55 protein-coding genes, 6 tRNA genes and 6 rRNA genes (1 of these 67 running past the window's edge) are annotated in these 57,671 nt (G+C 45.6%); 60 read left to right on the top strand and 7 right to left on the bottom strand.

Features of this window, described 5'->3' with window-relative positions:
• The 8 genes from SHAL_RS21505 to birA form a co-directional block, all read left to right on the top strand.
• Positions 1–1,136: ribosomal RNA gene (locus SHAL_RS21505) — 16S ribosomal RNA — on the top strand; it begins 407 nt to the left of the window's first position.
• 74 nt (positions 1,137–1,210) lie between these two features.
• Positions 1,211–1,287: transfer RNA gene (locus tag SHAL_RS21500), tRNA-Ile, on the top strand.
• A gap of 65 nt (positions 1,288–1,352) precedes the next feature.
• A tRNA-Ala gene (locus SHAL_RS21495) sits at positions 1,353–1,428 on the top strand.
• Between the two features lie 375 nt (positions 1,429–1,803).
• Positions 1,804–4,698 (top strand): 23S ribosomal RNA (locus tag SHAL_RS21490).
• Positions 4,699–4,840: 142 nt separating this feature from the next.
• Positions 4,841–4,956 (top strand): 5S ribosomal RNA (gene rrf, locus SHAL_RS21485).
• Together the 16S, 23S and 5S rRNA genes with 3 tRNA genes alongside form the textbook arrangement of a ribosomal RNA operon.
• Positions 4,957–5,056: 100 nt before the next feature.
• Positions 5,057–5,133: transfer RNA gene (locus SHAL_RS21480), tRNA-Asp, on the top strand.
• A gap of 432 nt (positions 5,134–5,565) precedes the next feature.
• Entirely contained in the window at positions 5,566–6,591 is a 1,026-nt protein-coding gene (gene murB / locus SHAL_RS21475) for a UDP-N-acetylmuramate dehydrogenase (RefSeq protein WP_012279195.1), read from the top strand.
• A gap of 1 nt (position 6,592) precedes the next feature.
• On the top strand, positions 6,593–7,555 hold the full coding sequence (gene birA / locus SHAL_RS21470) for a bifunctional biotin--[acetyl-CoA-carboxylase] ligase/biotin operon repressor BirA (protein WP_012279194.1): 963 nt from the start codon (positions 6,593–6,595) through the stop codon (positions 7,553–7,555).
• Positions 7,556–7,599: 44 nt separating this feature from the next.
• On the opposite strand, the gene coaA is transcribed toward birA, so the two are convergent.
• Positions 7,600–8,550 (bottom strand): type I pantothenate kinase, encoded by a 951-nt coding sequence (gene coaA / locus SHAL_RS21465; protein ID WP_012279193.1) that lies wholly within the window; start codon positions 8,548–8,550, stop codon positions 7,600–7,602.
• Between the two features lie 234 nt (positions 8,551–8,784).
• On the opposite strand from coaA, the gene SHAL_RS21460 reads away from it, so the two are divergent.
• The 44 genes from SHAL_RS21460 to rplQ all read left to right on the top strand — a co-directional run bounded on the left by SHAL_RS21460 (position 8,785) and on the right by rplQ (position 41,205).
• Positions 8,785–8,860 (top strand) — tRNA-Thr (locus tag SHAL_RS21460).
• A 7-nt stretch (positions 8,861–8,867) separates the two neighbouring features.
• Positions 8,868–8,952 (top strand) — tRNA-Tyr (locus SHAL_RS21455).
• A 35-nt stretch (positions 8,953–8,987) separates the two neighbouring features.
• Positions 8,988–9,061 (top strand) — tRNA-Gly (locus tag SHAL_RS21450).
• 198 nt (positions 9,062–9,259) lie between these two features.
• On the top strand, positions 9,260–10,444 hold the full coding sequence (tuf, locus tag SHAL_RS21445; RefSeq protein ID WP_012279183.1) for an elongation factor Tu: 1,185 nt from the start codon (positions 9,260–9,262) through the stop codon (positions 10,442–10,444).
• Positions 10,445–10,731: 287 nt separating this feature from the next.
• Positions 10,732–11,103, top strand: a complete 372-nt coding sequence (gene secE, locus SHAL_RS21440; RefSeq protein ID WP_012279192.1) for a preprotein translocase subunit SecE — start codon at positions 10,732–10,734, stop codon at positions 11,101–11,103.
• Between the two features lie 9 nt (positions 11,104–11,112).
• Entirely contained in the window at positions 11,113–11,664 is a 552-nt protein-coding gene (nusG, locus tag SHAL_RS21435) for a transcription termination/antitermination protein NusG (protein WP_012279191.1), read from the top strand.
• A 125-nt stretch (positions 11,665–11,789) separates the two neighbouring features.
• Entirely contained in the window at positions 11,790–12,218 is a 429-nt protein-coding gene (rplK, locus tag SHAL_RS21430) for a 50S ribosomal protein L11 (RefSeq protein WP_012279190.1), read from the top strand.
• A gap of 4 nt (positions 12,219–12,222) precedes the next feature.
• Positions 12,223–12,924, top strand: coding sequence for a 50S ribosomal protein L1 (rplA, locus tag SHAL_RS21425; RefSeq protein ID WP_012279189.1), 702 nt, complete (start codon positions 12,223–12,225; stop codon positions 12,922–12,924).
• Between the two features lie 267 nt (positions 12,925–13,191).
• On the top strand, positions 13,192–13,689 hold the full coding sequence (gene rplJ / locus SHAL_RS21420) for a 50S ribosomal protein L10 (protein ID WP_012279188.1): 498 nt from the start codon (positions 13,192–13,194) through the stop codon (positions 13,687–13,689).
• A 56-nt stretch (positions 13,690–13,745) separates the two neighbouring features.
• Positions 13,746–14,111 (top strand): 50S ribosomal protein L7/L12, encoded by a 366-nt coding sequence (gene rplL, locus SHAL_RS21415; RefSeq protein ID WP_012279187.1) that lies wholly within the window; start codon positions 13,746–13,748, stop codon positions 14,109–14,111.
• A 240-nt stretch (positions 14,112–14,351) separates the two neighbouring features.
• Complete coding sequence (gene rpoB / locus SHAL_RS21410; protein ID WP_041416169.1) at positions 14,352–18,383, top strand: DNA-directed RNA polymerase subunit beta; 4,032 nt, start codon at positions 14,352–14,354, stop codon at positions 18,381–18,383.
• Between the two features lie 80 nt (positions 18,384–18,463).
• The gene (gene rpoC, locus SHAL_RS21405) at positions 18,464–22,678 is read left to right on the top strand and encodes a DNA-directed RNA polymerase subunit beta' (protein ID WP_012279185.1); all 4,215 of its coding nucleotides are present in this window, start codon (positions 18,464–18,466) and stop codon (positions 22,676–22,678) included.
• 189 nt (positions 22,679–22,867) lie between these two features.
• Positions 22,868–23,242 carry a 30S ribosomal protein S12 gene (rpsL, locus tag SHAL_RS21400; RefSeq protein WP_012153454.1) on the top strand — a complete coding sequence of 125 codons (375 nt, stop codon included), beginning with the start codon at positions 22,868–22,870 and terminating at the stop codon, positions 23,240–23,242.
• 80 nt (positions 23,243–23,322) lie between these two features.
• Positions 23,323–23,793, top strand: coding sequence for a 30S ribosomal protein S7 (gene rpsG, locus SHAL_RS21395; RefSeq protein WP_012153455.1), 471 nt, complete (start codon positions 23,323–23,325; stop codon positions 23,791–23,793).
• Positions 23,794–23,868: 75 nt separating this feature from the next.
• A complete protein-coding gene (fusA, locus tag SHAL_RS21390) occupies positions 23,869–25,965 on the top strand; it encodes an elongation factor G (protein ID WP_012279184.1) in 2,097 nt (698 codons plus the stop codon).
• Positions 25,966–26,047: 82 nt separating this feature from the next.
• Positions 26,048–27,232, top strand: coding sequence for an elongation factor Tu (gene tuf / locus SHAL_RS21385; RefSeq protein ID WP_012279183.1), 1,185 nt, complete (start codon positions 26,048–26,050; stop codon positions 27,230–27,232).
• A 357-nt stretch (positions 27,233–27,589) separates the two neighbouring features.
• Positions 27,590–27,901 (top strand): 30S ribosomal protein S10, encoded by a 312-nt coding sequence (gene rpsJ / locus SHAL_RS21380; protein WP_012279182.1) that lies wholly within the window; start codon positions 27,590–27,592, stop codon positions 27,899–27,901.
• 24 nt (positions 27,902–27,925) lie between these two features.
• Positions 27,926–28,564: a 50S ribosomal protein L3 gene (gene rplC / locus SHAL_RS21375; RefSeq protein WP_012279181.1), complete on the top strand. Its 639-nt coding sequence runs from the start codon at positions 27,926–27,928 to the stop codon at positions 28,562–28,564.
• 17 nt (positions 28,565–28,581) lie between these two features.
• Complete coding sequence (gene rplD, locus SHAL_RS21370; RefSeq protein WP_012279180.1) at positions 28,582–29,187, top strand: 50S ribosomal protein L4; 606 nt, start codon at positions 28,582–28,584, stop codon at positions 29,185–29,187.
• A complete protein-coding gene (gene rplW, locus SHAL_RS21365) occupies positions 29,184–29,486 on the top strand; it encodes a 50S ribosomal protein L23 (RefSeq protein ID WP_012279179.1) in 303 nt (100 codons plus the stop codon). The genes rplD and rplW overlap by 4 nt, the downstream gene beginning before the upstream one ends.
• A gap of 17 nt (positions 29,487–29,503) precedes the next feature.
• Positions 29,504–30,331, top strand: coding sequence for a 50S ribosomal protein L2 (gene rplB, locus SHAL_RS21360; RefSeq protein WP_012279178.1), 828 nt, complete (start codon positions 29,504–29,506; stop codon positions 30,329–30,331).
• Positions 30,332–30,342: 11 nt separating this feature from the next.
• Positions 30,343–30,621 (top strand): 30S ribosomal protein S19, encoded by a 279-nt coding sequence (gene rpsS / locus SHAL_RS21355; protein WP_011863970.1) that lies wholly within the window; start codon positions 30,343–30,345, stop codon positions 30,619–30,621.
• Positions 30,622–30,636: 15 nt separating this feature from the next.
• Positions 30,637–30,969 (top strand): 50S ribosomal protein L22, encoded by a 333-nt coding sequence (rplV, locus tag SHAL_RS21350; RefSeq protein WP_012144645.1) that lies wholly within the window; start codon positions 30,637–30,639, stop codon positions 30,967–30,969.
• 9 nt (positions 30,970–30,978) lie between these two features.
• Positions 30,979–31,668 carry a 30S ribosomal protein S3 gene (rpsC, locus tag SHAL_RS21345; protein WP_012153461.1) on the top strand — a complete coding sequence of 230 codons (690 nt, stop codon included), beginning with the start codon at positions 30,979–30,981 and terminating at the stop codon, positions 31,666–31,668.
• A gap of 11 nt (positions 31,669–31,679) precedes the next feature.
• Positions 31,680–32,090, top strand: a complete 411-nt coding sequence (rplP, locus tag SHAL_RS21340; protein WP_012279176.1) for a 50S ribosomal protein L16 — start codon at positions 31,680–31,682, stop codon at positions 32,088–32,090.
• Entirely contained in the window at positions 32,090–32,281 is a 192-nt protein-coding gene (gene rpmC / locus SHAL_RS21335; protein WP_012144642.1) for a 50S ribosomal protein L29, read from the top strand. The genes rplP and rpmC overlap by 1 nt, the downstream gene beginning before the upstream one ends.
• Positions 32,281–32,529, top strand: coding sequence for a 30S ribosomal protein S17 (gene rpsQ / locus SHAL_RS21330; protein WP_012279175.1), 249 nt, complete (start codon positions 32,281–32,283; stop codon positions 32,527–32,529). The genes rpmC and rpsQ overlap by 1 nt, the downstream gene beginning before the upstream one ends.
• Before the next feature lie 180 nt (positions 32,530–32,709).
• Positions 32,710–33,078, top strand: a complete 369-nt coding sequence (gene rplN / locus SHAL_RS21325) for a 50S ribosomal protein L14 (protein ID WP_012279174.1) — start codon at positions 32,710–32,712, stop codon at positions 33,076–33,078.
• A gap of 11 nt (positions 33,079–33,089) precedes the next feature.
• The gene (gene rplX, locus SHAL_RS21320) at positions 33,090–33,404 is read left to right on the top strand and encodes a 50S ribosomal protein L24 (protein ID WP_012279173.1); all 315 of its coding nucleotides are present in this window, start codon (positions 33,090–33,092) and stop codon (positions 33,402–33,404) included.
• 13 nt (positions 33,405–33,417) lie between these two features.
• On the top strand, positions 33,418–33,957 hold the full coding sequence (gene rplE, locus SHAL_RS21315) for a 50S ribosomal protein L5 (RefSeq protein WP_012279172.1): 540 nt from the start codon (positions 33,418–33,420) through the stop codon (positions 33,955–33,957).
• Between the two features lie 10 nt (positions 33,958–33,967).
• Positions 33,968–34,273, top strand: a complete 306-nt coding sequence (gene rpsN, locus SHAL_RS21310) for a 30S ribosomal protein S14 (protein ID WP_012153467.1) — start codon at positions 33,968–33,970, stop codon at positions 34,271–34,273.
• Positions 34,274–34,297: 24 nt separating this feature from the next.
• Positions 34,298–34,690: a 30S ribosomal protein S8 gene (gene rpsH / locus SHAL_RS21305; RefSeq protein WP_012279171.1), complete on the top strand. Its 393-nt coding sequence runs from the start codon at positions 34,298–34,300 to the stop codon at positions 34,688–34,690.
• 10 nt (positions 34,691–34,700) lie between these two features.
• Positions 34,701–35,231, top strand: a complete 531-nt coding sequence (gene rplF / locus SHAL_RS21300) for a 50S ribosomal protein L6 (protein ID WP_012279170.1) — start codon at positions 34,701–34,703, stop codon at positions 35,229–35,231.
• Positions 35,232–35,242: 11 nt separating this feature from the next.
• Positions 35,243–35,593, top strand: a complete 351-nt coding sequence (gene rplR, locus SHAL_RS21295) for a 50S ribosomal protein L18 (protein ID WP_012153470.1) — start codon at positions 35,243–35,245, stop codon at positions 35,591–35,593.
• Between the two features lie 13 nt (positions 35,594–35,606).
• Complete coding sequence (rpsE, locus tag SHAL_RS21290) at positions 35,607–36,113, top strand: 30S ribosomal protein S5 (protein WP_012153471.1); 507 nt, start codon at positions 35,607–35,609, stop codon at positions 36,111–36,113.
• Between the two features lie 6 nt (positions 36,114–36,119).
• Positions 36,120–36,305 carry a 50S ribosomal protein L30 gene (gene rpmD / locus SHAL_RS21285; RefSeq protein WP_012279169.1) on the top strand — a complete coding sequence of 62 codons (186 nt, stop codon included), beginning with the start codon at positions 36,120–36,122 and terminating at the stop codon, positions 36,303–36,305.
• Between the two features lies 1 nt (position 36,306).
• Positions 36,307–36,741 carry a 50S ribosomal protein L15 gene (rplO, locus tag SHAL_RS21280; protein ID WP_012153473.1) on the top strand — a complete coding sequence of 145 codons (435 nt, stop codon included), beginning with the start codon at positions 36,307–36,309 and terminating at the stop codon, positions 36,739–36,741.
• 7 nt (positions 36,742–36,748) lie between these two features.
• The gene (gene secY / locus SHAL_RS21275) at positions 36,749–38,089 is read left to right on the top strand and encodes a preprotein translocase subunit SecY (RefSeq protein ID WP_012279168.1); all 1,341 of its coding nucleotides are present in this window, start codon (positions 36,749–36,751) and stop codon (positions 38,087–38,089) included.
• A 23-nt stretch (positions 38,090–38,112) separates the two neighbouring features.
• Positions 38,113–38,226 (top strand): 50S ribosomal protein L36, encoded by a 114-nt coding sequence (gene rpmJ / locus SHAL_RS22865; protein ID WP_083758331.1) that lies wholly within the window; start codon positions 38,113–38,115, stop codon positions 38,224–38,226.
• Between the two features lie 113 nt (positions 38,227–38,339).
• Positions 38,340–38,696, top strand: a complete 357-nt coding sequence (gene rpsM / locus SHAL_RS21270) for a 30S ribosomal protein S13 (RefSeq protein ID WP_012153475.1) — start codon at positions 38,340–38,342, stop codon at positions 38,694–38,696.
• A 14-nt stretch (positions 38,697–38,710) separates the two neighbouring features.
• Entirely contained in the window at positions 38,711–39,103 is a 393-nt protein-coding gene (gene rpsK / locus SHAL_RS21265) for a 30S ribosomal protein S11 (RefSeq protein ID WP_012153476.1), read from the top strand.
• A gap of 35 nt (positions 39,104–39,138) precedes the next feature.
• Positions 39,139–39,759, top strand: a complete 621-nt coding sequence (gene rpsD / locus SHAL_RS21260) for a 30S ribosomal protein S4 (protein ID WP_012153477.1) — start codon at positions 39,139–39,141, stop codon at positions 39,757–39,759.
• Between the two features lie 24 nt (positions 39,760–39,783).
• Positions 39,784–40,773, top strand: coding sequence for a DNA-directed RNA polymerase subunit alpha (locus SHAL_RS21255; protein WP_012279167.1), 990 nt, complete (start codon positions 39,784–39,786; stop codon positions 40,771–40,773).
• 39 nt (positions 40,774–40,812) lie between these two features.
• A complete protein-coding gene (gene rplQ / locus SHAL_RS21250) occupies positions 40,813–41,205 on the top strand; it encodes a 50S ribosomal protein L17 (protein ID WP_012279166.1) in 393 nt (130 codons plus the stop codon).
• Positions 41,206–42,665: 1,460 nt separating this feature from the next.
• Here the strand turns inward: rplQ and ccmE are convergent.
• The 5 genes from ccmE to ccmA are packed head-to-tail and all read right to left on the bottom strand — an operon-like array spanning position 42,666 to position 45,445.
• Positions 42,666–43,154 carry a cytochrome c maturation protein CcmE gene (gene ccmE, locus SHAL_RS21245; RefSeq protein ID WP_012279165.1) on the bottom strand — a complete coding sequence of 163 codons (489 nt, stop codon included), beginning with the start codon at positions 43,152–43,154 and terminating at the stop codon, positions 42,666–42,668.
• Positions 43,154–43,351 (bottom strand): heme exporter protein CcmD, encoded by a 198-nt coding sequence (gene ccmD / locus SHAL_RS21240; RefSeq protein ID WP_012279164.1) that lies wholly within the window; start codon positions 43,349–43,351, stop codon positions 43,154–43,156. Before ccmD ends, ccmE begins: the two co-directional genes overlap by 1 nt.
• Positions 43,351–44,097: a heme ABC transporter permease gene (locus SHAL_RS21235; RefSeq protein WP_012279163.1), complete on the bottom strand. Its 747-nt coding sequence runs from the start codon at positions 44,095–44,097 to the stop codon at positions 43,351–43,353. Before SHAL_RS21235 ends, ccmD begins: the two co-directional genes overlap by 1 nt.
• A gap of 1 nt (position 44,098) precedes the next feature.
• On the bottom strand, positions 44,099–44,785 hold the full coding sequence (ccmB, locus tag SHAL_RS21230; protein ID WP_012279162.1) for a heme exporter protein CcmB: 687 nt from the start codon (positions 44,783–44,785) through the stop codon (positions 44,099–44,101).
• A 9-nt stretch (positions 44,786–44,794) separates the two neighbouring features.
• On the bottom strand, positions 44,795–45,445 hold the full coding sequence (gene ccmA, locus SHAL_RS21225; protein WP_012279161.1) for a cytochrome c biogenesis heme-transporting ATPase CcmA: 651 nt from the start codon (positions 45,443–45,445) through the stop codon (positions 44,795–44,797).
• A gap of 320 nt (positions 45,446–45,765) precedes the next feature.
• Between ccmA and SHAL_RS21220 the strand changes: the two genes are divergently transcribed.
• Positions 45,766–46,059, top strand: coding sequence for a c-type cytochrome (locus tag SHAL_RS21220; protein WP_012279160.1), 294 nt, complete (start codon positions 45,766–45,768; stop codon positions 46,057–46,059).
• Positions 46,060–46,266: 207 nt separating this feature from the next.
• Here the strand turns inward: SHAL_RS21220 and ccmI are convergent, their stop codons facing one another.
• Entirely contained in the window at positions 46,267–47,538 is a 1,272-nt protein-coding gene (gene ccmI, locus SHAL_RS21215) for a c-type cytochrome biogenesis protein CcmI (protein ID WP_012279159.1), read from the bottom strand.
• Between the two features lie 431 nt (positions 47,539–47,969).
• Here ccmI and SHAL_RS21210 point away from each other — a divergent pair, with 431 nt between their 5' ends.
• The 7 genes from SHAL_RS21210 (at position 47,970) to rrf (SHAL_RS21180) (ending at position 57,357) form a co-directional block, all read left to right on the top strand.
• The gene (locus SHAL_RS21210) at positions 47,970–49,949 is read left to right on the top strand and encodes a heme lyase CcmF/NrfE family subunit (protein WP_012279158.1); all 1,980 of its coding nucleotides are present in this window, start codon (positions 47,970–47,972) and stop codon (positions 49,947–49,949) included.
• Between the two features lie 16 nt (positions 49,950–49,965).
• On the top strand, positions 49,966–50,520 hold the full coding sequence (locus SHAL_RS21205; protein ID WP_012279157.1) for a DsbE family thiol:disulfide interchange protein: 555 nt from the start codon (positions 49,966–49,968) through the stop codon (positions 50,518–50,520).
• Between the two features lie 11 nt (positions 50,521–50,531).
• Entirely contained in the window at positions 50,532–50,999 is a 468-nt protein-coding gene (gene nrfF, locus SHAL_RS21200; protein ID WP_012279156.1) for a heme lyase NrfEFG subunit NrfF, read from the top strand.
• A complete protein-coding gene (locus SHAL_RS21195) occupies positions 50,996–51,592 on the top strand; it encodes a TlpA family protein disulfide reductase (RefSeq protein ID WP_012279155.1) in 597 nt (198 codons plus the stop codon). Before nrfF ends, SHAL_RS21195 begins: the two co-directional genes overlap by 4 nt.
• 646 nt (positions 51,593–52,238) lie before the next feature.
• Positions 52,239–53,781 (top strand): 16S ribosomal RNA (locus SHAL_RS21190).
• 389 nt (positions 53,782–54,170) lie between these two features.
• A 23S ribosomal RNA gene (locus SHAL_RS21185) occupies positions 54,171–57,065 on the top strand.
• A gap of 176 nt (positions 57,066–57,241) precedes the next feature.
• A 5S ribosomal RNA gene (rrf, locus tag SHAL_RS21180) occupies positions 57,242–57,357 on the top strand.
• The last annotated feature ends 314 nt before the right edge of the window (positions 57,358–57,671 follow it).

Genomic DNA, 57,671 nt, shown 5'->3' with positions numbered 1-57,671 from the left:
GTGAAGAAGGCCTTCGGGTTGTAAAGCACTTTCAGCGAGGAGGAAAGCTCAAGCGTTAATAGCGTTTGGGTGTGACGTTACTCGCAGAAGAAGCACCGGCTAACTTCGTGCCAGCAGCCGCGGTAATACGAGGGGTGCAAGCGTTAATCGGAATTACTGGGCGTAAAGCGTACGCAGGCGGTTTGTTAAGCAAGATGTGAAAGCCCCGGGCTCAACCTGGGAACTGCATTTTGAACTGGCAAACTAGAGTCTTGTAGAGGGGGGTAGAATTTCAGGTGTAGCGGTGAAATGCGTAGAGATCTGAAGGAATACCGGTGGCGAAGGCGGCCCCCTGGACAAAGACTGACGCTCAGGTACGAAAGCGTGGGGAGCAAACAGGATTAGATACCCTGGTAGTCCACGCCGTAAACGATGTCTACTCGGAGTTTGGTGTCTTGAACACTGGGCTCTCAAGCTAACGCATTAAGTAGACCGCCTGGGGAGTACGGCCGCAAGGTTAAAACTCAAATGAATTGACGGGGGCCCGCACAAGCGGTGGAGCATGTGGTTTAATTCGATGCAACGCGAAGAACCTTACCTACTCTTGACATCCAGAGAATTCGCTAGAGATAGCTTAGTGCCTTCGGGAACTCTGAGACAGGTGCTGCATGGCTGTCGTCAGCTCGTGTTGTGAAATGTTGGGTTAAGTCCCGCAACGAGCGCAACCCTTATCCTTATTTGCCAGCACGTAATGGTGGGAACTTTAGGGAGACTGCCGGTGATAAACCGGAGGAAGGTGGGGACGACGTCAAGTCATCATGGCCCTTACGAGTAGGGCTACACACGTGCTACAATGGTCGGTACAGAGGGTTGCGAAGCCGCGAGGTGGAGCTAATCTCACAAAGCCGGTCGTAGTCCGGATCGGAGTCTGCAACTCGACTCCGTGAAGTCGGAATCGCTAGTAATCGTAGATCAGAATGCTACGGTGAATACGTTCCCGGGCCTTGTACACACCGCCCGTCACACCATGGGAGTGGGCTGCACCAGAAGTAGATAGCTTAACCTTCGGGAGGGCGTTTACCACGGTGTGGTTCATGACTGGGGTGAAGTCGTAACAAGGTAGCCCTAGGGGAACCTGGGGCTGGATCACCTCCTTACCTATACGACTAACTTAATCGTTGTTGAGTGTTCACACAGATATGCTTGTCGTAAAGAAAGAGCAAATTACGTTGGGTCTGTAGCTCAGCTGGTTAGAGCGCACCCCTGATAAGGGTGAGGTCGGTGGTTCAAGTCCACTCTGACCCACCAAAATCTTTATTTTCTCCTAAAGAAAGATTTTGTTTTAACGTAAATTTGTTTGACTGCATGTAAATGGGGCTATAGCTCAGCTGGGAGAGCGCCTGCCTTGCACGCAGGAGGTCTGCGGTTCGATCCCGCATAGCTCCACCATTTACATCTTTCTCTTCAATAAGAGTAAGACATATGCACAGGTAAGAGATGCCAAAGATAAATGCAGAATTTATCTTTGGCTTTTTTAAGCCCGCTCTTTAAAAATTTGGAAAGCTGATAGTGTTAATCTGAAAGGGATAACGACTACGATTTATCGTGTTGTTATTTATAGGATTAGCGCGAAATTAAAAAATTGAGTTCTAAAAACACTTAACATTAAGTGTCTTAGCTTGTTGGCTGATACGTAAGTATGAGGCAATAAGATAAAAATTCTAATTTTGGCGAAAGTAGAAACCATTAGTTACAGTACGGCTGTTGTGAGCTTACCCGCTCAGAACAACGAGTATTTCTCATAGAGACTTATTTGGGTTGTATGGTTAAGTGACTAAGCGTATATGGTGGATGCCTTGGCAGTCAGAGGCGATGAAGGACGTAGTAACTTGCGAAAAGCGTTGGCGAGCTAGTAACAAGCATTTGAGCTAACGATGTCCGAATGGGGAAACCCACATGCATAAGCATGTATCACTACATGAATACATAGTGTAGTGAGGCGAACCCGGGGAACTGAAACATCTAAGTACCCGGAGGAAAAGAAATCAACCGAGATTCCCCTAGTAGCGGCGAGCGAACGGGGATTAGCCCTTAAGCGTAGAGGGTGTTAGTGGAATGTGTTGGAAAGCACAGCGGCACAGGGTGATAGCCCCGTACATGAAAACTAACTTTACGTGAAAACGAGTAGGACGGGACACGTGACATCCTGTTTGAACATGGGGGGACCATCCTCCAAGGCTAAATACTCCTGACTGACCGATAGTGAACCAGTACCGTGAGGGAAAGGCGAAAAGAACCCCTGTGAGGGGAGTGAAATAGAACCTGAAACCGTATACGTACAAGCAGTGGGAGCGGTTCTTGAGACCGTGACTGCGTACCTTTTGTATAATGGGTCAGCGACTTACATTTTGTAGCAAGGTTAAGCGAATAGCGGAGCCGTAGGGAAACCGAGTGTTAACTGCGCGTTTAGTTGCAAGGTGTAGACCCGAAACCCGGTGATCTAGCCATGGGCAGGTTGAAGATTGAGTAACATCAATTGGAGGACCGAACACACGTATGTTGAAAAATGCGGTGATGACTTGTGGCTGGGGGTGAAAGGCCAATCAAACCGGGAGATATCTGGTTCTCCTCGAAAGCTATTTAGGTAGCGCCTCGTACGAATACCATTGGGGGTAGAGCACTGTTAAGGCTAGGGGGTCATCCCGACTTACCAACCCTTTGCAAACTCCGAATACCAATGAGTACTATACGGGAGACACACGGCGGGTGCTAACGTCCGTCGTGAAAAGGGAAACAACCCAGACCATCAGCTAAGGTCCCAAAGTTATTGCTAAGTGGGAAACGATGTGGGAAGGCTTAGACAGCTAGGATGTTGGCTTAGAAGCAGCCATCATTTAAAGAAAGCGTAATAGCTCACTAGTCGAGTCGGCCTGCGCGGAAGATTTAACGGGGCTAAGCAATACACCGAAGCTATGGGTACTAGTGTTTACACTAGTGCGGTAGAGGAGCGTTCTGTAAGCCGTTGAAGGTGAAGGGGTAACCCACGCTGGAGGTATCAGAAGTGCGAATGCTGACATGAGTAACGATAAAGGGGGTGAAAAACCCCCTCGCCGAAAGACCAAGGGTTCCTGTCCAACGTTAATCGGGGCAGGGTGAGTCGACCCCTAAGGCGAGGCCGAAAGGCGTAGTCGATGGGAAACGGGTTAATATTCCCGTACTTCTGCTAACTGCGATGGAGAGACGGAGAAGGCTAGGCTAGCGCGGCGTTGGTTGTCCGCGTTTAAGGTTGTAGGCTGTACACTTAGGCAAATCCGGGTGTACTTAAGGCTGAGAACTGATGACGAGTCACTAAGGTGATGAAGTAGTTGATGCCATGCTTCCAGGAAAATCTTCTAAGCTTCAGGTTAGTAGGAATCGTACCCCAAACCGACACAGGTGGTCGGGTAGAGAATACTAAGGCGCTTGAGAGAACTCGGCTGAAGGAACTAGGCAAAATGGTACCGTAACTTCGGGAGAAGGTACGCTCTTAGTGGTGATGGGACTTGCTCCCTAAGCTGCCGAGAGTCGCAGATACCAGGTGGCTGCAACTGTTTATCAAAAACACAGTACTGTGCAAACTCGCAAGAGGAAGTATACGGTATGACGCCTGCCCGGTGCCGGAAGGTTAATTGATTGGGTTATCTTCGGAGAAGCTCATGATCGAAGCCCCGGTAAACGGCGGCCGTAACTATAACGGTCCTAAGGTAGCGAAATTCCTTGTCGGGTAAGTTCCGACCTGCACGAATGGCGTAATGATGGCCACGCTGTCTCCAGCCGAGACTCAGTGAAGTTGAAATTGCGGTGAAGATGCCGTATACCCGCGGCTAGACGGAAAGACCCCGTGAACCTTTACTATAGCTTGGCACTGAACATTGAACCTACATGTGTAGGATAGGTGGGAGACTTTGAAGCTTCGTCGCTAGATGGAGTGGAGTCAATCTTGAAATACCACCCTTGTAGTTTTGATGTTCTAACCGCGGCCCCTGAATCGGGGTTCGGGACAGTGCCTGGTGGGTAGTTTGACTGGGGCGGTCTCCTCCCAAAGAGTAACGGAGGAGCACGAAGGTTGGCTAAGTACGGTCGGACATCGTACGGTTAGTGCAATGGCATAAGCCAGCTTAACTGCGAGACATACACGTCGAGCAGGTACGAAAGTAGGTCATAGTGATCCGGTGGTTCTGTATGGAAGGGCCATCGCTCAACGGATAAAAGGTACTCCGGGGATAACAGGCTGATACCGCCCAAGAGTTCATATCGACGGCGGTGTTTGGCACCTCGATGTCGGCTCATCACATCCTGGGGCTGAAGTCGGTCCCAAGGGTATGGCTGTTCGCCATTTAAAGTGGTACGCGAGCTGGGTTCAGAACGTCGTGAGACAGTTCGGTCCCTATCTGCCGTGGGCGTTGGATGATTGAAGGAAGCTGCTCCTAGTACGAGAGGACCGGAGTGGACGAACCGCTGGTGTTCGGGTTGTCATGCCAATGGCATTGCCCGGTAGCTACGTTCGGAATCGATAACCGCTGAAAGCATCTAAGCGGGAAGCGAGTCCTAAGATGAGTCATCCCTAGGAATTTAATTCCTCTAAAGAGCCGTTCGAGACTAGGACGTTGATAGGCAAGGTGTGTAAGCGTTGTGAGGCGTTGAGCTAACTTGTACTAATGACTCGTGAGGCTTAACCATACAACCCTAATGGGTTTTGTATGAGACTGATGTTTCAACAGACACCAGAGTTAGAATTTAAGCACTTAATGTAGTGTGAACTCAAAAATAATTTCAATTACTTGCGCTAGCGAGTAACAGCTTTTCAAATTTACCGAATTTGTCTGGAAACCATAGAGCTGTGGCACCACCTGAATCCATTCCGAACTCAGAAGTGAAACACAGTATCGCCGATGGTAGTGTGGGGTCTCCCCATGTGAGAGTAGGTCATTTCCAGGCGCTAAACATTGCTTAACTCAAAGAGATAAGCGAGTCTCCTAGCCCTGACAAGCTAGCGACTTAAAAAGAATTTAGCATTATGCGTAAGCACTTTGCTAAAGGAGCGGTAGTTCAGTTGGTTAGAATACCGGCCTGTCACGCCGGGGGTCGCGGGTTCGAGTCCCGTCCGCTCCGCCAACACAACGAAAAAAGCCTCATCGAAAGATGAGGCTTTTTTCGTTGTGATAAGCCCTAGCAACTCTTATAAACAAAGAGTGCTAGGGCTTTTTCGTATGTCTGTATTTTTTAATTTTTGAAGTGATGACGCGTGTTCTTTTAAAAGAGATTGTCCGCCCCTGCTTCGTGTTCGTAAGCTCACGGCTATCGCCGAATTCACCCACAAACATAAAGATGAGGTTTTTAGTGTAGAAATTGATCATCACTTGCCGATGCGCTTAATTTTGGCACACTTGGTGTTCGTTTTATACCCAACTTATGAAGCAGTTGGTGGTTCGAGATTGGCAAAGCCTGATGAACTCAGAAAGAATTGCAAGTGGCATAAAACGTTCGGCACTTCTTCGGTTTGGTACTTTAGGCTACAATGGCTTTTTACCTGTTAACGATACTCTGATGCCAACCTGTCAATCATATTCATTACAACCTCATAATACGTTCGCGTTAGCGCATTCGTGCCGTCGATTAGTTCATGCGTCATCTACTGACCAGCTGGTTGGAATCTGCCGGGATTTGTACCTTACGAAGGAGCCAATGCTTATTTTAGGTAGTGGCAGCAATATTATTCTCTGTGATGATTTCGAAGGTACAGTAGTGCTTGTTGAAACTAAAGGCATTGAAGTTTCAGATGATGAAACTTACTACGAACTGTCGGTTGCGGCTGGAGAGAATTGGCATGATTTTGTGTGTTTTTGTTTAGCCAACGGGTTTCCCGGGCTAGAGAATTTAGCCATGATCCCTGGAACGGTTGGTGCGGCTCCCATTCAGAATATCGGTGCCTATGGTGTTGAAATGTCGGGTTTTTGTGATTGGGTTGAATACGTAGATTTACGTGACAATAACCTCGTTCAATTGGGGGGCTATGCCTGTCAGTTCGGCTACCGAGATTCTATCTTTAAGCAAGAGTTGTTAGGCAAGGTTGTTATCACTCGAGTGGGATTTAAGTTGCCTAAAGCATGGGCTCCGAAACTCGAATATGGTCCACTTCAAATATTGAACTGTGCGCAAGTAACACCGAAACAAGTTTTTGATTGTATCTGTGATACTCGCAAGTCAAAGTTACCCGATCCTAAAGACTACGGTAATGCCGGCAGTTTTTTTAAAAACCCCGTTGTTGATAACAAACAGTTCGCAAGCTTGCTTGAGCGCTATCCAAGCATTGTTGGTTACCCTAGCGTCCAGGGTAAAACTAAAGTTGCAGCAGGCTGGTTAATCGATACTGCAGGTTTAAAAGGTCATCAAATTGGTGGTGCTGCTGTACACGAGAAACAAGCTTTAGTGCTAATCAATAAGGGGAATGCTACGAGTGATGATGTGCTATCACTCGCTAGGTTCGTCGTTGACAAAATAGATGAAGATTTTGGTATCAGGCTTGAACCTGAACCAAGAATGATTTCTGCTAATGGGGAGAGGAGTTTATAGCATGGCTGAACAATGGAGTCGTAAACGAGAGATCATATCAGAGTTAGCCACAGGAAAATTTGTCTCCGGAGAAACCTTAGCGGCAACTCTTGGGGTCTCTAGAACTGCGGTGAGTAATCATATTGCAGGACTTGAGGAATACGGTGTCGATATCTATAGCGTCAAAGGTAAAGGTTACCGTCTAAACGGACCTATTTCTTTGGTCGATGAGACTAAGCTGAAAAGCCAAATGAGTAACCGTTGCTTTTATTTTGATGAAATACCCAGTACCAATGCATTTATCCTTAAGCATGCAGAAGAGCTCATTTCCGGTGATATCTGCGTCGCTGAGTACCAGTCAGCAGGTCGAGGTCGGCGTGGTCGAGTCTGGGTATCTCCCTATGGTTGTCACTTATACTTTTCAATGTATTGGCAGTTTCCACAGGGCATGGCGCAAGCTATGGGCCTAAGTCTTGTGGTGGCGTGCTCCATTGTTTCAGTTTTGGAAAAATTGGGAGTAAAGGATGTCGGCGTCAAATGGCCGAATGATATTTACTTAGACAATAAAAAGCTTGCTGGCGTGTTAATTGAGATGAGTGGTCAGGCTGATAGTGAGTGCAATTTAGTCATTGGCATCGGCTTGAATATGGTAATGGGAGAGCAGCATGCTGCGCAGATCGACCAACCTTGGAGTGATTTATCAGGTCAAGCGAGGATGCCGGATAAAACAGCCTTATTAATTCTTTTACAGAAGCAATTACATCAAGACCTTAGCCTATTTCAGAACTCTGGTCTAACACCGTTTCAAGAACGTTGGCGTGCAGCCGATCTGTTTCAAGGCAAGCCCGTTAAATTACTGATGGGCCAGGATGAGATCCATGGTGTCTGTAGGGGAGTCGACGAGCAAGGGGCTATTGTCTTAGAAACTGATTCGGGATCACAGAGCTATATTGGCGGTGAAATTAGTCTACGTAGAATAGACTAACCCATCACGATAATTTCGCTAGCGCTTGAATCTAGTTTTGAAGATTATTTTCTTAATAGGACTTGATCCATCAAATGATCAGGTCCTTTTTGTAATATCAGATGGGCTCGTTCACGGGTTGGTAAAATATTTAAGGTTAAATTTGGTCCGTTAATCGTATCCCAAATATTTGAAGCTGTTGCAGTAGCCTCTTTATCACCGAGCTTTGAATAATGATGGAAATAAGAATTTTCTGAGCTAAACGCGCCAGTTCTAAATTGTAAAAACCTGTCTATATACCATTTCTTTAATAGCGATTCATTAGCATCGACATAGATTGAGAAGTCGACGAAATCTGAGACAAAAGGACGTTGTGTGTCAACTGGAGAGTCTTGCCCCGTTTGCAAAACATTGAGCCCTTCAATGATTAAAATATCAGGCTGACGGATCCATTGTTGTTCATCAGGAATACGATCATAAGTGATATGTGAGTATATCGGCGAGCTAACCGTTGCTTCACCAGCCTTAATGGCTGAAATAAACTCAACTAAGGCTTTCATATCGTAACTTTCAGGAAAACCTTTACGTTGCAACAAGCCACGTCGCTTAAGCTCGGCTAATGGATATAAAAAACCATCAGTAGTGATCAAATCGACTTTTGGATGTTCAGGCCAGTGGCTTAATAGTGCTTGCAAGATACGAGCTGTGGTACTTTTCCCCACAGCAACACTGCCTGCAATACTGATAATATAAGGGCGTTTGGGGGGCACGTGACCTAAGAACTCATTAAGTGCTAAACCTCTTTGCTGTTTTGCGCCAACATTAAGGTTAAGTAATCGGCTTAAAGGCAGATAAATATCGGTGACTTCAGATAATGAGATCTTCTCATTGATACCACGCAAGTCTGCCAAATCATTTTCACTGAGTGTTAATGGCACAGACTCTCGTAGACCTGCCCATTGTAGGCGCTGAAATGCGAGATAAAGAGCGTTGTGAATTTGGTTGGGTTGCGACATTGCGAAGTTCTCCGTTCAGGAGGGCACAGTACACTATGAATTTATTATGAACAACAGCAATGAGAACCATGATGCTGGCTTTAAGGACTAATTTGTTTTAAACGCCTTAAAAGTATACGCGAAGAGAACTATAAGCATAAAAAAACACCATTTAACGCTTTTTTTCAATAATATTTCACTTTTGCTATTGCACTTACGCTCACATTTCCATAATATCCGCTACCGAAATGACACGCCGGCATAGCTCAGTTGGTAGAGCAACTGACTTGTAATCAGTAGGTCCCGAGTTCGACTCTTGGTGCCGGCACCATTTCTCTGGAGGGGTTCCCGAGTGGCCAAAGGGATCAGACTGTAAATCTGACGGCTCAGCCTTCGAAGGTTCGAATCCTTCTCCCTCCACCATATTCTAGGTAGTTAGGTAACCTGAAGTAGGTTCCGCGGATGTCGTATAATGGTATTACTCCAGCCTTCCAAGCTGATAACGCGGGTTCGATTCCCGCCATCCGCTCCAAAATCTCGCTGATAATACTTAATCAGTAGAAAGCACTCGGTCTCGAGTGCTTTTTTCCCGTTTAAGACTACCTATCAGCTCTCTCCTGCTTCTCACCATTCTGATTATCTTACTAACTGATTCGATGACATTTTCTATGCATCGGATTTTTTGCTATATGCAGTTTCATCACCAAATACTTTGGATTGGGGCAATACCATGGCTAAAGAAAAATTTGAACGCGTAAAACCACACGTAAACGTTGGTACCATTGGACACGTTGACCATGGTAAAACTACTCTAACTGCTGCTATTTCTTCGGTATTAACGAAGACTTACGGTGGTACTAAGCGTGATTTCGCACAGATCGATAACGCTCCAGAAGAGCGTGAGCGCGGTATTACAATTAATACTTCTCACATCGAGTATGATACTCCAGCACGTCACTACGCACACGTAGACTGTCCAGGTCACGCGGATTATGTTAAAAACATGATCACTGGTGCTGCACAGATGGACGGCGCTATCCTAGTAGTAGCTTCTACAGATGGTCCAATGCCACAGACTCGTGAGCACATCCTGCTTTCACGTCAGGTTGGCGTACCATTCATCATCGTATTCATGAACAAGTGTGACATGGTTGATGACGAAGAGCTTCTAGAACTAGTAGAAATGGAAGTTCGTGAACTTCTATCTGAATATGACTTCCCAGGTGATGACCTACCAGTTATCCAAGGTTCTGCGCTTAAAGCCCTTGAAGGCGAGCCAGAGTGGGAAGCTAAGATCCTTGAGCTTGCAGAAGCACTAGATACTTATATTCCAGAGCCAGAGCGTGCTATCGATGGTGCATTCATTCTTCCAATCGAAGATGTTTTCTCAATCGCTGGTCGTGGTACTGTTGTTACTGGTCGTGTCGAGCGCGGTATCGTCCGTGTTGGCGACGAAGTAGAAATCGTTGGTATCAAAGATACAACTAAGTCTACTTGTACTGGTGTTGAAATGTTCCGTAAGCTTCTTGACGAAGGTCGTGCTGGCGAGAACTGTGGTGTTCTTCTACGTGGTATCAAGCGTGAAGATGTTGAGCGTGGTCAGGTTCTTGCTGCTCCTGGTTCAATCACTCCACACACAACTTTCAAGTCAGAAATCTATGTTCTGTCTAAAGAAGAAGGCGGACGTCACACTCCATTCTTCAAAGGCTACCGTCCACAGTTCTACTTCCGTACAACTGACGTAACCGGTACTATCGAATTGCCAGAAGGCGTAGAGATGGTAATGCCTGGTGACAACGTAGCTATGACAGTAACTCTTATTGCTCCAATCGCGATGGACGAAGGTTTACGCTTCGCTATCCGTGAAGGTGGCCGTACAGTTGGTGCTGGTGTTGTAGCTGAGATCGTTGCTTAATTAGCAATTGTCTTAACTCGATACTGAAAAAGGCAGCTTAGGCTGCCTTTTTTGTTTTTATTGCATTTAGGTTTAATTTGTTAGTGAAGCTGGGCTATGTATTCTTGCCAAATAAGTGGAATAAGAATACAATCTATGACCGATTTTTGACTCGTTGATTATACTTAAGTTAAGTATGTCGAGTAGTCGCCAGTTCGGATAGCTAGTCTGACTGAATTTTTCACTGAGCAAAATACTATTTATTAGTGTCACTTGACTCAGAACGTAGTGAGTAACGGAATTAACCGATGACAACAAATACTGAAAGCCAGGGTAACTCTCTGGATATCGTAAAGTGGAGCCTAGTCGTAATCTTGTTGGCTGCTGCAATTATTGGCAATCAATATTTTAATGAAGCAAGTGTCGTTGTACGCGCCCTAGGTGTAGTCGTGACTTTTGCTATCGCTGGTTTCATCGCGTTGCAAACAGAGAAAGGCAAGCAAGCTTTAACTTTTGCTCGTGAATCACAGATTGAAGTTCGTAAAGTGGTTTGGCCTACGCGTCAAGAAGCACTCAATACAACTTTCATTGTATTAGCTGCAACAGCCGTTTTAGGTTTAATCCTTTGGGGCCTAGATGCAGTATTGCTTAGAATTGTTAATTTTATTACAGGCGTATAGGCATTAAGTATGACTGAAGCTACTGAAGCTAAAAAGAGATGGTATGTAATTCAAGCGTTTTCCGGCTATGAAGGCCGTGTTTGCAAAACCTTGCTTGAACATATCAGAATGCACGAAATGGAAGCCTACTTTGGTGAGGTGTTAGTCCCTACTGAAGAAGTCGTTGAAATGCGTGCAGGCCAACGTCGTAAGAGCGAACGTAAATTTTTCCCTGGCTATGTACTAGTGCAGATGGAAATGAATGATGAAAGCTGGCACTTGGTTAAGAGTATTCCTCGTGTAATGGGCTTCATCGGTGGTACGTCTGATCGTCCTGCTCCAATTTCTGATAAAGAAGCTGATGCGATTCTTCAGCGTCTTCAAGAAACTACTGAGTCTCCAACGCATCGCGTTATGTTTGAGCCTGGTGAAGTTGTTCGTGTTACTGACGGACCTTTTGCTGACTTCAACGGTACTGTTGAAGAAGTGGATTATGAGAAGAACCGCGTTAAGGTTTCTGTGATGATCTTCGGTCGCTCGACTCCAGTAGAACTTGATTTTAGTCAGATTGAAAAAAGCTGATTAAATAAAGCACGAATTTTGTTTGAAATGGGTGTGAATTTATATATAATTCGCACCCATATTTTTCGGGGAGCTTTTCAGCATAGTGTTGATAGCGTTTGTACCCAAACTTGAGGAAATGTCTCATGGCAAAGAAAGTTGATGGTTACATCAAACTGCAAGTCGCAGCCGGTGCTGCAAACCCGTCGCCACCAGTAGGCCCAGCATTGGGTCAGAAAGGTGTTAACATCATGGAATTCTGTAAAGCATTCAACGCTCGTACTGATAAGTTCGAGAAAGGTATGCCAATTCCAGTAGTTATCACTGTTTACTCTGATCGCTCTTTCACTTTCGAAACTAAGACTCCACCTGCGTCTTTCCTACTGCTTAAAGCAGCTGGTCTGAAATCAGGTTCTGGCCGTCCTAACACGGAAAAAGTGGGAACTATCAAGCGTAGCGCTGTCCAGGAAATTGCTGAGACTAAAGCCGCTGATATGACTGGTGCTGATATTGAAGCGATGACTCGCTCAATTGAAGGTACTGCGCGTTCAATGGGTTTGGTAGTAGAGGACTAATATAATGGCAAAGCTAACTAAACGCGCTCGTCTAATCCGCGAGAAAGTTGAAGCGACTAAAAGCTACGACATCAATGAAGCTGTTGCACTACTTAAAGAACTAGCTACTGCTAAGTTCCTTGAAAGTGTTGACGTTGCGGTTAACCTTGGTGTTGATCCACGTAAATCTGACCAAAACGTTCGTGGCGCAACTGTGCTACCACACGGTACTGGTCGTGACGTACGTGTTGCTGTGTTCACTCAAGGTGCTAACGCTGAAGCTGCTAAAGAAGCTGGTGCTGAGCTTGTTGGTATGGACGAGCTTGCTGCGCAAATTAAAGCTGGCGAAATGAACTTCGACGTAGTTATCGCATCTCCAGATGCAATGCGCGTTGTTGGTATGTTAGGTCAAATCTTAGGCCCACGTGGTCTAATGCCTAACCCAAAAACTGGTACTGTAACGCCAAACGTTGCTGAAGCAGTTAAGAACGCTAAAGCGGGTCAAGTACGCTACCGTAACGATAAGAACGGTATCATCCACACTACTATCGGTAAAGTGGACTTCGAACCAGCTCAACTTAAGGAAAACTTAGAAGCACTACTTGGCGCACTTAAAAAAGCCAAGCCAGCTGCAGCTAAAGGCGTTTTCATTAAGAAAGTAAGCATCTCTACCACTATGGGTGCAGGTGTTGCGGTTGACCAGGGTACTCTGGAAGACGCAAAGTAAATTTACAACGGGTGCGTATTAGTCTATAATGCGCGCACTTTGTAGGGTTGGGGCTGTGATTTAACTTTTAGGTTAATGAATGGCCTCCGTCCAAGACCGTAGGTGTTTGTTCAAGTAACACACTTAATTTCCTGCGTAGACGGTGTCGGACCCCAGATAGATTTTTGTCTGCTGGAATTTTTCGCGCCGTAAGTCGCTAAATATCTATGATATTTAGCATGGTAATTGCTAGGGAGTTTTCCCTAGATAGAATCCAGGAGTATACCAATGGCGTTAGGACTCGAAGACAAAAAAGCGATTGTTGCTGAAGTCAACGAAGCTGCCAAAGGTGCTTTATCTGCAGTTGTAGCCGATTCTCGCGGTGTAACTGTAGCTAATATGACCGGACTGCGTAAAGCAGCTCGTGAAGCAGGAGTGTACATTCGTGTTGTACGTAATACTCTTGTTAAACGTGCTGTTGCTGGTACTGATTTTGAGTGCCTAAGCGATACGTTTACTGGTCCTACTTTGATTGCATTCTCTACTGAGCACCCAGGTGCAGCTGCGCGTCTTCTTAAAGATTTCGCTAAAGCGCAAGAGAAGTTTGAAATCAAGGCAGCAGCCTTTGAAGGGGAATTAATCCCTGCAGAAAATATTGATCGTTTAGCAAAACTACCAACTTACGAAGAAGCACTAGCTCAGTTCATGATGACTCTAAAAGAAGCATCTGCTGGCAAGTTCGTTCGTACATTGGCCGCTTTACGCGATCAGAAAGAAGCTGCTTAATTTTATAAGCCGCTTTAATTTAAAATTGAATTCAGTACAATTAGGAAACTTTTGTTATGTCTATCACTAAAGACCAAATCTTAGAAGCCCTTGCAGCAATGTCTGTAATGGAAGTTGTTGAACTAATCGAAGCAATGGAAGAGAAGTTCGGCGTATCTGCTGCTGCTGCTGTTGTTTCTGGTGGCGGCGAAGCTGCTGCTGCTGAAGAGAAAACAGAATTCGACGTAATTCTTACTTCTCACGGCGCAAACAAAGTTGCTGTAATTAAAGCTCTTCGTGGCGCTACAGGTCTAGGCCTGAAAGAAGCTAAGACTATGGCTGAATCTTCTCCAATAGCTGTTAAAGAAGCTATCTCTAAAGAAGAAGCTGATGCTCTTAAAGCTGATCTTGAAGCAGCTGGTGCTGAAGTAGAGATCAAGTAAGTTATACTATAACTTACAAACCTCCCGAGTAATCGGGTGGAGGCTGGCGGTTTTTTAACCGTCGGCCTTTTTTGCGCTGTAAGCGCAGGCGATTTTTTTTTCACCGTTTATCGCCAGATTTCGCAGTTCCTAGCAGAGATTACTGGTTAGGTTCTTGCTATCAACGGTGATGGGCAAACGCGCTGTCTCAATAATTAAGTTGATTCAGTCTTGGTCACATCTCGCAATCAGAGGAAACCCATGGTTTACTCCTATTCTGAAAAGAAGCGTATTCGCAAAGACTTTGGTAAACGTCCACGTGTTCTGGACATCCCTTACCTTTTGTCAATCCAGTTGGACTCTTTTAAGAAGTTCACCGATCAAGATCCTACAGGTGAGCGTGGCTTCGAAGCTGCCTTCCGTAGCGTTTTTCCCATCAAGAGCTTTTCTGGTAATTCTGAGCTGCAATATGTCAGCTACAAACTAGGTGAGCCAGTTTTTGATGTGAAAGAGTGTCAAATCCGCGGTGTTACATACTCTGCACCTCTACGCGTTAAATTGCGTATGGTTCTGTATGACCGTGAAGCGGCACCTGGCACAGTAAAAGACATTAAAGAACAAGAAGTCTATATGGGGGATATCCCTCTTATGACTGACAACGGTACCTTTGTTATCAATGGTACTGAGCGTGTAATCGTATCTCAGCTACACCGTAGCCCGGGCGTATTCTTTGATCATGACCGTGGTAAAACCCACTCTTCAGGTAAGGTGTTATATAACGCACGTATTATTCCTTACCGTGGTTCTTGGTTAGATTTTGAATTCGATCCGAAAGATGCACTGTTTGTTCGTATTGACCGTCGTCGTAAGTTAGCGGCATCGATCATTCTGCGCGCTTTAGATTATTCAACTCAAGATATTCTTGACCTGTTCTTCGATCGCGTAAACTTTAAGATCAAGAAAGATTCACTAGTAATGGATCTTGTTGCTGACCGTCTACGTGGCGAAACAGCAAGCTATGATATTAAAGACGCTGAAGGCACTGTTCTTGTTGAGAAGGGTCGTCGCATCACTGCACGTCATATTCGCCAACTTGAAAAGTCAAACACTACTGAGCTTGAAGTACCAGTTGAATACATCTCTGGTAAGATTTCTGGTCAAGATTATATTGATCCAGATACTGGCGAAGTATTGGTTTCTGCTAACGCAGAGATCAGCCTAGAAGATCTAGCTAAGTTATCTATGGCTGGCATCAAAGAGATCAGCACACTGTATATCAACGAGCTTGATAACGGCGCTTATATCTCTGACACTCTACGTATCGATTCAACAACTAACCGCCTAGAAGCGCTAGTTGAAATCTACCGTATGATGCGTCCAGGTGAGCCACCAACCAAAGATGCAGCAGAAGCACTATTTAACAATCTATTCTTCAGCGAAGAACGTTATGATCTATCTAAAGTAGGTCGTATGAAGTTCAACCGTCGTCTAAGCATTGATGACGATGAAGGTACTGGTATTCTTTCTAAAGAAGATATCGTTGCCGTGATGAAGAATATTATTGCTATCCGCAACGGTTTTGACGAAGTAGATGATATCGATCACCTAGGTAACCGTCGTATCCGTAGTGTTGGCGAAATGGCTGAAAACCAGTTCCGTGTAGGTCTTGTTCGTGTTGAACGTGCCGTACGTGAGCGTTTAAGCCTTGGTGATCTTAATGAGCTAATGCCTCAAGATCTGATCAACGCTAAGCCAATCTCTGCAGCTGTTAAAGAATTCTTTGGCTCTTCACAGCTTTCACAGTTCATGGACCAAAACAACCCATTGTCAGAAGTAACGCATAAGCGTCGTATTTCTGCTCTAGGTCCTGGTGGTTTGACTCGTGAACGTGCTGGTTTCGAAGTTCGAGACGTACACCCGACTCACTACGGTCGTCTATGTCCAATCGAAACGCCAGAAGGTCCAAACATTGGTTTGATCAACTCGTTGTCAACCTTTGCTCGTACTAACAACTATGGCTTCCTAGAAACACCTTACCGCAAGGTTATCGATGGTGTGGTTACTGATGAGGTTGATTACCTTTCAGCAATCGAAGAGGGCCGTTATGTTATCGCACAGGCTATCGTTCAGCTAGATGAGAACGGTCGCATGATGGACGAGCTAATTGCTTGTCGTCATAAAGGTGATTCAACCTTTATGGGTGCAGCTGACATCCAGTATATGGACGTTTCACCACAACAGATTATTTCTGTTGCGGCATCGCTAATTCCGTTCCTAGAACACGATGACGCGAACCGTGCATTGATGGGTGCGAACATGCAACGTCAGGCTGTTCCAACACTAAAGGCCGATAAGCCGCTAGTTGGTACAGGTATTGAGCGTACACTTGCTGTTGACTCAGGCGTGGTTGTTGCTGCTAAGCGTGGTGGTTATGTTGACTACGTTGATGCGAGCCGTATCGTTGTTAAAGTTAACGAAGCTGAGCTAACTCCAGGCGAAGCGGGTATCGATATCTACAACTTGACCAAATACACGCGTTCTAACCAGAACACTTGTATTAACCAGCGTCCTTGTTGTTCTGTTGGTGACCCAATTGTTCGTGGCGACGTACTTGCCGATGGTCCATCTACCGACTTAGGTGATTTGGCTCTTGGTCAGAACATGCGTATCGCGTTCATGCCTTGGAACGGTTACAACTTCGAGGATTCGATCTTAATCTCTGAGCGTGTAGCTCAGGAAGACCGTTTCACGACTATCCACATTCAAGAGCTTTCGTGTATCGCTCGTGATACTAAGTTGGGTAGTGAAGAGATCACTGCTGATATTCCAAACGTTGGTGAGTCTGCGCTTTCTAAGCTTGACGAATCAGGTATCGTTTATATCGGTGCAGAAGTTAAGGGTGGTGACATCCTAGTTGGTAAAGTGACACCTAAGGGTGAAACACAGCTGACTCCAGAAGAGAAACTTCTCCGTGCGATCTTTGGCGAAAAAGCCTCTGACGTTAAAGACAGCTCTCTACGTGTACCTAACTCTGTTAAGGGTACTATCATCGACGTACAAGTATTTACTCGTGACGGCGTTGAGAAAGATAAGCGTGCTGTAGAAATCGAAGAGATGCATATTGCTCAGGCTAAGAAGGACTTGACTGAAGAGTTCAAGATTCTTGAAGATGGTGTTCTTGGTCGTGCTCGCAATCTGTTATTAGCGACAGGTTTCGATGAAGCCCAGCTTAATGCGATTCCACGTTCTCAGTTGTTGGTTCAAACCATCGATGATGAAGCGAAGCAAACTGAGCTAGAACAACTAGCTGAGCAAGCGGAAGAGCTAAAAGCCGATTTCGATAAGAAGTTTGAAATCAAACGCCGCAAGATCACTCAAGGTGATGATTTAGCACCTGGCGTACTTAAGATCGTTAAGGTTTACCTAGCGGTTAAGCGTACTATCCAGCCTGGTGATAAGATGGCGGGTCGTCATGGTAACAAGGGTGTAATCTCTAAGATTTGTCCTGTTGAAGACATGCCATACGACGAGAAGGGTAATCCAGTAGATATCGTATTGAATCCACTAGGTGTACCTTCACGTATGAACATCGGTCAGGTACTTGAAGTTCATATGGGTGCTGCCGCTAAAGGTATCGGTAATCGTATTACTGAGATGCTTGAAGAGCAGCGCGAATTGGCAGAACTTCGCGGATACATTAAGCAAGTTTATGAATTAGGTGACGAAGTAATTCAAAAAGTCGACATCGATTCATTCACTGATGATGAAATCTTGCGTCTTGCTAAAAACCTAAAAGGCGGTGTACCGATTGCTACACCTGCGTTTGATGGTGCCAAAGAGAAAGAGATCAAGCAGATGCTTGAACTTGCAGGCTTGCCACAATCTGGTCAGTTAACACTGATTGATGGTCGTACTGGTAATGAATTTGAGCGTAAAGTAACCGTAGGTTACATGTACATGCTCAAGCTTAACCACTTGGTTGACGATAAGATGCACGCTCGTTCTACGGGTTCGTACAGTCTTGTTACTCAGCAGCCATTGGGTGGTAAAGCACAGTTCGGTGGTCAGCGTTTCGGTGAGATGGAAGTATGGGCACTTGAAGCTTACGGTGCAGCATATACCCTTCAGGAAATGCTAACTGTTAAGTCAGATGATGTGAACGGTCGTACTCAGATGTATAAGAACATCGTCGACGGTAACTATCAGATGCAACCAGGTATGCCTGAATCTTTCAACGTATTGTTGAAAGAGATCCGTTCGCTCGGTATCAACATTGAGTTGGATACCAAGTAAAACTGGTTACCGCCTCTATTTGGCAAAATCGGTGCTCTGCATTAGCAGAGCGCCTGATTTAACTCCTTCAGGAGAGAAACGTGAAAGATTTATTAAAGTTTCTGAAACAGCAAAGCAAGACTGAAGAATTTGATGGAATCAAGATTGGCCTAGCGTCACCTGATTTGATCCGTTCTTGGTCTTTTGGTGAAGTTAAGAAGCCAGAAACCATTAACTACCGTACATTCAAGCCTGAACGTGAAGGCTTATTCTGTGCACGTATTTTTGGTCCAGTAAAAGATTACGAATGTTTATGCGGTAAGTATAAGCGTCTTAAGCACCGTGGTGTGATCTGTGAAAAGTGTGGCGTTGAAGTTACACAGACTAAAGTACGTCGTGAGCGTATGGGTCACATCGATCTTGCTAGCCCAGTGGCACACATTTGGTTCTTGAAGTCACTTCCGTCTCGTATCGGTTTGATGCTTGACATGACTCTTCGTGATATCGAACGTGTACTTTACTTCGAATCTTTCGTAGTAATCGAGCCTGGCATGACCAGCCTTGAGCGCGGTCAAATGCTGACAGAAGAAAACTATCTGGATGCATTGGAAGAGTACGGTGATGAATTCGACGCCAAGATGGGTGCTGAAGCAGTTCTAGAATTGCTACGTGCTATCGATCTTGAGAAAGAAATTGAAATGATGCGCGAAGAACTGCCATCAATCAATTCTGAGACTCGTCGTAAGAAGGTCACTAAGCGTCTTAAGCTTGTTGAGGCATTCTTCACATCAGGTAACAAGCCTGAGTGGATGATCCTTAAAGTGCTACCGGTTCTACCACCAGATCTACGTCCTCTAGTTCCACTAGATGGCGGACGTTTTGCTACCTCTGATTTGAACGACCTTTACCGTCGTGTAATCAACCGTAACAACCGTCTAAAGCGTCTGTTAGATCTAGCTGCTCCAGATATCATCGTACGTAACGAAAAGCGTATGTTGCAAGAATCTGTTGATGCGCTATTGGATAACGGTCGTCGTGGTCGTGCTATTACAGGTTCTAACAAGCGTCCGCTTAAATCTTTGGCCGATATGATCAAAGGTAAGCAAGGTCGTTTCCGTCAGAACTTGCTAGGTAAGCGTGTTGACTATTCTGGTCGTTCGGTAATTACCGTAGGTCCTACTTTACGTCTACACCAGTGTGGTCTTCCTAAGAAGATGGCACTTGAGCTATTCAAGCCATTCATCTATGGCAAGCTAGAAGGTCGTGGCTTAGCGACTACCATTAAAGCTGCTAAGAAGATGGTTGAGCGCGAAGTTCCAGAAGTTTGGGACGTGCTAGATGACGTGATCCGCGAACACCCAGTGATGCTTAACCGTGCACCAACACTGCACAGACTAGGTATCCAGGCATTTGAGCCAGTACTAATCGAAGGTAAAGCGATTCAGCTTCACCCATTGGTTTGTGCGGCATACAACGCCGACTTCGACGGTGACCAAATGGCTGTTCACGTGCCACTAACTCTGGAAGCACAGTTAGAAGCACGTTCACTAATGATGTCAACCAACAACATCTTGTCACCTGCAAACGGTGAGCCGGTGATTACACCATCTCAAGACGTTGTATTGGGTCTTTACTACACAAGCCGTGAGCGTATTAACGGCAAGGGTGAAGGCATGGCGTTCTCTGATGTGGCTGAAGCTGAAAAAGCTTACCGCACAGGTGTTGCTGAGCTACATGCTCGCGTTAAGGTACGTATTACCGAAACTGCGACCAATGAAGCTGGCGAAAAAGTGAAGACACGTCGTATCGTAGATACAACGGTTGGTCGTGCATTGCTTTCACAGATCCTGCCTAAAGGTCTTTCTTATGATTTGGTTAACCAAAACATGGGTAAGAAGCAGATCTCTAAGCTATTGAACACTTGTTACCGTCAACTAGGTCTTAAAGATACTGTTATCTTTGCTGACCAATTGATGTATACCGGTTTCCATTTTGCAACTATCTCGGGTGCCTCTGTAGGTATCGACGATATGGTTATTCCAGATGAGAAATACACCTTAGTTGCTGACGCAGAAGCGGAAGTTCTTGAAATTCAAGAGCAGTTCCAATCAGGTCTAGTAACCGCTGGTGAGCGTTACAACAAAGTAATCGATATCTGGGCAAGTGCGAACGAAAAAGTTTCTAAAGCGATGATGGCTAACCTGTCTAAAGAGACAGTGATTAACCGTGATGGCGAAGAGGAACAACAAGAATCGTTCAACAGCATCTACATGATGGCCGACTCAGGCGCTCGTGGTAGTGCTGCACAGATTCGACAGTTGGCCGGTATGCGTGGTCTGATGGCTAAGCCAGATGGCTCAATCATCGAAACCCCAATTGTGGCTAACTTCCGTGAAGGTCTAAACGTATCTCAGTACTTTATTTCTACTCACGGTGCGCGTAAAGGTCTTGCGGATACGGCATTGAAGACAGCTAACTCTGGTTACCTGACTCGTCGTCTAGTAGACGTTGCTCAAGATTTAGTTGTAATCGAAGATGACTGTGGAACGTTCGAAGGTCTGACTATGAAACCGCTTATTGAAGGTGGTGATGTAGTTGAGCCGTTACGTGAACGTGTTCTTGGTCGTGTTGTTGCACAAGATGTGTTCAAGCCTGGTACTGCAGAAGTACTTGTGCCACGTAACACGCTTCTAGACGAAGCATGGTGTGACATCATTGAAGATAACTCTATCGACGAAATGATTGTTCGCTCAGTCATCAGCTGTGATACAGACTTCGGTGTTTGTAAGTTCTGTTATGGTCGTGATTTGGCCCGTGGTCATATCATCAACCAAGGTGAAGCGATTGGTGTTGTTGCTGCTCAGTCTATTGGTGAGCCAGGAACACAGCTTACGATGCGTACTTTCCACATCGGTGGTGCGGCATCTCGAGCTTCAGCTGAGAACAACGTTCAAGTTAAGAACTCTGGTACGCTTAAGTTACACAATGCTAAGTTTGTAACTAACAGCAACGGTAAGCTGGTAATCGTATCTCGTTCTTCTGAGCTAGCTATTATTGATGAGCTAGGTCGTGAGAAAGAGCGTTATAAGGTTCCTTACGGTACTGTACTTGAGAAGTTGGAAGATGACGGCGTAGCTGCTGGCGAGATTATCGCTAAGTGGGATCCGCATACTCACCCAATTATCACAGAAGTGGCGGGTAGTATTAAGTTCGTAGATATGATTGAAGGTGTCACTATGACACGTCAAACAGACGAACTAACTGGTCTGTCTTCAATCGTGGTTCTAGAAGTAGGTCAACGTCCTACAGCTGGTAAAGAGATGCGCCCTATGATCCGTCTAGTTGCTGCTGATGGTAGCGACTTGATGATCCCAGGTACTGAAGTACCTGCGCAATACTTCTTGCCTGGTCACGCGATTGTGAACCTTGATGATAACGCACCAATTAACGTTGGTGATGCATTAGCACGTATTCCTCAAGAATCTTCTAAGACTCGCGATATTACCGGTGGTCTACCACGCGTAGCTGACTTGTTCGAAGCGCGTAAGCCAAAAGAGCCTGCAATTCTTGCTGAAGTATCGGGAACTATCTCGTTCGGTAAAGAAACCAAAGGTAAGCGTCGTCTAGTAATCACCCCTGCAGATGGTGGTGAGCACTATGAAGAGATGATCCCTAAGTGGCGTAACCTAAACGTGTTCGAAGGTGAAAAAGTTGAACGCGGTGAAGTTATTGCTGATGGTGCAGAAGCGGCACACGACATTCTACGTCTACGTGGTATCCACAATGTGGCTAACTACATCGTGAATGAAGTACAGGACGTTTACCGTCTACAGGGCGTTAAGATCAACGATAAGCACATTGAGGTGATTATTCGCCAGATGCTGCGTAAGTGTGAGATTGTTGACGCTGGTGACAGTGAATTCCTACCGGGTGAACAAGCTGAAGTATCTCGTGTTAAGATCGCTAACCGCGAACTTGAAGCACAAGGTAAGCAGCCTGCTACATTCGAGCGTGAACTTCTTGGTATTACCAAGGCATCACTTGCGACTGAATCGTTCATCTCTGCAGCATCGTTCCAGGAGACCACTCGTGTTCTTACTGAAGCCGCTGTTGGTGGTAAGAGCGATAAATTACGTGGTCTGAAAGAGAACGTAATTGTTGGTCGTCTAATCCCTGCTGGTACGGGTTACTCATACCACCAGAAGCGTGCTGAAGCTGCTGCTAAACCAGCTGTGACAGAAGCTACCTCGATTAGTGCAAGTGAAGCTGAGCAGAACCTTGCAGATCTTCTAAATCTAGCTGGTAGCAACGATTAATCGGTGCTTAAAAGTAAACAGATTGTAAAAAAGGCGCGTTTAGCGCCTTTTTTTTACTTTAAATCGGTTAAAAGTTGTCTATTTCTTGACAGAAACCTCATACACTTCTAAAATTTCGCGTCCCACACCTGTGGGATATAGATTTTTCACACCTTACTGTTGATTTAGTCAACTGATTCGGAGCTATACATGGCAACTGTAAACCAGTTGGTACGTAAGCCTCGCGCACCGAAAGTCGATAAGACTAACGTTCCTGCGCTAGCTGCGTGTCCACAAAAGCGTGGTGTTTGTACTCGCGTATACACAACCACACCAAAAAAACCTAACTCTGCACTACGTAAAGTAGCTCGTGTGCGTCTAACTAACGGTTTCGAAGTAACTTCGTACATCGGCGGTGAAGGCCACAACCTGCAGGAACACAGCGTAATTCTAATCCGTGGCGGTCGTGTAAAAGACTTACCGGGTGTGCGTTACCACACTGTACGCGGCGCATTAGACTGTGCTGGTGTAAGTGAACGTCGTCAAGGTCGTTCTAAGTACGGTGCTAAGCGTCCTAAGTCTTAACGTTTTCCGTTAAGTAAGGCCAAGCTAGTTTTTATTGAGATTCCAGTTTTGGGGTCCCTGAAGCATACGGAGAAATTGTTATGCCAAGACGTCGCGTTGTAGGACAACGTAAAATCCTACCAGATCCAAAGTTCAAAAGTGAGTTGCTGGCTAAGTTCATCAACGTCATCATGCAGGACGGCAAAAAGTCGACTGCAGAAAAAATTATCTACAAGGCACTAGATACTGCGTCTGAAAAGAAAGGCGAAGATCATTTAGTAATCCTTGAAGCAGCCCTGGACAACGTACGTCCATCAGTCGAGGTTAAATCTCGTCGTGTTGGTGGTTCTACTTACCAGGTACCATGTGAAGTTCGTCCAGTGCGTCGTAACGCACTAGCGATGCGCTGGTTGGTTGAAGCTGCACGTAAGCGTGGTGAAAAATCTATGGCTTTACGTCTAGCAGGTGAAATGTTAGACGCATCTGAAAACAAAGGTACTGCTGTTAAGAAGCGCGAAGACGTGCATCGTATGGCAGAAGCAAACAAAGCGTTTGCTCATTACCGCTGGTAATATCTTGGCGTGGGTTATATCCCACGCCTTACTTACATTGCTAACACTCAGATTAAGCTAAAGAGGGTATAAATCGTGGCTCGTACAACTCCAATTGAGCGCTATCGTAATATCGGTATCTGTGCTCATGTTGACGCTGGTAAAACCACTACTACCGAACGTGTTCTATTCTACACCGGCTTATCTCATAAGATTGGTGAAGTTCATGATGGCTGTGCCACTATGGATTGGATGGAGCAGGAGCAGGAACGTGGGATTACCATCACTTCAGCCGCAACGACTACTTTCTGGCGCGGAATGGATGCGCAGTTCACTGAGCACCGCATTAACATCATCGACACTCCAGGCCACGTCGACTTCACGATTGAAGTAGAACGTTCTTTGCGAGTACTAGATGGTGCTGTGGTTGTTTTTTGTGGCTCATCAGGGGTAGAACCTCAATCTGAGACTGTTTGGCGACAGGCTGATAAGTATCATGTGCCGCGCTTAGTGTTCATCAATAAGATGGACCGCGCAGGTGCAAACTTTGATAGCGTAGTCGACCAGATCCGTAATCGCCTTGGTGCGACTTGTGTACCTATTCAACTGAATATTGGTGCAGAAGAAGATTTCAAGGGTGTCGTCGATTTGATCAAAATGAAAGCCATTAACTGGTCTGATGAAGATCAAGGTATGACTTTCACTTATGAAGCTATTCCAGAGCATTTAGCCGAGAAAGCCGCAGAAATGCGTGAGTATTTGGTTGAAAGTGCAGCGGAAGCTACAGAAGAGCTGATGGATAAGTACCTAGAAGATGGGGAACTTTCAGAAGAAGAGATCAAAAGCGCACTGCGTTTACGTACCTTAAACAATGAAATCGTATTGGCAACTTGTGGTTCTGCATTTAAGAACAAGGGTGTACAAGCGGTTTTAGATGCTGTGGTAGATTTTCTACCATCTCCAGTCGAAGTCCCCCCAATTAAGGGGATTGACGACAATGAAGAAGAGACATCGCGTCAAGCTGACGACAATGCTCCATTCTCAGCATTAGCGTTTAAGATTGCGACAGACCCATTCGTGGGCACTTTAACCTTTATGCGTGTTTACTCAGGTGTATTGGAAAGCGGTGCTGGCGTATATAACTCTGTTAAGCAAAAACGTGAGCGTATTGGTCGTATGGTGCAGATGCACGCTAATGACCGTCAAGAGATTAAAGAAGTACGCGCTGGCGACATCGCGGCTGCTATTGGTCTTAAAGACGTGACTACTGGCGATACATTATGTGACATCGATCATAAAGTAATTTTAGAGCGTATGGATTTTCCAGAGCCTGTAATTACTATCGCCGTTGAACCAAGAACCAAGGCGGACCAGGACAAGATGGGAATTGCATTGCAAAAACTTGCAATGGAAGATCCGTCATTCCGTGTTGAAACTGATGAAGAATCGGGACAAACACTGATCTCTGGTATGGGTGAGCTACACTTAGACATCATCGTCGACCGTATGCGTCGTGAGTTTGGTGTTGAGTGTAATGTAGGTAAACCACAAGTTGCATATCGCGAGACTATCCGCAAAACAGTGGAAGTCGAGGGTAAATTCATACGCCAATCTGGTGGTCGAGGTCAATTCGGTCACGTTTGGTTAAAGCTAGAACCTCAAGAAGAAGGTTTTGGTTATGAATTTGTCAACGCAATTGTTGGTGGTGTGGTTCCAAAGGAATACATTCCAGCAGTTGATAAGGGTATTCAAGAGCAGATGAAGAGCGGTGTAATAGCTGGCTACCCTGTTCTCGACGTAAAGGTTACTCTGTTTGATGGTTCATATCATGATGTGGACTCGAACGAGATGGCCTTTAAAGTCGCTGGTTCAATGGGCTTTAAAAAGGGAGCGCTTGACGCAGACCCTGCCTTACTTGAACCTTGCATGAAAGTTGAAGTGACAACACCTGAAGATTATATGGGTGATGTTGTCGGAGACTTAAACCGTCGTCGCGGCCTCATTGAAGGCATGGATGACGGCATTGCAGGTGTAAAGCTTGTACATGCAACAGTACCATTATCTGAAATGTTTGGTTATGCAACCGATTTGCGCTCTGCTAGTCAGGGTCGTGCTTCTTACTCAATGGAGTTTTTGAAGTATTCTGACGCACCGCAAAATGTTACTAAAGCAATAATAGAAGCCAGAGGCTAAACAGACTCACTCTATTGTTGATATACTTAATTGCTATTGCTCGGTTTTTAGCCGAGCATTTCTGAAAAGAAAGGAATATATCGTGGCTAAAGAAAAATTTGAACGCGTAAAACCGCATGTTAACGTTGGTACTATCGGACACGTTGACCATGGTAAAACTACTCTAACTGCAGCTATTTCTTCGGTATTAACGAAGACTTACGGTGGTACTAAGCGTGATTTCGCACAGATCGATAACGCTCCAGAAGAGCGTGAGCGCGGTATTACAATTAATACTTCTCACATCGAGTATGACACTCCAGCACGCCACTACGCACACGTAGACTGTCCAGGTCACGCGGATTATGTTAAAAACATGATCACTGGTGCTGCACAGATGGACGGCGCTATCCTAGTAGTAGCTTCTACAGATGGTCCAATGCCACAGACTCGTGAGCACATCCTGCTTTCACGTCAGGTTGGCGTACCATTCATCATCGTATTCATGAACAAGTGTGACATGGTTGATGACGAAGAGCTTCTAGAACTAGTAGAAATGGAAGTTCGTGAACTTCTATCTGAATATGACTTCCCAGGTGATGACCTACCAGTTATCCAAGGTTCTGCGCTTAAAGCCCTTGAAGGCGAGCCAGAGTGGGAAGCTAAGATCCTTGAGCTTGCAGAAGCACTAGATACTTATATTCCAGAGCCAGAGCGTGCTATCGATGGTGCATTCATTCTTCCAATCGAAGATGTTTTCTCAATCGCTGGTCGTGGTACTGTTGTTACTGGTCGTGTCGAGCGCGGTATCGTCCGTGTTGGCGACGAAGTAGAAATCGTTGGTATCAAAGATACAACTAAGTCTACTTGTACTGGTGTTGAAATGTTCCGTAAGCTTCTTGACGAAGGTCGTGCTGGCGAGAACTGTGGTGTTCTTCTACGCGGTATCAAGCGTGAAGATGTTGAGCGTGGTCAGGTTCTTGCTGCTCCTGGTTCAATCACTCCACACACAACTTTCAAGTCAGAAATCTATGTTCTGTCTAAAGAAGAAGGCGGACGTCACACTCCATTCTTCAAAGGCTACCGTCCACAGTTCTACTTCCGTACAACTGACGTAACCGGTACTATCGAATTGCCAGAAGGCGTAGAGATGGTAATGCCTGGTGACAACGTAGCTATGACAGTAACTCTTATTGCTCCAATCGCGATGGACGAAGGTTTACGCTTCGCTATCCGTGAAGGTGGCCGTACAGTTGGTGCTGGTGTTGTAGCTGAGATCGTTGCTTAATTAGCAATTGTCTTAACTCGATACTGAAAAAGGCAGCTTAGGCTGCCTTTTTTGTTGCCTGAATAAAAGTCAGGCTAGGGCTGGTAATCCTGATCTTACTATGTATAATGACGCCACTTTGTTGAAATCCTTCTATTTGACGGTATTTCAAACAACGGGCTTGATCTCAGTGTTGAAATCAGTATAATAGCCCCTCGCCTTAACCATTAGGCGATTTAAATTGTCTACCTTCGGGTTGACGTAAAAAAACAGCGGCTCCAATTGTGAGTCGAACGGTTAAATCATCTCACTCTGCTTTTCCTATAAGGAAATTTGCTAGAGGTGATTTTTTTGTGTACATTTTAGGAGCTCTGGTCAATGCAGAACCAAAGAATCCGTATCCGCTTGAAAGGATTTGATCATCGTTTGATTGATCAGTCTACTGCGGAAATCGTTGAAACTGCTAAGCGTACCGGCGCGCAGGTTCGTGGTCCAATTCCACTACCAACGCGTAAAGAACGTTTCACCATTTTGACTTCTCCACACGTTAATAAAGATGCGCGTGATCAGTACGAACTACGTACTCATAAGCGTCTTGTTGATATCGTTGAACCAACAGAGAAGACTGTAGATGCACTTATGCGTCTTGATCTTGCAGCTGGTGTTGACGTTCAAATTAGCTTGGGTTAATTGAGCTTAGAAGAGGTTTGAGAGATGGCTATCGGTCTTATCGGTCGTAAAGTAGGTATGACTCGCATCTTCAATGAAGATGGCGCGTCAGTACCTGTAACAGTAATTGAAATTGCTGCTAACCGTGTAACCCAAGTGAGAACTTTGGATACAGATGGTTACCGTGCACTTCAAGTGACTACTGGTACAAAAAAAGCTAATCGCATCACTAAACCAGAAGCAGGTCACTTTGCTAAGGCTGGCGTTGAAGCTGGTCGTGGTTTGTGGGAAATGCGTTTGGCAGATGGTGAAGGTGAAGGCATCGAAGTTGGTGCTGAGCTAAATGTAGATATCTTCGCTGACATAGCGAAAGTTGATGTTACTGGTCAATCAAAGGGTAAGGGCTTCCAAGGCGGTATTAAGCGTTGGAACTTCGCGATGCAAGATGCAACCCATGGTAACTCACTGGCACATAGATCTAACGGTTCTATTGGTCAAAACCAAACACCTGGTCGCGTTTTCAAAGGTAAGAAAATGTCTGGCCACATGGGTGCTGAGCGTGTTACGACACAGAATCTAGAAGTAATTCGTGTAGATGCTGAACGTAACCTGCTTTTGGTTAAGGGTGCAGTTCCAGGCGCTACTAATGGCGACCTGATCATCAAACCAGCTGTTAAAGCTTAAGGTCTGAGGAGATAGTAATGGAATTGGTATTGAAAGACGCACAGAGTGCTCTTGAAGTTTCCGAAGCTACCTTTGGCCGTGACTTTAATGAAGCACTGGTTCATCAGGTAGTTGTAGCTTACGCTGCAAACGCGCGTCAGGGCACTCGTGCTCAAAAGACTCGCGCAGAAGTAACTGGCTCTGGCAAGAAGCCATGGCGCCAAAAAGGTACTGGCCGCGCACGTGCTGGTACTGTTAAAGGCCCAATCTGGCGTGGCGGTGGCGTAACATTCGCTGCTAAAACACAAGATCACAGCCAAAAAGTAAACAAGAAGATGTACCGCGGAGCGCTGAAAAGCATTTTCTCTGAATTGGTACGTCAAGACCGTCTTATCGTTGTTGAATCATTTGGTGTTGATGCTCCTAAAACTAAAGAGCTGAAAGCCAAGTTAGATGCAATGCAACTTCAAGATGTGTTGATTGTTACTCCAGAAGTTGACGAGAACTTGTTCTTAGCTGCTCGTAACTTGTACAAAGTTGATGTTCGTGATGTTGCTGGTGTTGATCCAGTTAGCCTTATCGCATTCGACAAAGTACTCGTAACCGCTGAAGCTATTAAGCAAATCGAGGAGATGCTGGGATGATAAGCGAAGAACGTTTGTTAAAAGTGATTCTTGCTCCACATATCTCTGAAAAGAGTACTGTGAATGCAGAGAAGAACAATACAGTTGTTTTCCGTGTAGCTATCGATGCAACTAAAGCTGAAGTTAAAGCTGCAGTAGCACAGCTATTCGAAGTTGAAGTCGATTCAGTTCGCACTTTGGTTAACAAAGGTAAAACCAAACGCACAGGCGCCCGTACTGGCCGTCGTAGCGATTGGAAAAAAGCCTATGTTACTCTAGCTGAAGGTGCTGACATCGATTTCGTCGGCGGCGCTGAATAAGGCAAAGGAGAATTATCATGGCAGTTATTAAGTGTAAGCCAACCTCTCCAGGTCGTCGCCACTTAGTTAAAGTGGTGAACAGCGATCTGCATAAAGGTAAACCTTTTGCAGGCCTGTTGGCGAAAAAATCTAAAAGTGGTGGCCGTAACAATACGGGTCGCATCACTGTCCGCCACATTGGTGGTGGTCATAAGCAACATTATCGTCTAATCGACTTTAAGCGTAATAAAGACGGTATCCCTGCGAAGGTTGAGCGTTTGGAATATGATCCAAACCGTACAGCTAACATCGCATTGGTACTATACGCTGACGGTGAGCGTCGTTATATCCTTGCCGCTAAAGGCATGCAAGCTGGTGATAAGATCCAGTCTGGTATCGATGCAGAGATCAAGAGCGGTAACGCAATGCCTCTACGTAATATCCCTGTGGGTAGCGTAGTGCACGCAGTCGAAATGAAGCCTGGTAAAGGTGCTCAGATCGCGCGTTCAGCTGGTGCTTATGTACAAGTTATTGCTCGTGACGGCGCATACGCCACTCTACGTCTTCGCTCTGGCGAAATGCGTAAAGTGCCGGTTGATTGCCGCGCGACATTGGGTGAAGTTGGTAATGCCGAGCATATGCTACGCCAGTTAGGTAAAGCAGGTGCTAAACGCTGGAGAGGCGTACGCCCAACAGTTCGTGGTGTTGCAATGAACCCAGTAGATCACCCACATGGTGGTGGTGAAGGCCGTACTTCTGGTGGTCGTCATCCTGTATCTCCATGGGGTCAGCCTACTAAGGGTTATAAGACTCGTAGTAATAAACGCACCGACAAGTACATTGTACGTCGTCGCAATAAAAAGTAAGAGGATTCGCCATGCCACGTTCTCTCAAGAAAGGTCCATTCATTGACCTACACTTGCTGAAGAAGGTAGAGAAAGCGATGGAAGCTGGAGACAAGAAGCCTATTAAGACTTGGTCTCGCCGCTCTATGATCATTCCTAACATGATTGGAATGACCATCGCTGTCCATAATGGTCGTCAGCACGTACCTGTGTTCGTAACTGACGAAATGATCGGCCACAAGCTTGGTGAATTTTCACCAACTCGCACTTATCGCGGCCATGCTGCAGATAAGAAAGCGAAGAAGCGTTAATACGGGAGACATAAGATGGAAGTTTTAGCTAAACATCGTTTTGCCCGTACGTCGCCTCAAAAGTGTCGTTTGGTTGCAGATCAAATCCGTGGACTGCCTGTTGCTAAGGCTCTCGAAATTCTAACTTTCAGCCCTAAGAAAGCTGCAGTACTTGTTAAGAAAGTACTGGACTCTGCTATCGCTAATGCTGAGCACAATGAAGGTGCTGACATTGACGAACTAAGAGTTGGAGCGATTATGATCGATGAAGGTCCAACTATGAAGCGTATCATGCCACGTGCCAAAGGCCGTGCTGATCGTATAATCAAGCGCACCAGCCACATTACTGTGGTTGTGTCAGATCGCTAGGAGTTAGCAATGGGACAGAAAGTACATCCTAATGGTATCCGTCTGGGTATCACTAAGCCTTGGATCTCGACCTGGTACGCTGACAAGTCAGACTATGCCAATAACTTGAGCAGTGACTGGGAAGTGCGTAAGTTTCTTGAAAAGAAACTTAAGCAAGCTTCAGTTTCTAAGATAGTTATCGAGCGTCCAGCTAAGAGTGTTCGAGTTACTATCCACACAGCCCGTCCAGGTGTTGTGATTGGTAAGAAAGGCGAAGACGTTGAGAAGCTACGCAACGCAGTTGCTAAGCTGACTGGTATTCCAGCTCAAATCAACATCGCTGAGATCCGTAAGCCAGAGCTAGATGCTAAGCTTGTTGCCGATGGCATCGCTTCGCAACTAGAGCGTCGTGTTATGTTCCGTCGTGCTATGAAGCGCGCAGTTCAAAATGCAATGCGTCTTGGTGCTAAGGGTATCAAAGTTGAAGTGAGTGGCCGTCTAGGCGGCGCTGAGATTGCGCGTTCAGAGTGGTATCGTGAAGGTCGTGTACCTTTGCATACACTGCGTGCTGATATCGACTATTCTACTTCTGAGAGTCACACTCAATACGGTGTGATTGGCGTTAAAGTTTGGGTCTTCAAAGGCGAAGTTCTAGACGGCGTTCTACCTCAGCATGAAGAGCCGAAACAGCAGCCGAAGCGTAAGCCTCGCGGTAAATAGGAGAGCTGGCAATGCTGCAACCAAAAAGAATGAAGTTTCGCAAAATGTTCAAAGGCCGCAACCGTGGTCTAGCGAACGGCACTGAAGTTAGCTTCGGTGAATTCGGTTTGAAAGCTGTTGGACGTGGTCGTCTAACTGCACGTCAAATTGAAGCTGCGCGTCGTGCTATGACACGTCACATTAAGCGTCAAGGTCAGATCTGGATCCGCGTATTCCCTGACAAGCCAATTACCTCTAAGCCTCTTGAAGTGCGTATGGGTAAAGGTAAGGGTAACGTTGAATACTGGGTTTGCCAGATTCAACCAGGTAAGGTTCTTTATGAGATGAATGGTGTATCTGAGGAGTTAGCTCGTGAAGCTTTCACCCTAGCTGCTGCTAAACTACCTCTGAAGACTACCTTCGTAACTAAGACGGTGATGTAATGAAAGCGAGCGAACTAACAGAAAAGAGCGTTGAAGAATTGAACGCTGAACTGCTTGGTCTGCTGCGTGAGCAGTTTAATCTGCGTATGCAACACGCCACTGGTCAGTTGACTCAGACTCATCAGCTTAAAATCGTGCGTCGTAATATTGCGCGCGTTAAGACCATTATTACTTCTAAGGCGGGTGCATAATGTCTGATACTATCCGTACTTTGCAAGGTCGAGTACTTAGCGACAAGATGGACAAGTCTATCACTGTTGCTATTGAACGTAAGGTTAAGCACCCGTTATACGGGAAGTTTATCAAGCGTACTACTAAGATCCATGCACATGACGAACAAAATCAGTGTAATGCTGGCGATCTCGTGACTATTCGCGAATGTCGTCCGCTGTCTAAGACTAAGTCTTGGACTCTGGTTGAAGTAATATCAAAAGCCTAATCTAATTAGGTATTTAGTTAAACGGCTCCAAACGCTGGAGCCGTTTTTATTTTTAGTACTATCTATTCCTATTTTTAGGTGTTACACTTGCGCGCCAAATTTGACTAAATTAAAGTCAAAATTTGAGTGAAATGTAGCCCCATTGTGGGATTGAGAAGTAACGATAGCGGAGCACTTAAAATGATCCAAATGCAATCGACTCTAGAAGTCGCCTGTAACAGTGGCGCTCGTAGAGTTCAGTGTATTAAGGTCTTGGGTGGCTCTCATCGTCGTTATGCCGGTATCGGCGACGTCATCAAGGTTTCTGTTAAAGAAGCTATTCCTCGCGGTAAAGCGAAGAAAGGTGATGTATATAACGCGGTGGTAGTCCGTACTAAGAAAGGCGTACGTCGTCCAGACGGTTCTGTCATTCGCTTCGATCGGAACGCAGCGGTATTGCTTAACGCAAACCTTGCACCGATTGGTACTCGTATTTTTGGCCCTGTGACACGTGAATTGCGTACTGAGCGATTTATGAAGATTGTGTCATTGGCACCAGAAGTACTGTAAGGAGCTTCAAAATGGCAGCTAAAATACGTCGTCAAGACGAAGTAATTGTACTAGCAGGTAAAGACCAGGGTAAACGCGGTAAGGTTTCTCAGGTTCTTCCAACTGGTAAATTAATTGTAGAAGGTCTTAACCTTGTCAAGAAACACCAAAAGCCAAACCCACAATTGGGCGTAGCAGGCGGTATTGTTGAGCAAGAAGCACCGATACAAGCATCAAACGTAGCGATTTTCAACTCTGCCACTGGCAAAGCTGATCGCGTTGGTTTCCGATTTGAAGACGGCAAAAAAGTCCGTTTCTTTAAGTCGAACAGTGAACTCGTTAAGTAATTTGGAGTAAACGATGGCGAAACTGCATGATAAATACAAAGAGACTGTTAGTCCTGAACTAGTTAAAAAGTTCGGTTTTACCAGTGTCATGCAAGTCCCTCGGATTGAAAAGATCACCCTTAATATGGGTGTTGGCGAAGCAGTAGCAGATAAGAAAGTTATGGAGCATGCGCTTCGTGACATGACTGCTATCGCTGGTCAGAAGCCAGTAGTGACTGTAGCTCGTAAGTCAGTTGCTGGTTTTAAAATCCGTGAAGGCTACCCAATCGGCTGTAAGGTTACACTGCGCGGTGAGCGTATGTGGGAATTCTTAGAGCGTTTAGTTGATATCGCGATCCCGCGTATTCGTGACTTCCGTGGTTTGAGCGTTAAATCGTTCGACGGCCGTGGTAACTATGCGATGGGCGTACGTGAGCAGATTATCTTCCCAGAGATCCAATACGATAAAATCGATAAGATCCGCGGTATGGATATTGTAATCACTACTTCTGCGAAGAATGACGAAGAAGGCCGAGCTTTGCTCGAAGGCTTTAACTTCCCATTCAAGAAATAAGGGTAGCGTAATGGCAAAAAGTTCAATGAAAGCACGTGAAGCAAAACGTGCACAGCTCGTAGCTAAGTTCGCTGAAAAGCGCGCTGCACTTAAAGCTATCATTAGCAGTCCAACTACATCTGATGATGATCGTTGGGATGCAGTACTTAAGTTACAAGCTCTACCACGTGACTCTAGCGCAGCGCGTCAGCGCAATCGCTGTAGTCAAACTGGTCGCCCACATGGTTTCCTACGTAAATTCGGCCTTAGCCGTATCAAATTACGTGAAGCAACTATGCGCGGTGAAGTTCCTGGCCTACGCAAGGCCAGCTGGTAAGCACTTGTCACGGAGTAAGCTAATATGAGCATGCAAGATCCTATTGCGGATATGTTAACACGTATTCGTAACGGCCAAGCTGCTAAACACGTATCTGTGAAGATGCCTTCTGCTAAGCTAAAAATCGCTATCGCGCAAATGCTTAAAGAAGAAGGTTATATCACTGACTACGCCGTAGCAGATGAAGCCAAGCCTGAATTGGAAATCACTTTAAAGTATTTCCAAGGTCAGCCAGTCGTTGAGACTATCCAGCGCGTTAGCCGTCCTGGTCTTCGTATTTACAAAGGTAAAAACGAACTTCCAAAGGTTATGGGCGGACTGGGTGTCGCTATCGTGTCCACTTCTAAAGGTTTGATGACTGATCGTACTGCCCGCCAAAATGGCATGGGTGGGGAAGTTATCTGCTACGTAGCATAAGGAGCTAGCAATGTCTCGTGTCGCAAAAGCACCAGTCGCTATCCCTGCAGGCGTAGAAGTGACTTTAAACGAACAAACTATCACCGTAAAAGGTACTAAAGGTAGTTTGACTCGAGTTATTAACTCTGACGTTTCTGTTGTTGTTGAAGACAATGAAATCAAGTGTTCACCAGTTGAAAGCGCTAAGACCGCTGCTCAAGCTGGTACAGCTCGTGCATTAATCAACAACATGGTTGTTGGTGTTACGGAAGGTTTCGTTAAGAAGCTGACTCTAGTTGGTGTTGGTTACCGTGCAAAGCTTGCCGGTAAAGATATCGACCTGACTCTAGGTTTCTCACATCCTTTGGTTCACAAACTTCCTGACGGCGTAACAGCTGAGTGTCCATCACAAACTGAAATCGTACTTTCTGGTACAGATAAGCAGTTGATCGGACAAGTAGCAGCTGAGATTCGCGGTTACCGTCCACCAGAGCCTTACAAAGGTAAAGGTGTTCGCTATGCTGACGAACAAGTACGCCGTAAAGAGGCTAAGAAGAAGTAAGGTAATACGATATGGATAAGAAAACATCTCGCTTACGCCGCGCTTTACGTGCCCGTAAGAAGATCCAAGAGCTGGGCGTTAATCGTCTGGTTGTACATCGTACACCACGTCACACTTACGCTCAGGTCATTAGCCCTGAAAACGTAGTGTTGGCGGCAGCTTCTACTGCTGAAAAAGCAGTAACCGAGCAGCTAAAGTACACAGGTAACGTAGATGCAGCTAAAGTAGTGGGTAAAACCGTTGCTGAGCGCGCTATCGAAAAAGGCGTAGCTGTAGTTGCATTCGATCGTTCCGGCTTCAAGTATCACGGACGCGTTGCTGCATTAGCAGACGCTGCTCGTGAAGCTGGCCTCAAGTTCTAAGGAATGATGAAAAATGGCTAAATTTGAAGCTCAACAGCAAAAAGATGATCTGCAAGAGAAATTAGTTGCAGTAAATCGTGTTTCTAAAGTAGTTAAAGGCGGACGTATCTTTAGCTTCACTGCACTAACAGTAGTGGGTGATGGTAACGGTAAAGTCGGCTATGGCTATGGTAAAGCGCGTGAAGTACCTGCAGCAATTCAGAAAGCAATGGAAAAGGCTCGCCGTAACATTGTAAACGTTGAATTGAACAATGGTACTTTGCACCACCCTGTAAAGGGTCGTCACACTGGTTCACGTGTTTACATGCAACCAGCCTCTGACGGTACCGGTATTATTGCCGGTGGCGCAATGCGTGCCGTATTGGAAGTAGCAGGCGTTCATAACGTTCTGTCAAAAGCATACGGTTCTACTAACCCGATTAACATCGTTCGCGCTACTGTCGATGCGTTGGTGAATATGAAATCACCTTCACAAATCGCAGCTAAGCGTGGCCTGAATGTTACTGAAATTCGAGGTTAATGCACCATGGCTACTAAAACACTTAAAGTAACTCAGACCAAAAGTTCAATCGGTCGCTTACCAAAGCACCGTGCGTCTTTACTAGGTCTAGGTCTACGCCGCATTAATCACACTGTTGAAGTAGAAGATACTCCTTCTGTTCGCGGTATGATTAACAAGGTTTACTACATGGTTTCGGTGGAGGAAGTATAAGATGCGTCTAAATACTCTATCACCTGCTGCAGGTGCTAAATCAGCAGCTAAGCGTGTAGGTCGCGGTATCGGTTCAGGCACTGGTAAAACTTGTGGCCGTGGTCACAAAGGCCAGAAGTCTCGTTCTGGTGGCGGCGTTCGCGTCGGTTTCGAAGGTGGTCAAATGCCACTTAAGATTCGTTTGCCAAAGTTTGGTTTCACCTCGCGTAAAGCGTTGGTGTCAGCTGAAATTCGCATTAGCGAGTTGGCTAAAGTTAACGGTGATGTTATCGACCTAAATGCGCTGAAAGATGCGAATCTAGTTACTCGCAACATACAGTTTGCTAAAATCGTTCTTTCAGGTACCATTGAGCGCCCTGTGACTGTAAAAGGTCTGAAGGTAACCCAAGGTGCACGTGCAGCTATTGAAGCTGCCGGTGGCAAGATCGAGGAATAATACGTCGATGGCAAAACCAGGACTTGATTTAAAAAGCGCGAAAGGCGGTTTATCAGAATTGAAAACCCGCCTCCTGTTCGTGATTGGTGCAATTATCGTCTTTAGAGCCGGTTCGTTTGTACCAATTCCTGGTATTGACGCTGCTGTACTAGCAGAGCTGTTTAATCAGCAAAAGGGTACCATCTTAGGCATGTTTAACATGTTCTCTGGTGGTGCTCTTGAACGTGCCTCTATCTTTGCATTAGGTATCATGCCGTATATTTCGGCATCGATTATTATGCAGTTGTTGACTGTGGTTCATCCTGCACTTGCTGAATTGAAAAAAGAAGGCGAGTCGGGAAGAAAGAAAATCAGTCAATATACTCGATACGGCACATTGGTCCTGGGTACATTCCAGGCAATCGGTATCGCAACTGGGTTACCAAACTTGGTTCCAGGGTTAGTAGTTAACCTCGGATTCAGTTTCTACTTCGTTGCTGTAGTGAGCTTAGTGACAGGAACAATGTTCCTAATGTGGCTAGGTGAGCAAATTACCGAAAGAGGCATAGGTAACGGTATCTCGATTCTTATTTTCGCAGGTATTGTTGCTGGTCTGCCATCTGCTATCGGTCAAACGGCCGAGCAGGCGCGTCAAGGCGACTTGAATGTACTAGTATTGTTGTTGCTGGCAGTGATTGTTTTCGCTGTTACTTATTTTGTGGTATTCGTTGAGCGTGGACAGCGTCGTATCGTTGTTAACTATGCGAAGCGTCAGCAAGGCCGTAAGGTGTTTGCAGCGCAGAGCACTCATTTACCACTTAAGTTAAATATGGCTGGTGTAATCCCGCCTATTTTTGCGTCCAGCATCATTTTGTTCCCAGGCACACTGGCTCAGTGGTTTGGTCAAAATGAGTCCATGTCATGGTTAAGTGATTTTTCACTAGCTGTGTCACCAGGACAACCGCTGTACTCATTATTATATGCAACAGCAATTATTTTCTTCTGTTTCTTCTATACTGCGTTGGTGTTTAACCCTCGCGAAACAGCTGATAACTTGAAGAAAAGCGGTGCGTTTATTCCCGGGATTCGTCCTGGAGAACAGACTTCGCGTTACATTGATAAAGTTATGACCCGCCTAACATTAGCTGGCGCGTTATATATAACGTTTATCTGCTTAATTCCGGAGTTCATGTTAATTGCGTGGAAAGTACAGTTCTATTTTGGCGGTACTTCACTACTAATTATGGTAGTCGTAATCATGGACTTCATGGCTCAGGTTCAGACGCATATGATGTCTCATCAGTATGAGTCTGTAATGAAGAAGGCTAACTTGGTAAACAAAGCGAACTTAGATCGCTTTGGTCGCTAAGATAGCAATCTCGGAGTGATGAAATGAAAGTTCGAGCTTCCGTGAAGAAGATCTGCCGTAACTGCAAGATCGTAAGGCGTAGTGGCGTTGTACGTGTGATTTGTGTTGAACCTAAACACAAACAGCGTCAAGGCTAAAAAAAAATTGACCAGCCCAGTCCGGGCTGGTCAAAATATTATTTGCTAAATTGTCGTCTGTCGAGTATCCTACCGGGCTTTTCACAGATGACCTTTAACTTAAGGAGTGCATAGTGGCCCGTATCGCTGGCATTAACATTCCTGATCAAAAGCATACAGTCATTGCATTGACTGCTATCTACGGCATCGGTCGTACTCGCGCACAAGCTATTTGCGCGGCTACTTCTATTGCTGAAGATGCTAAGATCAAGGAATTGAGCGAAGCTCAAATTGATACTCTACGCGAAGAAGTTGCCAACTACATTGTAGAAGGTGATTTACGTCGCGAAGTTTCCATGAACATCAAGCGTCTTATGGACCTTGGTTGTTACCGTGGCCTTCGCCATCGTCGTAGCCTTCCCCTTCGTGGGCAACGTACTAAGACCAATGCGCGTACGCGTAAAGGTCCACGTAAACCAATTAGAAAGTAACGGGGTAAACCAAAATGGCTAAAGTTCCGTCACGTTCTCCGCGTAAGCGTGTACGTAAACAGGTTGCTGATGGTATGGCGCATATCCATGCGTCTTTCAACAACACAATTATTACCATTACAGATCGTCAAGGTAACGCACTATCTTGGGCAACTTCTGGTGGTTCAGGTTTCCGTGGTTCACGTAAATCTACCCCATTTGCTGCACAGGTTGCTGCTGAGCGTGCAGGTACTGCTGCTCAGGACTACGGTGTTAAAAACCTAGAAGTTTTTGTGAAGGGTCCAGGTCCAGGACGCGAATCAGCGATTCGTGCACTAAACTCGGTTGGTTATAAAATTACTAACATTACCGATGTGACGCCTATCCCTCATAATGGTTGTCGTCCTCCTAAGAAACGTCGCGTTTAATTCGTCGTTTTTAATAGGATAGTTGGAGAAAGAACATGGCAAGATACTTGGGTCCAAAGCTCAAGCTCAGCCGCAGAGAAGGTACAGACCTTTTCCTAAAGAGCGGCGTGAGAGCAATCGATTCGAAGTGTAAGCTTGAAACTGCACCTGGACAACACGGCGCTCGTAAGACCCGTCTGTCTGAGTATGGTGTTCAGCTACGCGAGAAACAAAAAGTTCGTCGTATTTATGGTGTGCTAGAAAAGCAATTCCGTAACTACTACAAAGATGCTGCACGTACTAAAGGTAACACTGGTGAAAACCTACTTACTCTTTTAGAAACCCGTCTAGATAACGTTGTTTATCGCATGGGCTTTGGTGCAACACGCGCTGAATCACGTCAGCTAGTTAGCCATAAGTCAATTATGGTTAACGGTAGCGTCGTTAACATTCCATCATTCAAAGTGTCTGCGAATGATGTAGTGAGCGTTCGTGAAAAGTCTCGCACTCAAGCTCGTATTAAAGCGGCTTTAGAAGTGTCGGCTCAACGCGAAAAGCCAACATGGGTTGAAGTTGACAACACTAAGATGGAAGGTGCTTTCAAGCGCATTCCTGAGCGTAGTGATTTGTCTGCGGAAATTAACGAACAGCTGATCGTCGAACTTTACTCTAAGTAAGGTTAAAACAAAAGAGAGGACACAATGCAGGGTTCTGTTACAGAATTTCTTAAACCGCGTCTCGTTGATATCGAGCAGGTTAATCCAACACGTGCCAGGGTGACACTGGAGCCGCTAGAGCGTGGTTTTGGTCACACTCTAGGTAACGCGTTGCGTCGTATCCTATTGTCGTCTATGCCAGGCTGCGCGGTTACCGAAGTAGAGATCGATGGTGTACTGCATGAATACAGTAGCAAGGAAGGCGTGCAAGAAGATATCCTTGAGATACTACTAAACCTTAAAGGTTTGGCCGTAGTTATCGAAGGGAAAGACGAAGCTATGCTTACGCTAAGTAAGTCAGGCGCAGGCCCTGTTACTGCAGCAGATATCACGCATGATGGTGATGTTACTATCATGAATCCTGACCATGTTATCTGTCATTTGACAGGTAATAATGACGTCAGCATGCGTATCCGCGTAGAGCGTGGTCGTGGTTATGTACCGGCTTCTGCCCGTGCACAAACTGAAGACGATGATCGCCCTATCGGCCGTTTGTTGGTTGATTCTTCGTTCTCACCAGTTGCTCGCATTGCATACAATGTAGAAGCAGCTCGTGTTGAACAGCGTACAGACTTAGACAAACTCGTTATCGATATGACCACTAACGGTACTATCGATCCTGAGGAAGCTATTCGTCGTTCAGCGACAATTCTAGCCGAACAGCTAGATGCGTTTGTTGAGTTGCGTGATGTGACTGAGACTGCACCAGTAGAAGAGAAACCGGAGTTCGATCCGATATTGTTGCGTCCTGTCGACGATTTAGAGCTAACTGTACGTTCAGCCAACTGTTTGAAGGCTGAAGCGATTCATTACATCGGCGATCTGGTACAACGCACTGAAGTTGAGTTGCTTAAGACTCCTAACTTAGGTAAGAAATCTCTTACTGAAATTAAGGATGTTTTAGCGTCTCGCGGACTGTCGTTAGGTATGCGTCTGGAAAACTGGCCTCCAGCTAGTTTAGCAGACGACCTTTAAGTCCAGATTAGTACAGATATAGGTAATAAGGATTAGGTCATGCGCCATCGTAAGAGTGGTCGTCAACTAAACCGTAACAGCAGTCATCGCCAAGCTATGTTCCGTAACATGGCTTGCTCAATAGTTCGTCACGAAGTGATCAAAACTACTGTAGCTAAAGCGAAAGAACTGCGTCGCGTAGTTGAACCTCTAATAACACTTGCTAAGAGTGATAGCGTTGCAAACCGCCGTTTGGCATTTGCTCGTACTCGCGACGCTGAAGTCGTTGGTAAGTTATTTACTGAATTGGGTCCACGTTTCCAGGATCGTCCTGGTGGATATACCCGTATTCTTAAGTGCGGTCTACGTACTGGTGATAAAGCGCCTATGGCGTATATTGAACTAGTAGGTCGTCCTGAAGCAGCTGAAGCTGTTGAAGACACTGCAGAGTAAATAAGTCTTAGTTTAAAAAGGCCGAACATTAGTTCGGCCTTTTTTATATCTAAAATTTAAGTCATCATGTTATCCGCTACCTCTTTATTGAATCTTTAAACTCCCCTCAGATAGCTCGCGATAGAATCAGGCTGTTAACCTATCATTGAGTTAGCCCAATATAGATATAGGGCGCCTCGTTTATAAATTTTGAGCAATCCTACCATCATTCATTTTTCCTAAGTTTTGTCGAAGTTATTTGCTGGATGTGTGGAATTAACTTTTTGGGTATGCTCTCTCACCAGTTAAACCTCCCTGTTGTTAACTTAATTTGACTAATAGCAATCAGTATCAAGACCTAAACACTCAGCGAGAATTTATCGCTTTTGAAGTAAGGATATTAATTACTCCTCGGTAACGGTTCCCGCTTACTCTCGATAATCGATCCAGCATTATTCACCCCCAGACCATCCATGCTCTTGTACCTCTTGAACCCACTCCGTTGTGTATTAATGACATTCGTAGCATCCATGTTGCTCGCAACGCGTGAAGGGCCTAGTTAAACCAGGTCTACGCTTGTTAACGCGGCATCGGATGCGCTAAAACTCGCCTTTTTTTGGGGGGGCTTCCTACTTCTGCGTTGGATGTTCTTTGAAGGGAGCAATACCCCGTCTTGAATTGGTTAGCCAAAAGCATTCTTGGTAGATCACTTTCTTATACTGATTGGTATAAGAGCTAGTACGGCTTGGCCTATTTCTACCCTGAGCTGATTGTAGTGAGCGCGAGGAGGGAGCTAGATGGGAGCGGTGGAGGGGCAACTTAGGAGAATATGCCAGGGCTAATACCAAGCAGTATAAAGATTTGGTCGCTCAGCGAGAGTTTAGCGATTTTGAGGCAAGGTCATTAATTGCTCCTGCATTAATGACATTCACCACATCCATGTGGTTTGCAACGAGTGAAGAGCGTAGTTGTTCTAGGGTTAAGCTCCCCCTTGTTCCTTAAGAGTCACAGCATCAGAACCGCTAAAACTCGCCATTCTGGAGCGTTTTTGGCTGCCTACTTCTGCGTTGAACAGCCTCATAAGGGAATAACCATTCTCTCAGCTATTCGCCTTGAATTAGTTTTCCAAAAAACGCTCTGAGTAGATCAACTTCTTATACTGATTGGTATAAGAGATTGTTTAAGGTGTCTGGAAAAGGTTAGGTGGTGTTCAAACTGGTGCTGATAGGGAGAGAATCAGGCTCTTACTGTATAAGACAACTGGCTTGTCGTTTTAAAAGCTCTAGGTGCGCTTAGGTGCACATTAGTCTAGAAATCGATATAAGTTGCCACAGTTCATTGAGTGAGGCGTAGCGGGGCATTTTGAGAGATTAGCAGCGATTTAGAGGGCATCTTTGCATATGGTTATAGATTCGCAAACTGGGGGCACAAAAAAGCCTTCATAAAGAAGGCTTTTTATTTAGCTGAATAATCAGTTTAGCTTAGTAACCGCCAGACTTTTGCTCTTGGTTATAATCTAATTTCTCATGGGTCTGGCCCATAGCTTCGGCAACTTCAGGTGGCATGTAGTTTTCATCATGCTTGGCAAGGACTTCAGTCGCCTGTAGAACACCAGGAGCTGACAATACGCCCTGTGCAACGATACCTTGTCCTTCACGGAAAAGATCCGGAAGTAGGTCATCATAAGTCACTATGATTTCGCCACCAGAGATATCATGTATTGCAAATTCAACGTGTAGGCTTTCTGGGTCACGAACCATTGAACCTATCGTTACCATGCCACCAACACGAATGCGCTGGCCAACTTCAGGCATAACACCGGTATCTTTCTTACCATGTATAATTTCAGTAGGCGTAAAGAAAAGGTTTAAGTTCGAATTTAACGCATATAAAAGCAAAGACGCGATTGCTGATACACCGACAATCAGGGCTACAGCAAGGGTAAGGCGTTTCTTTCGTCTTGGGTTCACTATTTATTACTCCGAGTTTCTTTAAGGCGTTCTTCACGTTGGATCTTCTTAGCGATCTCTACTAACACCTTACGTTTCTGTTTAACACTAAGGACGACTAGCGTTCCTAGCGAGAAAAAAGTTACACCGTAGGCTAGCCATACATAGAATGCGTAGCCGCCCATGTTGATAAATTCACTTATTGAGTCGAATTGCATTATTTGACCCCCTCTGCCTTAGCAAGTTCACGGACCCATGGACGCATGCCATTTCGTGCCAAAATTTCTGATCTAAATCTCACTAATGTAATTGCACCAATCATCACACCAAAGCCTAGAATGTTAATTAGTAATGGATATAGCATCTCAGCAGGCATCGCCGATTTTTCGGTGAGCTTAATCGACGCCGGCTGATGCAGTGAGCTCCACCAATCAACAGAGTACTTGATAATTGGGATGTTAATAACACCTACTATAGCAAGGATGCCTGCGGCGCGCGCTGCAAGTACTTTATCTTCAAATGATGCGTATAAAGAGATAACGCCAAGATATAGGAAAAGTAGTACGAGTTCAGAGGTCAAGCGTGCATCCCACACCCACCAAGTGCCCCACATCGGCTTACCCCAAGTGGCACCTGTAACTAGTGCAATAAAGGTGAGTACTGCACCGATAGGTGCGATAGCCGCCGCAGCCCAGTCGGCGGTTTTAATTTGCCATACAAGGCCGATGAATGAAGATGTCGCCATTGCCATATAAGCGGTCATTGACATAGACGCAGCAGGTACATGGATGAATATGATGCGATAGCTTTCGCCCATTTGGTAATCAACAGGAGCAAATACCATACCCCATACAGAACCGATACCAATCAGCGAAATCGCGAGCATTGCGAACCAAGGGAGGAGCTTTCCAGACAAATTATAAGCGCGTTCAGGATCCGCGTAAGAATGTAACCATTTCCACATTTTAGTTAGTACTCACTCGTAAGGATGCACCAATTGCAAATGGTGCTAACGTTAATGAACCGATCAACATTGCGCCAATAATAGCGAGCTGACCATCATAAGGTAAATTCATACCAGCGGCATCAATGGCACTGGTTGCGAAAATCAATACTGGGATATATAAAGGCAAAATCAGCAAGCTTAGCAGTACGCCGCCTTTACGTAGTCCAACCGTCAAAGCTACACCAATCGCTCCGAGTAGGCTCAGCACCGGAGTACCTAGCGCTAATGTCGCAATTAATGCTCCGTAGCTATTACCATCTAAATGTAATAGCACTGCTAAGAGGGGGGCTACTAAAATTAAAGGTACCCCTGTTAATATCCAATGTGCTAGTACCTTGGCCAATACCATTAATGGCAGTGGCTGCGGGCTTAGCAACATTTGCTCAAGGCTACCATCGGCATAGTCGGCCTTAAACAATCGTTCAAGTGATAACATGGATGCCAATAGTGCTGCGACCCAGATAATACCAGGGGCGACTCGAGTTAATACTTGTGGCTCAGGGCCAATGCCTAATGGAAATAGAGTCACCACTAGGACGAAAAACAGTAGCGGGTTAAAAATATCACCGCGATGACGTACAGCAATTTGCAGATCTCGTTTTAATAACGTGCTAAATGCCTTGGTATAACTGATACCTTTCTTCATAGCCAAACCTTATACGAAGCGATAATCGAGACGAATTTTACGTAAGATATCATCACCAATCACACCCATATCTTGGTGTGTAGTCAATATCACGCATCCACCTCGCTTTGCATGGGCTAAAAACAGATGCTCTAGCTCTTCTACGCCTTTCTTATCGATGGCAGTAAAAGGTTCATCGAGAAGCCAGATCTTACAGTTTGTATGCCAAAGCCTTGCGAGTGCTGTACGTCGGTGTTGACCTGCAGACAGGTGTCCGGCAAGCGCATCTTCGAAACCAGAGAGGTTAACTTTTGCAAGGATCTGACGGGCATCGAAGTCATCATACCCACTAATCCTTAAATTGAAGTTAAGATTTTCCTCTGCAGTTAACTCACTTTTAACACCTGCAAGGTGGCCAAGATACAATAACTCATCGTTGTACTCGTCACGACAATGATTAATGTCTTCACCTTTAAAATTGATTTGCCCGGCATAGGGGCGAGATAAACCAGCGATAATCCGCAAAAGACTTGTTTTTCCAGCACCATTGGGGCCTTCGATTTGAACAATCTCACCTTCGGTTATTTCGAAGCTAAGCGCGTCAAATAAAATGCGTTCTTCCCTAATGCAGGTTAAGTTATTAGCTGATACCAGTGTTGTTGCTTTTGATTGTTCTACCACTGAGCCCTCTATATCAAGCTGTATGAAAACACAAGGGATACTAACACATACACTTTCAAGCGTTTAGTCCTGCTTGTTGCTAAGTGTCAGCAATTTGATGTAGTTCGAATATTGTGTATTTTCTATGAACTTTTTAAACATTTGCTAATATATTAACCTTTTTGAGAACTATGTCTTGTAAAACCTGTATTAGTACGGTTTATGTCACAAAAAGATGCCATTTGTTGAACTTTGTAGTAACCTAGCCGAGCTAGAATAAGTCTGCCAAAAATTTTAGGGCAGCGTGAGCTTTGTTAGAATTTGCATTAGGAACGTATAAGATGAAAAAATTATTAGCACTGACTGCAGTGGCAGCTATGACTCTGTCTACAAGCGCACTTGCTCAAGATGGTAAAGCTGTATATGACAAGGCATGTCAAGTTTGTCACAGCATGGGTGTTGCTGGTGCGCCAAAGACACATGACGTAGCGGCATGGGAACCACGCCTAGCTAAAGGTATGCCTGCTCTAGTGTCTTCTGTTAAGTCTGGCCTAAACGCAATGCCACCAGGCGGCATGTGCACAGATTGCTCAGATGAAGATTACACCAAAGCAATCGAATATATGTCTAAGTAAGCTTTACTTTGCATTAAAAAACCGGCCTTTGCCGGTTTTTTTGTGCCTGTGATTCGACCTTGCTAAGCAGGGTGATAGCAAGGAGACTTAATGCTGTCACAGTGCGGTGACAAGAGACTTATCCGGTCTATAGGTAAGTGGTAGGTTGGCGATTTATGGATATAAAAAAGCCGGCTAAGGCCGGCTTTTTTAATCTGATGCTCAGGATTACTGAACTTGAGTATCTAGCACTAGCTGGCCAGTTTCGCCAACTTTAACCATCGCAAGCTTACCTTGGATGTCACCAGTCTGCGCTCTTACGCTACCATGCTTAGATAGTACCGCGATAATCTCAACGGCTTTTGTATCGCTAAGCTTAGTATTGCCACCCATACCAGTACTGTCATCTAAGGTTATCGTCGCAGGTAAGGATTCCGCTGAGATCTTAGTTGCAGCCAGTGGTACTTTTGGACCTTCAGTTGAGCGAGCAAAGATAAATAGCATATCAGTGCTGGCCACTTTGGCTTGTAACTCTGGAGAGATAGATACTTCAATAGTTACTGTTTTTGCTGTCGCACCAGGCTGTACACTCTTGTGAGCTTCATCATTAGGCATCATACCTTCATTAGGCATTATACCTTCTGACTGCATTCTCATTTTAGCGCTATCGATAGCATTCATTATTGCGCCGCGGTCAACGTCACTACGGTCGCTATCTAGAATTAGCTGCCATGCATCAATTGCTTTCTGGTAATCAGCCGTGAAGAATGAATCCATGCCTACAAGTAACAGTGTCGAAGGATCTTCTGGATCAAGGCTTAATGCCTGATCAACAAGTGCCTGTACCGTTGGTGTCATCTTCTGGTTAGAGCGGTAATAAAGTGCAGTTGCTTTCGGGCCAAGTAACTCAGCATGTACACCGACAAGATCCATTGTCTTATCGAAAGCTTTAATTGCGTCGTCATAACGGTTTGCTGAGATGTAAGCGTGGCCCAGGCTAAACCAAACCTGGCTGTTCTCTGGCTCGGCTTGCGCTTGCGCTTCCATCATTCCTACACGCTGAGACATGATTTGTTCAGTCGACTGACCTGCATGTGGATCATTTGCAGTCATAGGCTGATCAAGGTTTTTATAGGCACCCAAAGTTGAGTACATATAACCACTGATACCAATGATAACAACAGACATAACTGATGGCCACATTATGCTCTTGGGTTTAAGCTTGTTAACTAGTGAGTCGTCGTCACCTTGCTTCATGTCTTGAAGTAAGCTGATTTCAAGCTCTTTCTTTAATGCGTCGAACTCAGGTTGATCTAGTAGTTCTTCTTCAAGTTCTTTCTCTAAAGTCGCGAGTCTTTCATTGAATAATTCAAGGTTAGTACCTTTACGAACATCCGCTTCCTCTGCTCTCAGCATGCGCTGCTGGCGGAAGTGTGGGAACCAAATCAGCGCGAGGCTAACCAACAGAAATGAGGCTATTAAAATCCAGAATGTGGTCATTATGTCTATTTCACTTTCGTTTGCGAAAAAGCGGATTCACCGCTGAACTAGGGATAAGATTATACGTAAAGATTATTCATTGAACAGTAATATAACCTTAAAAGGTCATAGTTGAGTACTTGTTCACAGATTGATTCTAATTGTAAATATTCTCGAAACTTACGGGAACTTTGTCGGTCAGACCATAACATTCAACTAAATTCGTTCAGTTTATTGTGGAATGTGATAAGCAATTGTTTATGTGTGTTTGTTAATAAGATAGGGGAAGAATGAGACTGGTCACCCATATTTGTACGAAATAGGCAGACATTAACAATAGCAAATACTAAACTGAGCTAAAATTTGTACCTTTTAATTGTGTTAATTGTAAACACGTATGCGATGATTCAGCTAGAGCTTAATCAAGCATGGTTTAGGACTGAGGAAAACCCATGATCCCAGAATTAGGACACTTTTCGCTGATTATCGGCTTGGCATTCGCCATGCTGTTAGCCATCGTTCCTTTAGTAGGTGTAGCACGTAAAGACCAATACCTAGTGCGCTATGCGTGGCCACTAAGTTACGGAATGTTCTTCTTTATTCTCTTCTCTGTTATCGCGCTTGGCTACAGCTTTGCTGTCGATGACTTCTCTATTGCTTATGTAGCACACCACTCTAATTCTGAGTTACCAATCTTCTTTAAGATTGCAGCTGTATGGGGTGGCCATGAAGGTTCTTTGCTATTTTGGGTATTCTCATTATCAGCTTGGGCAGCAGCAGTAGCATTGTTTAGTAAAGGCTTGGAAGAAGTCTTTACAGCACGAGTGTTGTCAGTACTGGCGATGATCCTTATCGGCTTTACGCTGTTTATGTTGTTGACCTCTAGCCCATTTGAGCGATTATTCCCAGTTCCGATGGAAGGGCGTGACCTTAACCCAATGTTGCAAGATGTTGGTTTGATTTTCCACCCACCAATGCTTTATCTTGGTTATGTAGGTTTTGCTGTAAGCTTCGCTTTTGCAATTGCAGCCTTGATGAGCGGCAGCCTTGACTCAGCTTGGGCTCGTTGGAGCCGTCCTTGGACCTTAGCAGCATGGGTATTCCTAACTGGCGGTATCTCACTCGGTTCTTGGTGGGCATACTACGAACTCGGTTGGGGTGGTTGGTGGTTCTGGGATCCAGTTGAGAACGCCTCTTTCATGCCTTGGTTAATTGGTACAGCGCTACTTCACTCGGTGATCGTAACGGAGAAGCGTGGCGCATTCCGTAACTGGACTGTTTTGCTTTCGATCTTTGCCTTCTCGCTAAGCTTACTTGGTACCTTTATTGTTCGTTCTGGCGTGTTAACTTCGGTTCACTCGTTTGCAGCGGATCCAAGTCGAGGTATGTTCATCCTATTGCTACTTGGTTTAGCCGTGGGTGGTTCACTCACTCTATTTGCTTTCAGAGCAAGTGAGATGCGTAGCCCTGCTCGATTTGAGTTGAAATCTAAAGAAACCATGATACTGATATGTAACCTACTGCTAACGGTTGCTTGTGGTACAGTATTGCTCGGTACCCTATATCCACTACTAATCGACGCATTAGGCATGGGTAAGATTTCTGTAGGACCTCCATACTTTAACGCGGTATTCGTTCCAATCGTTCTAGTTCTATTTGGCTTTATGGGTGTAGGCCCGGTTATTCGCTGGAAGAAGTCTAAAGCGGGTGAACTTAAGCGTCAGCTAATCGTCCCCGCAGTGATCTCTGCGGTAGTTGGCTTAGCTGCGCCTTTCCTAGCCGATGGTCAATTTAACATTTGGGTTGTATTCGGTATTGGTATGGCTGTATGGGTCGCCTTGATGACATTCCGCGCCGCATACAACATGGTTAAAACTAAGGATGGTTCTATTGATTTAACCCGTCTTGGCCGCAGTCAACTGGGTATGATTATCGCTCACCTTGGTATTGCCGTATCAGTTGTTGGTGCCACTATGGTATCTAACTACTCGTTAGAGAAGAGTGTTCGTATGGGTCCTGGTATTTCTCAGGAACTGGCGGGTTACACCTTTAATTATGTGGAAACCAAGAATGTTGTTGGTCCTAACTACACGGCTCAACAAGGTCAAATCGAAGTCTATGAGGGTGATGATTACGTTACTCTACTAAGACCTGATCGTCGTCAATACAATGTTCGTACTATGGACATGACTGAAGCCGGTATTGATTGGGGTCTATTCCGAGATCTTTACGTGACAATGGGTGACCCAATTAGTCGTACAGAATACGCAGTGCGTATCAACTATAAGCCTTATGTTCGCTGGATCTGGTTTGGCTCTATCTTTATGATGGTCGGTGGTTTCTTCGCCGCATCTGATAAGCGCTACCGCGTAAGAGCTAAGAGCGCAGAAAAGACTGCAGCTAAAGAAGCTGACAAGTTAGCAACGGCTTAATTGGAACAGAGTAAATATGAAAAAGTTAGTATTATTTATTCCACTCGTCGTAGTTTTAGGTATGGGAGTGTTCCTCTATAAGGGACTCTTCCTTAACCCGCAACAACTCGACTCAGCTCTAGAAGGAAAGCCGATCCCGGCTTTCCAGTTAGAGGTTTTGGAGAAGTCAGGGGAGACCGTGACTAATGAAACGCTAAAAGGCAAGGTAGGCTTACTTAATGTGTGGGCAACTTGGTGTCCATCATGTAAGTATGAGCATCCTTTCCTAATGAGCTTAGCGCGCAAAAATATTCTACCTATATATGGTATTAACTATCGCGATGAACGTGCATTAGCTATTCGTGAGTTAAGCCGTGAAGGTAACCCATACGCAATTAATATCTATGACCATGACGGTCGCCTAGGTTTAGACCTTGGTGTATACGGTGCGCCAGAGAGTTTCCTTGTCGATCATAAAGGTGTTATTCGTTACCGTTATGCGGGGCCAATTGACCGTAATGTATGGAAAGAAACACTTTACCCTATGGTTCAACAGCTACAAGCTGAAGCGGCGAAGGATGGTGCATCGTGATTAAATCATTAATGAAGGGCTTTTCGGCTCTAGTGCTTCTACTAAGCATGGCAACGATCGTTAATGCTACACCAGTCGACACTTATGAGTTTAAGTCTGTTGATAATCAGAAGCGTGCGTTAAGTCTTGCTCACTCATTGCGTTGTCCACAGTGTCAAAACCAAAACTTAATCGATTCTAACTCTCCGGTTGCTCAAGACTTACGTTTAGAAGTTTACCAGATGGTTGATGAAGGTAAGGGCGATGACGAAATTGTTGAGTTTATGACGAGTCGTTACGGTGAGTTCGTCTTATATAAGCCGAGAATGGAAGCTAAAACTTACGTTCTTTGGTTAGGTCCTATTGCTTTGCTATTGTTTGGTGGCGTGATCGGTTTCTTCTTTATCCGCAAGCAGCGCATAGCAGAATCGAACAATCAAGAGCTATCAAGTGAAGAACAGCAAGAGTTAGATCGTCTATTAAAGCGAGACGCTAAATGAGATCGACCATAGTGGGTCTAGTTGCAGCAACGATGTTGGTTGCTGCTGGGGCGCAGGCCTATCCTGGAATGGAAAAGCAAGCTGAAAGCCAAGTTCAATCTAGTGTCGATCTTATTAGTGTTTTGCCAAAGCCGTTTCCGATTGAAGCTGTACCCTTTAAAGATAGTAAAGGTGAGGCTGTCGACTTTAGCCAGTATAAAGGTAAAGTCATCATGGTTAACATGTGGGCCACTTGGTGTCCTCCATGTGTAAGAGAGTTACCGGCTATCAGTCGCTTCTCAGCCAAGATCGGATCTGATGACTTTGAAGTGTTACCTGTATCTATCGATCTAGAGGGTAATAAGCAGGTAGAGCCATTCCTAAAGTCATTAGGAATGGAAGGCTTCAATACCTATTATGATAAAGAGCAGAAATTGGGTCATGTATTTCCTTTAGATACGATACCCGCCACCTTTATCCTTAACAGGGAAGGGGAGCTAATCGCTTTCGTTCGTACCTTTGTTGATTGGGACGATGATAAAGCGGTGACTCTTATTAAGGAGTTTCTTGCAGAACCTCAGTCATCAAACCAAGTCACAAAGAACGCTGACTAGATTTAATAGCATTAATGATGGTGAAAAAAGGGGCTTTCAGCCCCTTTTTTGTACGTATCGTCTGATAACTACACGCTTGATTCATAAAAGCTAATTTTATTGCAAAAGCCCCTTGCACTCATCTCGAAACTCCCTATAATGCGCATCCACTGACACGGCACAGCAGGCCAACTACCCAGCGTAAACGCTAGATAGTACGGGACTTGCAGCGCAATCAGTCACTCCTTTCTTTTTATGAAAAAGAATAGAGTGAGAGTTAAAACTCCACGGAGATTTGATTCAGGTGACAACCGCTTTAAGAGCTTCGGGTTTTGACTTCTGATTAAGAAATCAGCGCTTGAAAAACTTCTTAAAATAAGCGCTTGACGCCGCCACTGGAGAGTGTAGAATACGCCTCCTCAAGCCAACGACCTAGCGTCTTAGGCTGCTAACTGAAAGACTTGTTCTTAATAGGATTAGCACGCTCTTTAACAATATGACAAGCAAATCTGTGTGGGCACTCACAGAGATTAAGTTATTCGAAATTGTCTCTCACGAGACAATCAAAAATTTACTTAATGAATGAGTGTTCATAGCAATATGTAATACAGAATTCGTTGAGCCGCTGATTTAGCCTTACTTGTAAGGTGGAAGAAGCAAAAAACTTTAATTGAAGAGTTTGATCATGGCTCAGATTGAACGCTGGCGGCAGGCCTAACACATGCAAGTCGAGCGGTAACACAAGGGAGCTTGCTCCTGAGGTGACGAGCGGCGGACGGGTGAGTAATGCCTAGGTATCTGCCCAGTCGAGGGGGATAACAGTTGGAAACGACTGCTAATACCGCATACGCCCTACGGGGGAAAGGAGGGGACCTTCGGGCCTTCCGCGATTGGATGAACCTAGGTGGGATTAGCTAGTTGGTGGGGTAATGGCTCACCAAGGCGACGATCCCTAGCTGGTCTGAGAGGATGATCAGCCACACTGGAACTGAGACACGGTCCAGACTCCTACGGGAGGCAGCAGTGGGGAATATTGCACAATGGGCGAAAGCCTGATGCAGCCATGCCGCGTGTGTGAAGAAGGCCTTCGGGTTGTAAAGCACTTTCAGCGAGGAGGAAAGCTCAAGCGTTAATAGCGTTTGGGTGTGACGTTACTCGCAGAAGAAGCACCGGCTAACTTCGTGCCAGCAGCCGCGGTAATACGAGGGGTGCAAGCGTTAATCGGAATTACTGGGCGTAAAGCGTACGCAGGCGGTTTGTTAAGCAAGATGTGAAAGCCCCGGGCTCAACCTGGGAACTGCATTTTGAACTGGCAAACTAGAGTCTTGTAGAGGGGGGTAGAATTTCAGGTGTAGCGGTGAAATGCGTAGAGATCTGAAGGAATACCGGTGGCGAAGGCGGCCCCCTGGACAAAGACTGACGCTCAGGTACGAAAGCGTGGGGAGCAAACAGGATTAGATACCCTGGTAGTCCACGCCGTAAACGATGTCTACTCGGAGTTTGGTGTCTTGAACACTGGGCTCTCAAGCTAACGCATTAAGTAGACCGCCTGGGGAGTACGGCCGCAAGGTTAAAACTCAAATGAATTGACGGGGGCCCGCACAAGCGGTGGAGCATGTGGTTTAATTCGATGCAACGCGAAGAACCTTACCTACTCTTGACATCCAGAGAATTCGCTAGAGATAGCTTAGTGCCTTCGGGAACTCTGAGACAGGTGCTGCATGGCTGTCGTCAGCTCGTGTTGTGAAATGTTGGGTTAAGTCCCGCAACGAGCGCAACCCTTATCCTTATTTGCCAGCACGTAATGGTGGGAACTTTAGGGAGACTGCCGGTGATAAACCGGAGGAAGGTGGGGACGACGTCAAGTCATCATGGCCCTTACGAGTAGGGCTACACACGTGCTACAATGGTCGGTACAGAGGGTTGCGAAGCCGCGAGGTGGAGCTAATCTCACAAAGCCGGTCGTAGTCCGGATCGGAGTCTGCAACTCGACTCCGTGAAGTCGGAATCGCTAGTAATCGTAGATCAGAATGCTACGGTGAATACGTTCCCGGGCCTTGTACACACCGCCCGTCACACCATGGGAGTGGGCTGCACCAGAAGTAGATAGCTTAACCTTCGGGAGGGCGTTTACCACGGTGTGGTTCATGACTGGGGTGAAGTCGTAACAAGGTAGCCCTAGGGGAACCTGGGGCTGGATCACCTCCTTACCTATACGACTAACTTAATCGTTGTTGAGTGTTCACACAGATTGCTTGTTTGTCTCTACTTGTAGAGATGAGCGACAAAATATCCTGCCTTAGTTGCAGTTGATATCGTTCTTTAAAAATTTGGAAAGCTGATAGTGTTAATCTGAAAGGGATAACGACTACGATTTATCGTGTTGTTATTTGTAGGATTAATGCGAAATTAAAAAATTGAGTTCTAAAAACACTTAACATTAAGTGTCTTAGCTTGTTGGCTGATACGAAAGTATGAGGCAGTAAGATAAAAATTCTAATTTTGGCGAAAGTAGAAACCATTAGTTACAGTACGGCTGTTGTGAGCTTACCCGCTCAGAACAACGAGTATTTCTCATAGAGACTTATTTGGGTTGTATGGTTAAGTGACTAAGCGTATATGGTGGATGCCTTGGCAGTCAGAGGCGATGAAGGACGTAGTAACTTGCGAAAAGCGTTGGCGAGCTAGTAACAAGCATTTGAGCTAACGATGTCCGAATGGGGAAACCCACATGCATAAGCATGTATCACTACATGAATACATAGTGTAGTGAGGCGAACCCGGGGAACTGAAACATCTAAGTACCCGGAGGAAAAGAAATCAACCGAGATTCCCCTAGTAGCGGCGAGCGAACGGGGATTAGCCCTTAAGCGTAGAGGGTGTTAGTGGAATGTGTTGGAAAGCACAGCGGCACAGGGTGATAGCCCCGTACATGAAAACTAACTTTACGTGAAAACGAGTAGGACGGGACACGTGACATCCTGTTTGAACATGGGGGGACCATCCTCCAAGGCTAAATACTCCTGACTGACCGATAGTGAACCAGTACCGTGAGGGAAAGGCGAAAAGAACCCCTGTGAGGGGAGTGAAATAGAACCTGAAACCGTATACGTACAAGCAGTGGGAGCGGTTCTTGAGACCGTGACTGCGTACCTTTTGTATAATGGGTCAGCGACTTACATTTTGTAGCAAGGTTAAGCGAATAGCGGAGCCGTAGGGAAACCGAGTGTTAACTGCGCGTTTAGTTGCAAGGTGTAGACCCGAAACCCGGTGATCTAGCCATGGGCAGGTTGAAGATTGAGTAACATCAATTGGAGGACCGAACACACGTATGTTGAAAAATGCGGTGATGACTTGTGGCTGGGGGTGAAAGGCCAATCAAACCGGGAGATATCTGGTTCTCCTCGAAAGCTATTTAGGTAGCGCCTCGTACGAATACCATTGGGGGTAGAGCACTGTTAAGGCTAGGGGGTCATCCCGACTTACCAACCCTTTGCAAACTCCGAATACCAATGAGTACTATACGGGAGACACACGGCGGGTGCTAACGTCCGTCGTGAAAAGGGAAACAACCCAGACCATCAGCTAAGGTCCCAAAGTTATTGCTAAGTGGGAAACGATGTGGGAAGGCTTAGACAGCTAGGATGTTGGCTTAGAAGCAGCCATCATTTAAAGAAAGCGTAATAGCTCACTAGTCGAGTCGGCCTGCGCGGAAGATTTAACGGGGCTAAGCAATACACCGAAGCTATGGGTACTAGTGCTTGCACTAGTGCGGTAGAGGAGCGTTCTGTAAGCCGTTGAAGGTGAAGGGGTAACCCACGCTGGAGGTATCAGAAGTGCGAATGCTGACATGAGTAACGATAAAGGGGGTGAAAAACCCCCTCGCCGAAAGACCAAGGGTTCCTGTCCAACGTTAATCGGGGCAGGGTGAGTCGACCCCTAAGGCGAGGCCGAAAGGCGTAGTCGATGGGAAACGGGTTAATATTCCCGTACTTCTGCTAACTGCGATGGAGAGACGGAGAAGGCTAGGCTAGCGCGGCGTTGGTTGTCCGCGTTTAAGGTTGTAGGCTGTACACTTAGGCAAATCCGGGTGTACTTAAGGCTGAGAACTGATGACGAGTCACTAAGGTGATGAAGTAGTTGATGCCATGCTTCCAGGAAAATCTTCTAAGCTTCAGGTTAGTAGGAATCGTACCCCAAACCGACACAGGTGGTCGGGTAGAGAATACTAAGGCGCTTGAGAGAACTCGGCTGAAGGAACTAGGCAAAATGGTACCGTAACTTCGGGAGAAGGTACGCTCTTAGTGGTGATGGGACTTGCTCCCTAAGCTGCCGAGAGTCGCAGATACCAGGTGGCTGCAACTGTTTATCAAAAACACAGTACTGTGCAAACTCGCAAGAGGAAGTATACGGTATGACGCCTGCCCGGTGCCGGAAGGTTAATTGATTGGGTTATCTTCGGAGAAGCTCATGATCGAAGCCCCGGTAAACGGCGGCCGTAACTATAACGGTCCTAAGGTAGCGAAATTCCTTGTCGGGTAAGTTCCGACCTGCACGAATGGCGTAATGATGGCCACGCTGTCTCCAGCCGAGACTCAGTGAAGTTGAAATTGCGGTGAAGATGCCGTATACCCGCGGCTAGACGGAAAGACCCCGTGAACCTTTACTATAGCTTGGCACTGAACATTGAACCTACATGTGTAGGATAGGTGGGAGACTTTGAAGCTTCGTCGCTAGATGGAGTGGAGTCAATCTTGAAATACCACCCTTGTAGTTTTGATGTTCTAACCGCGGCCCCTGAATCGGGGTTCGGGACAGTGCCTGGTGGGTAGTTTGACTGGGGCGGTCTCCTCCCAAAGAGTAACGGAGGAGCACGAAGGTTGGCTAAGTACGGTCGGACATCGTACGGTTAGTGCAATGGCATAAGCCAGCTTAACTGCGAGACATACACGTCGAGCAGGTACGAAAGTAGGTCATAGTGATCCGGTGGTTCTGTATGGAAGGGCCATCGCTCAACGGATAAAAGGTACTCCGGGGATAACAGGCTGATACCGCCCAAGAGTTCATATCGACGGCGGTGTTTGGCACCTCGATGTCGGCTCATCACATCCTGGGGCTGAAGTCGGTCCCAAGGGTATGGCTGTTCGCCATTTAAAGTGGTACGCGAGCTGGGTTCAGAACGTCGTGAGACAGTTCGGTCCCTATCTGCCGTGGGCGTTGGATGATTGAAGGAAGCTGCTCCTAGTACGAGAGGACCGGAGTGGACGAACCGCTGGTGTTCGGGTTGTCATGCCAATGGCATTGCCCGGTAGCTACGTTCGGAATCGATAACCGCTGAAAGCATCTAAGCGGGAAGCGAGTCCTAAGATGAGTCATCCCTAGAGATTTAATCTCTCTAAAGAGCCGTTCGAGACTAGGACGTTGATAGGCAAGGTGTGTAAGCGTTGTGAGGCGTTGAGCTAACTTGTACTAATGACTCGTGAGGCTTAACCATACAACCCTGATGGGTTTTGTATGAGACTGATGTTTCAACAGACACCAGAGTTAGAATTTAAGCACTTAATGTAGTGTGAACTCAAAATTAATTTCAATTACTTGCGCTAGCGAGTAACAGCTTTTCAAACTTTTTTACCTTTAGTTTTTTAAAAACTGAAAGTAAAGCAGAATTTGTCTGGAAACCATAGAACTGTGGCACCACCTGAATCCATTCCGAACTCAGAAGTGAAACACAGTATCGCCGATGGTAGTGTGGGGTCTCCCCATGTGAGAGTAGGTCATTTCCAGGCGCCTATTTATTCTCGAAAGAGAAGCGATAAAGCCCGCTACGATGTAGTGGGCTTTTTTGCATCTGCAATTTGTGATTTTACCCCCCTCTCTCAACCAGATCCAAGCATGAAAATTGTACGAAACATATTTGCGAGTGCCGATCTTCCCAAGCCTTGGAGCCATCAGGATAAGAAAGTGATCTACTCAGAGTGCTTTTGGCGAACTAATTCAAGACGCTTGACTCAAAAGTGCAAATTCTCGCTGAGCGATCAAGTCTTTATACCGCTTAGTATTAGAGCCAGTTTGAGTCACGCACTCTACACTCTCGATGACG

This window comes from Shewanella halifaxensis HAW-EB4, from assembly GCF_000019185.1.
Taxonomy (GTDB): domain Bacteria; phylum Pseudomonadota; class Gammaproteobacteria; order Enterobacterales; family Shewanellaceae; genus Shewanella; species Shewanella halifaxensis.
This window is presented reverse-complemented; position numbering and strand designations above follow the sequence as displayed.

Bases quoted from the DNA above. Each gene is read 5' to 3' on its own strand.
- rpsN (WP_012153467.1), top strand. From the start codon at position 33,968: ATGGCAAAAAGTTCAATGAAAGCACGTGAAGCAAAACGTGCACAGCTC.
- rpsE (WP_012153471.1), top strand. From the start codon at position 35,607: ATGGCTAAATTTGAAGCTCAACAGCAAAAAGATGATCTGCAAGAGAAA.
- rpsD (WP_012153477.1), top strand. From the start codon at position 39,139: ATGGCAAGATACTTGGGTCCAAAGCTCAAGCTCAGCCGCAGAGAAGGT.
- secY (WP_012279168.1), top strand. From the start codon at position 36,749: ATGGCAAAACCAGGACTTGATTTAAAAAGCGCGAAAGGCGGTTTATCA.
- rplK (WP_012279190.1), top strand. From the start codon at position 11,790: ATGGCAAAGAAAGTTGATGGTTACATCAAACTGCAAGTCGCAGCCGGT.
- rpsG (WP_012153455.1), top strand. From the start codon at position 23,323: ATGCCAAGACGTCGCGTTGTAGGACAACGTAAAATCCTACCAGATCCA.
- SHAL_RS21255 (WP_012279167.1), top strand. From the start codon at position 39,784: ATGCAGGGTTCTGTTACAGAATTTCTTAAACCGCGTCTCGTTGATATC.
- rplO (WP_012153473.1), top strand. From the start codon at position 36,307: ATGCGTCTAAATACTCTATCACCTGCTGCAGGTGCTAAATCAGCAGCT.
- birA (WP_012279194.1), top strand. From the start codon at position 6,593: ATGGCTGAACAATGGAGTCGTAAACGAGAGATCATATCAGAGTTAGCC.
- rplX (WP_012279173.1), top strand. From the start codon at position 33,090: ATGGCAGCTAAAATACGTCGTCAAGACGAAGTAATTGTACTAGCAGGT.
- rplL (WP_012279187.1), top strand. From the start codon at position 13,746: ATGTCTATCACTAAAGACCAAATCTTAGAAGCCCTTGCAGCAATGTCT.
- rpsL (WP_012153454.1), top strand. From the start codon at position 22,868: ATGGCAACTGTAAACCAGTTGGTACGTAAGCCTCGCGCACCGAAAGTC.
- rplN (WP_012279174.1), top strand. From the start codon at position 32,710: ATGATCCAAATGCAATCGACTCTAGAAGTCGCCTGTAACAGTGGCGCT.
- rplJ (WP_012279188.1), top strand. From the start codon at position 13,192: ATGGCGTTAGGACTCGAAGACAAAAAAGCGATTGTTGCTGAAGTCAAC.
- rpsJ (WP_012279182.1), top strand. From the start codon at position 27,590: ATGCAGAACCAAAGAATCCGTATCCGCTTGAAAGGATTTGATCATCGT.
- SHAL_RS21210 (WP_012279158.1), top strand. From the start codon at position 47,970: ATGATCCCAGAATTAGGACACTTTTCGCTGATTATCGGCTTGGCATTC.
- rpoB (WP_041416169.1), top strand. From the start codon at position 14,352: ATGGTTTACTCCTATTCTGAAAAGAAGCGTATTCGCAAAGACTTTGGT.
- SHAL_RS21220 (WP_012279160.1), top strand. From the start codon at position 45,766: ATGAAAAAATTATTAGCACTGACTGCAGTGGCAGCTATGACTCTGTCT.
- secE (WP_012279192.1), top strand. From the start codon at position 10,732: ATGACAACAAATACTGAAAGCCAGGGTAACTCTCTGGATATCGTAAAG.
- rplQ (WP_012279166.1), top strand. From the start codon at position 40,813: ATGCGCCATCGTAAGAGTGGTCGTCAACTAAACCGTAACAGCAGTCAT.
- rpsH (WP_012279171.1), top strand. From the start codon at position 34,298: ATGAGCATGCAAGATCCTATTGCGGATATGTTAACACGTATTCGTAAC.
- tuf (WP_012279183.1), top strand. From the start codon at position 9,260: ATGGCTAAAGAAAAATTTGAACGCGTAAAACCACACGTAAACGTTGGT.
- rplV (WP_012144645.1), top strand. From the start codon at position 30,637: ATGGAAGTTTTAGCTAAACATCGTTTTGCCCGTACGTCGCCTCAAAAG.
- ccmB (WP_012279162.1), bottom strand. From the start codon at position 44,785: ATGAAGAAAGGTATCAGTTATACCAAGGCATTTAGCACGTTATTAAAA.
- rplF (WP_012279170.1), top strand. From the start codon at position 34,701: ATGTCTCGTGTCGCAAAAGCACCAGTCGCTATCCCTGCAGGCGTAGAA.
- rplA (WP_012279189.1), top strand. From the start codon at position 12,223: ATGGCAAAGCTAACTAAACGCGCTCGTCTAATCCGCGAGAAAGTTGAA.
- ccmD (WP_012279164.1), bottom strand. From the start codon at position 43,351: ATGCAATTCGACTCAATAAGTGAATTTATCAACATGGGCGGCTACGCA.
- nusG (WP_012279191.1), top strand. From the start codon at position 11,113: ATGACTGAAGCTACTGAAGCTAAAAAGAGATGGTATGTAATTCAAGCG.
- rplP (WP_012279176.1), top strand. From the start codon at position 31,680: ATGCTGCAACCAAAAAGAATGAAGTTTCGCAAAATGTTCAAAGGCCGC.
- rpmD (WP_012279169.1), top strand. From the start codon at position 36,120: ATGGCTACTAAAACACTTAAAGTAACTCAGACCAAAAGTTCAATCGGT.
- coaA (WP_012279193.1), bottom strand. From the start codon at position 8,550: ATGTCGCAACCCAACCAAATTCACAACGCTCTTTATCTCGCATTTCAG.
- murB (WP_012279195.1), top strand. From the start codon at position 5,566: ATGCCAACCTGTCAATCATATTCATTACAACCTCATAATACGTTCGCG.
- rpsK (WP_012153476.1), top strand. From the start codon at position 38,711: ATGGCTAAAGTTCCGTCACGTTCTCCGCGTAAGCGTGTACGTAAACAG.
- rpmJ (WP_083758331.1), top strand. From the start codon at position 38,113: ATGAAAGTTCGAGCTTCCGTGAAGAAGATCTGCCGTAACTGCAAGATC.
- rplD (WP_012279180.1), top strand. From the start codon at position 28,582: ATGGAATTGGTATTGAAAGACGCACAGAGTGCTCTTGAAGTTTCCGAA.
- rpsS (WP_011863970.1), top strand. From the start codon at position 30,343: ATGCCACGTTCTCTCAAGAAAGGTCCATTCATTGACCTACACTTGCTG.
- rplR (WP_012153470.1), top strand. From the start codon at position 35,243: ATGGATAAGAAAACATCTCGCTTACGCCGCGCTTTACGTGCCCGTAAG.
- SHAL_RS21235 (WP_012279163.1), bottom strand. From the start codon at position 44,097: ATGTGGAAATGGTTACATTCTTACGCGGATCCTGAACGCGCTTATAAT.
- rpmC (WP_012144642.1), top strand. From the start codon at position 32,090: ATGAAAGCGAGCGAACTAACAGAAAAGAGCGTTGAAGAATTGAACGCT.
- ccmI (WP_012279159.1), bottom strand. From the start codon at position 47,538: ATGACCACATTCTGGATTTTAATAGCCTCATTTCTGTTGGTTAGCCTC.
- rplE (WP_012279172.1), top strand. From the start codon at position 33,418: ATGGCGAAACTGCATGATAAATACAAAGAGACTGTTAGTCCTGAACTA.
- nrfF (WP_012279156.1), top strand. From the start codon at position 50,532: ATGAAGGGCTTTTCGGCTCTAGTGCTTCTACTAAGCATGGCAACGATC.
- rplB (WP_012279178.1), top strand. From the start codon at position 29,504: ATGGCAGTTATTAAGTGTAAGCCAACCTCTCCAGGTCGTCGCCACTTA.
- rpsQ (WP_012279175.1), top strand. From the start codon at position 32,281: ATGTCTGATACTATCCGTACTTTGCAAGGTCGAGTACTTAGCGACAAG.
- rpsC (WP_012153461.1), top strand. From the start codon at position 30,979: ATGGGACAGAAAGTACATCCTAATGGTATCCGTCTGGGTATCACTAAG.
- rplC (WP_012279181.1), top strand. From the start codon at position 27,926: ATGGCTATCGGTCTTATCGGTCGTAAAGTAGGTATGACTCGCATCTTC.
- SHAL_RS21205 (WP_012279157.1), top strand. From the start codon at position 49,966: ATGAAAAAGTTAGTATTATTTATTCCACTCGTCGTAGTTTTAGGTATG.
- rplW (WP_012279179.1), top strand. From the start codon at position 29,184: ATGATAAGCGAAGAACGTTTGTTAAAAGTGATTCTTGCTCCACATATC.
- SHAL_RS21195 (WP_012279155.1), top strand. From the start codon at position 50,996: ATGAGATCGACCATAGTGGGTCTAGTTGCAGCAACGATGTTGGTTGCT.